Here is a 57,671-nt window from a genome sequence, read left to right as displayed (position 1 = left end):
ACGTCCAAATCGACATGATTTGGGGCCTGATCGAAGGCTGGTGGTGTTACGAGGATACCGAGCTGCGCCAAGACTCGCCGCTGATGGATTTGGCGAACTGGGAAGCGGTCTGCCGCCGCAATGGGTTCGCCCACACCACCGCCTTCCCACGGGACGAAGCCACACGCAAAACCGAGGAGTGCGGCCTGATTGTGGCCCAGCAAGCCCTGGCCCCCACGAGTGACACCTACCAAACCAGGTTGGCCGAACAGGCGGCCGAACTGATTGAACCGATGCGCACCACCCTCGATACCGTCACCCGCATGGAAGGGATGGGCGCCCAAGTGCTCCCCCTCCGCGCCGACGTGGGCGACATCGGCGATTTGGCCGCGGCGGTTGACCAGGCGCGCGCGCATTTCGGCGCGATTCACGGCGTGGTCAACGCGGCGGGTGAAACGGGGCACCGCTCGATTTTCATGCCGGCGCGCGACCTAACCCGCGCCGACAGCCTGGCCCAGTTCCGCGCCCGCGTTCGCGGCACACGCGCGCTAGACCACGTGCTCGCGGAGGAATCTCCCGACTTCGCGGTGTTGATTTCCTCCAACGCCTCGGTGCTCGGCGGACTGGGTTTTGCGTCCTACGCGGCGGCCTGTAGCTTCATGGACGCCTGGGGCAACGGCGAACGCAACCTGCCTTGGGTTAGCAGCAACTGGGATCGCTGGCCCACGGCTCGGGTCGTGGCACGCGGCGACGAAACCCAAACCAGCATCAACCGCTTCGCCATGGATCGCGACCAATGCGAGGCGGCCTTTGCGCGCCTGATCGCCCGCGGCGAACCCGGCCAACTCGTGGTTTCAGCCGGTCGCCTCGACGCACGCCTGGCCCGTTGGGTTGACTTGGTGCAGCCGGATCGCGCGGCGATCTCCGAAAAAACCGAACGCGGCAACGGCTTCCACGCCCGCCCCAACCTGCCCAACCCCTACCAAGCGCCGGCAACCCCGGAAGAACACACCCTGATCGAGCTGCTGCAATCGCTGCTTGCGATTGAGCCGGTCGGCATCAACGACGACTTTTTCCAACTCGGCGGCGATTCTTTGCTGGGTACCCAATTCATGACCCGCGCGGGCAAACACTTTAACCTGACCTTACCCCTACAATTCCTGTTTGAAGACCAAACCGCGGCCAAGCTGGCCCAACGCATCGCCGACCTCAGAGCGGTGGTGGAAGAACTGCTGGTCGCGCCGGAAGGCGGCGCGGCGGACGACGAAGAAGAGGGAGAATTATGAGCGGGCATCATCAGCTGTTAAACGAACTCAAGCACAAGGGCGTCAAGCTGTGGGTGGAGGCCGGCAAGCTCAAGTTCCGCGCGCCGGAAGGGGTGATGACGGCGGCGCTCAAGGCCGAACTGCGCCGCTTGAAACCCGAGATTCTGGCGTTGCTCCAGGGTACGACCCACGCGGCGATCCCCCGCCTGCCCGACGCCCCCGACTACCCGTTGTCCCACGCGCAACGCCGCCTGTGGGTGTTGTCGCAAATCGAAAAAGACACCAGTGCCTACAACATTCCGCTTCACATGGTTTTGGACGGCGACCTCCACCGCGACGCACTCAAGCAGGCCTTTCACCTGCTGATCACCCGCCACGAGGCGCTGCGTACCACCTTCCCTACCCGCGCCGGTGAACCCCGTCAGAAAGTAAACCCGTCCGATTTCTTCCGCTTTGATTTCGAAGATTGGTGCGACGCACCCGCGGATCGCATCGAGAAACGCGCCGCCGCCGAAACGGCAAAACCCTTCGATTTGGCCGCGGATCCCCTGCTGCGCGCCACGCTAATCCGTTTGCAACCGCGCCGCCACGCCCTGCTGCTCACGGTCCACCACATTATTTGCGACGGCTGGAGCTTGAGCGTGATGTTGCGCGAACTGACCCAAGCCTACGCGGCGGCCCTGCAGCAGAAAGAACCCGATTGGGCGCCGTTGCGGATTCACTACCGCGATTTTGCGGCTTGGCAGGAACAACAAACGGCGGCGGGCGCATCCCAACACGCCGATTATTGGCTGAAGCAACTGGCGGCACCGCTGCCGGTGCTGGACCTGCCCACCGACCGACCGCGCCCCGCACGCCAAACCTTCGCGGGCGAGAAACTGTTTTTCACCGTGCCCCACGCCGAAGCCTTGGGCAAGCTCGCCGTCCGGCACGGCGCCACCCGCTTCATGGTGCTGCTGGCCCTGGTCAAATTGGTGCTCTACCGCACCGCCGGCCAACAGGATTTGATCGTGGGCACACCGGTCACCGGGCGCGGCCACGCTGATCTCGAAGGTCAGGTTGGTTTTTACCTGAACATGTTGCCGCTGCGGTCTCAGATCGATCCCAAACAAGGTTTCAGCGCCTGGCTCGGCCAGGTCCGCCAGACCGTGCTGGACGGCTTCGCCCACGAAGGTTACCCCTTCGACAAACTCATCGACGAGCTGGACATCAAAGCGGACATGAGCCGTTCGCCCCTGTTCGACGTGATGGTCCAGAGCCAAAACGCGGGCGACCTTGAGCCGGCACTCGGCGACATCACGATTACGCCGCTGCCCAACTCGGCCGCCTCCAGCAAGTACGACCTAACCTTTGACTTTAACCTCACGCCGCGCGAGAACGGGTTCGAGGCCTGCCTGACCTACAACAGCGACCTCTACGCGCCTAGCACGATGGCGCGGTTGCGCGACCACTTGTTGCGGTTAACCGAAGCGGTCACGGCCGATCCGAACCAAGCGCTCGCGCGCTGTCCCATGTTGACCGATGAAGAATCGGCCGCGCTGATGCAGGGTGCCAACCCCGGCGAAACAAGGATTCCCGCCGAATTTGATTTGATCACCCGTTTCCTGGAAACCGCGCGAGACACCCCGAACACCGCGGCCTTGCGTTACGAACGGGGCGACGGTTCCCTCGCAACCACGAACTACCGCGAACTGGCGTCGGCGGTAAACCACCTGGCGGCCGAGCTACACTACCGTGGCATCGGCCCCGGCAGCAAGGTGGCGGTGTTGTTGGAACGCACCCCGGAGATGGTGATCGCGCTCTTGGCCCTGTTGCACCGAGGTGCGACCTATATTCCCTTGGACCCGATGTTTCCGAAGGACCGGTTGACCGCCATGTTGGCCGACGCGACACCCGATTGGCTGATCACGCAAACCACCTTGGTCGCAAGCTTGCCCAAGCTTCCCGCCGAAACGCTGTTGCTCGACGAAACCCCGCTCGCGGGCGCGCCGGGAAAACACCAAACCTTTCCCGCGCCGGTGCTTTGCCCGGAATTTCCGGCGTACACCATTTATACCTCGGGTTCGACCGGCCGCCCCAAGGGTGTGGTGGTGCCGCGTCGGGCGCTCAACAATTTCTTGTTCAGCATGCAACAACAACCGGGCATGGACCGCCACGATGTGTTGGTGGCGGTGACCACCATCTCGTTTGACATCGCCGCCTTGGAACTGTACCTGCCGCTGATGACCGGGGCGACCCTGGTGCTCGCCCCCGCCGCCGTTGCCGCGGACGGCCCGCGCTTGGTCTCGCTGCTGGACCGCGTCGCGGCAACCCACATGCAGGCCACCCCGGCAGGTTGGCGGCTGTTGCTGGAAAGCGGTTGGCACGGTCGCGACGCCATGACCCTCCTCAGCGGCGGCGAGGCGCTGCCAGGCGAATTGGCAGCCAAGCTGTTGGCGAAAGGCAAGGTTTTGTGGAACCTTTATGGACCCACCGAAACCACCATTTGGTCGGCACGCACCCCGATCACCCCGGACCTGACCCACACCCAAGCCATGCCACTGGGTCGCCCACTTGCCAACACCCAGTTGTACGTGCTCGACGGTGAGGGGTGCCCCGTCCCCGTCGGCGTGGTGGGGGAACTGGTGATCGGCGGCGCCGGCTTGGCGCACGGTTACCACAAGCGGCCCGACCTGACCGCCGCGGCCTTTGTGCCCGATCCCTTTAGCGATACGCCGGGCGCGCGGATGTACCGGACCGGTGATTTGGTCGCCCGCCGCGGCGACGGCCTGATCGATTTCCTCGGCCGTCGCGACCAACAAGTCAAAGTGCGCGGCTTTCGCATCGAGCTGGGCGACATCGAACAACACCTGCAACAGCATCCACGGGTCTTGCAGGCGGTGGTATGCGCCCCCCGCGACAAGGACCAAAACCACGTGTTGGTCGCCTACCTGCGCGTCAGCGGAACCGCGTTGGACAGTGCCGCGCCGCGGTCCTTCCTCCAGCCCAGCTTGCCGGGTTACATGATTCCGAGTCACTTCGTTTGCCTGGATGAGTTCCCTTTGACCGCCAACGGCAAGGTCGACCGCAAAACGCTGAACAACCGACCACTCGACGTCGCCGAACAAAGCCGCGAACGGATCCCGCCTCGTGACGATTTGGAACGGGAGCTGCGCGATATCTGGTGCAACGTGCTGGGCGTGGCCTCGCTCAGCATCGACGACGACTTTTTCGGTTTGGGCGGGCACAGCCTGAAAGGGACGCGTTTGGTGTTTCAGGTCCAGCACGCTTTTGACGTGACGCTCTCGCTGTTTGAACTGTTTAACCATCCGGTTTTTGCCGACTTCGCCGACTTGATCCGGCGGCAGCAGGAACCGGACCCCGCGCTGATCGCGGATTTTATGGACACTATCGCGCCCTTAACGGCCGAGGAATTGGAGTTGCTGAATGACTGACGACACCCTTGAATCCCTGAAAGCACGCGCCCGCGCCGGCGAACCACAAGCCCTGCAGATCCTGCGGGATCGCGGCTACTTTGCCAAACAACGCGCCGCCAAGGGGTTCCCCCTGTGCCACGCTCAAAAACGCTTGTGGGTGTTGGAGCAAATGGTGCAGGACACCACCGCCTACAACTGCCCGATGGCGGTGGCGCTCCAGGGTGATTTGGACACCGCCGTACTGGCGCGCGCGCTCGACGCCCTGGTCGCCCGCCACGAATCGCTGCGCACCGCGGTTCGTGCCGTGGACGGCACGGCGCGCCAGTTCATCGCCGATCCCATGCCGTTGCCGCTGACCCATGTCGATTTGCGCGGCGCCGAGGATGGCGAGGCCGCCGCGCGGGCACACATTCAGGCCGACGCGGGCCGTCCCTTCGACCTGACCACCGCGCCGCTGATCCGCGCCCACGTGCTGAAGGTCGCCGACGACCGCCACGTGCTGTACCTCAACATCCATCACCTGGTGTTTGACGGTTGGTCCGAAGGGGTGTTGGTGCGCGATTTGACCACGCTGTACCAAGATTTCGCGGCAAATCGTCCCGATTCCCTACCGCCCCTGAAGAGCCAGTACAAGGACTTTGCCACATGGCAGGAAACCATGCTTAGCGGCGAGGCGGGCGCCAAGCAAGCGGCCTACTGGCGCGAACAACTGGCCGGCCGCCTGCCGGTTTTGGACTTGCCCACGGACCGACCGCGCCCCGCGGTGATGTCGTTTGAAGGCGCGCTCTACCGGCGCGTGTTGCCACCGGCCGTGCACCGCGCCTTGACCAACCTAGCCGAAGAAAACGGCGCCAGTTTGTTCGGTGTGCTCACCGCTTTGGTGAACGTCCTGCTGGCGCGTTATGCCGATCAGCCTGATGTGATCGTCGGTTGTCCCGTTGCCGGCCGCGGCCATGCCGGCCAGGAGTTTCAAATCGGCAACTTTGTGAACACCCTGGCCCTGCGCAACAAAGTGGTTGCGGAAAGCGGCTTCCGCGATTTCCTGGCCCAGGTACGCGACAACCTGCAAGGCGCCATGAAACACCAGTTCTATCCCTACGACACATTGATCGCGGGTTTGGCTTTGCGCCGCGACCCGAGCCGCGCACCCTTAACCGACATTTTGATCAACCTGGGCGTCGGCGGCGAAACCCGCTCGCACATGGGTTCGCTGTCGGCCGAACCCTTCGACATCGGCTTTATCAGCGCCAAAACCGACCTGGTTTTTGACTTTTATGAAATAGCGGACGGGCTGAGCCTGCGCATGATGTACGCCAAAACCTTGTTCCAACCTTCGACGATTGAAACCATGGTCGACCATTTTGTCGCCTTGGTGACGGACGTGGTGGCCACGCCCGACAAACCCATCGTCGACTTGGCGCGTGTCGAAACGGCCGAAGGGGGCGAGGTTCGCGGCGAACGCACCGCCAAGCAACCTTTTGCCGTGGAAGGTTCCCTCGCCGACGTGGTCGCCGCGCGGGCGTCAACCGCGCCCGATGCCTTGGTATACCGCGATGCCTCCACAACGCTGACCTACGGCGCGCTCCACCATCGCGCCGGTCAGGTCGCCGCGCTGTTGGCCAATTTGGATGTGGCGCCGGGCACCGTCACCGCGCAGTACCTGGAAGATCCCGCCGAGGCCTTGATTGGTTTGATCGCCACGCATCAATTGGGCGGTTTGTGGTTGCCCCTCGACGCCGAATCAGACGCCGCGTCGGTCCGCACCCTATTGGAAGAAGCGGAACCGCCGGTGCTGATTTCGCGCGACGATCTCGCGGAGCAGTTACCCAACTACTGGGGCGACCGCCTCGATTTGGACCTCGAAGCCGAGGCAATCGCGGCCCAAGCCCCGGCCGAGCCCGCATCCCCGGCAAGCGATCACGGGGCCTGCGTGCTCTACGACACACCAGGGTGCGGCGTGAAACTCAGCCATGCCGCCCTGCTCAACACCGCCGCCGATTTGGTCGCGCGATGCGATGTTCCCGATCAAGGGCGTGTCCAACAACGCGCCAATCCCAACCGTTCCGCCTTCCTGCTGGAAGTCGCCGTGACCCTGGTATGCGGCGGTTCGCTGGTACGCGACGGTGGAACGCGGGCCGATTGGGCCGTGGTTGAGGCGGTGCGTGCCGAGGCGGTGCCGCTTCAGGCCGCCACCGCGTTGGTGCTTTGCCAAGGTGAACCCGACCTCAAACTGCCGCAAGGCACGCGTCGCTTCAACGCCTTTTCGCTGACCGGCGCCGCGTTGGTCGCCGCCGCGGGACCCCACGACCCGGAATGGTTTAACCTGGGCGAACCGCTCGCGGGCAACAGCTTGACCTTGCTCAAGGACAACCAGCCGGTCCCACGCGGTGCCTACGGCGAGATTTGCCTGAGCGGCAAGGGTTTGGCCACGGAAATCCTTGGCCCGGCCGAGGACAACGGCGCACAACTGGAACCCCATCCGCGGCACCCGGAACAACGCCGGTTGCGCACCGGTTTTCTCGGCCGTTTGACCCGCGCGGGTCAACTCCAGGTCGCCGGCCGCATCGCCGACCTGCTCAACCGCGACGGCGAGCGCCTCAACGCGGTACCCATCGAGGCAGCGGTCGCCCGCCACCCCGAGGTGACCAAAGCCGTGGTGGTGGTGCGTGTCGCGGAGGCCGGTTCTTGCCTGACCGCTTTTTACGCGGCCGATAAAACCATCAGCGCCGAATCCTTTGAGACGTTTTTGGCCGAGCACCTACCCGCCGCGCACCTGCCCGAACGTTTTGTCAAACTGCCGATGCACCTGCTTTGCCCGGAAGACCGCATCGATCGGCCGCGCTTGGCGAACATGGTGCTCCAGGTGGAGACCGCCCAAAGCAAACGCACCGAACCCAAGGACGATCTGGAAACCGTGCTGCTCAGCTTGTTCCACACCGTGTTGAAGCGCGAGGAACCCGGCACCGAGGATTCCTTCTTCAACTTCGGCGGCCATTCCTTGTTGGCCACTCAGGTGGTGGCACGGCTGCACCGCCTCTTCAAAATGGAAGTGTTTTTGACCGACTTCTTCCGCGCGCCGACGGTGGTGCGTTTGGCCGCTTACCTGCGCGCCAACGAACCGCGTCCCGGCCACGTGGACAAGGTGGCGGCCACGCTGCGCCGCATTGAAAGCATGACACCCGAACAGAAACAAGCCGCCCTGCAAGCCCGCAAGGCACAACAAGGTTCCTAGCGAGGATCCCCCGATGATCGATTTCACCCAAAACGACGACGACCTTGCCCTCCTCGACCTCTTGCTCGCGGACGAATTGCCCGATCCGGTGATGGAAACCGCGACCTTGGCGCCACGCGATCCCGCGGCACCCACCCCGCTGTCCTTCGCGCAGAACCGGTTGTGGGTGTTGCACCGCCTCGACCCGGACAGCACGGTATACAACGTGTGTACCGCCTTGCGTTTGCGCGGTGACCTCAACCGCGATGCATTGGGCGCGGCGCTGGACGAAATCGTGCGCCGCCACGAGGTGTTGCGCACCTGTTTTCGCGAGGTCGACGGTCAGGTCGTCGCCGAGGTGAAGCCGGCGGCACCGGTGGCCTTGCCGCTGGTCGATTTACGCGACGCAACAAGCGACACCGAGGCGGCCCGCCACGCCGAAGCAATGCGTTCGTTGCGGTTCGACTTGGAACGCGGTCCCTTGCTGCAGTTCCGCTTGCTGCACACGGGCACGGACGAATGGGTGATGCTGTTTACCCTGCACCACCTGGTCTGCGACGGCTGGTCGTTGGGCCTGTTCGCGCGGGAACTCGCCTCCCTTTACAACGCCTTTGTCGCGGGCGAACCCTCCCCGCTACCGGAACTCGGCTTGCAATACGGCGACTTCAGCGTGTGGCAGCGGGCCACCTTGGTCGGCGAACGCTACGCGGAACACACCGCCTTCTGGCGCAAAACCTTGGGCGACAGCCGCGATTTGGACCTGCCCACGGATCGGCCGCGCCCGCCGCACCCGTCCCATCGCGGTGCGGTCCTGCGCGCGACCGTCCCCGAAACGGTCACGCGCGGTCTCGAGTCCCTGGCCCAAGAAAACGAAGCCACCTTGTTTATGGTGCTGGCCGCCGCCTACGGTCTGGTGCTCGGCCGCGTGGCACGCCAGGACGACTTGGTGATCGGTACCCCGGTCGCGGGGCGCAATCGACCCGAGTTGGAAACCCTTATCGGCTTTTTCATCAACACCGTCCCCTTGCGTTTCCAAATGAAGGGCAGCCGTCGTTTCAGCAACCTGCTGGCCCGCTTCCGCGACCAAACCCTGGACGCCTTCGGCCACCAAGACCTGCCCTTCGAACAGATTGTCACCGAACTCGCACCCCAACGGGACCCGGCCCGCCATCCATTTTTCCAAGTCGCCTTCGCGCTGCACAATGCCCCGGAAGCCGAGGAACACCTGAACGGCCTCAGCCTGGAACCACTGCGCACGGCGGTTACCACCGCCAAGTTCGACCTGACCCTGGCGCTGGAGCGAGCCGACGACGGCCTGGTCGGCAGTTTTGAATACAGCACCGATTTGTTCGATGCGACCACGGTCACCATGCTTTCCGACGCGGTCAACACGGTGCTGGCGCAATTGGCCGCGGGCGTCGACGCCCTCGACCGCTTGACCCTAATCAACCCGAACCACGGCGCCATGCAAAACGAAATCTGGAACGCCACCAGCCGGCCCTATCCCCGCGACAGCAACATCGCGACCTTGTTCGACGCCGCGGCCGCGGCCCATCCGAACCAAACGGCGCTGGTTTGCGGCGACACGCGCATGAGTTACGCCGAACTCGCGGATCGCGCCAACCGCTTGGCCGCCCATTTGATCGAACGCGGGGTGCGACCCGATCAGCCCGTCGGTCTGTTTTGCGGCCGGGCACCCGCGATGGTGGTCGGCATGTTGGCGGTACTCAAAGCGGGCGGCGCCTACGTCCCGCTCGATCCCGGTTACCCGCTGGAACGCCTTAAGCTGCTCCTCGAGGAAACCGGCGCCGAGCCGGTGCTGTACGATCAAACAGCCCCACCGGCGCAAGCCGTCGCCGCCGAGCGTTTGGTGGCGATCAACGCGCCTCACGAGACGGCGGCGGATCCCGTGACGGTGCCGGTCTCGCCCAACAGCTTGGCTTACATTGTGTTTACTTCCGGTTCCACCGGTCGGCCCAAGGGCGTGGCCGTCGACCAACGCGCGGTGGTACGCCTGGTACGCAACACCGACTACACCGACCTCACCCCGCAAACAGTGTTCCTGCACCTGTCCGCTTCCGCCTTTGACGCCACGACGCTGGAAATCTGGGGTCCCCTGCTCAACGGCGGCACGGTCGTGTTGATGAAACCCGCGCCCTTCTCCCTGGAGGAAGTCGCCGCAACGGCACGCGCCCACGCCGTCACCCACCTGTTCCTCACCACCGGTTTGTTCAAGCAGTTGGTTGATCAACCCGTCGGCGACCTGCCCGCCCTGCGCGCGCTGATGACCGGCGGCGAGGCGGTTTCGGCCGGGCACATGACGCGCTTCATGCAGCGTTATCCTTTCTGCCACCTGACCCACGTGTATGGCCCCACCGAAAATACGACCTTTTCAACCTTCGAAGCCATGGCCGCCGAACGTCGCGCCTCGGTCATCCCCATTGGGCGGCCCATCGCCAACAGCACCTGTCTGGTTCTCGATGACCACGGCAACCTGTTGCCGCCGGGCGCGGTCGGCGAACTCTGCGTCGGCGGCGACGGTTTGGCGCGCGGTTACTGGCGCCGACCCGACCTGACCGCCGCTCGTTTTGTGCCCCACCCCTTCAGCACCACCCTGGGCGAACGGTTGTACCGCACCGGCGACTTGGTGCGTCAGCAAGCGGACGGGCGCGTGGTGTTCGTGGGTCGCGTCGACGATCAGGTAAAAATTCGCGGTTTCCGCGTTGAACCGGGCGAGGTACAAGCCGCTTTGCGCGACCACGCGCCGCTGCAAGACGTCTTGGTCGCCGCCCGCCGCAACCCCGCCGGACACTTGCGCCTGTGTGCCTGGTTGGTCTGGCAGCCGGGGGAAGCTCAGGACCTGGACGCCGTGCGCACCTTCCTCAACGCGCACCTGCCCGAATACATGCACCCCGGTTACCTGGTCGTGCTGCCGCAATTCCCGCTGAACGCCAACGGTAAAGTCGACCGCAACGCATTGCCCGATCCCTTTGCGCAAACCGAAACCGGGACCGCGTACGCGGCGCCGCGCAACCAACGGGAGCAATGGCTGGCCGACGCCTTGGCCGAATTGCTGGGCGTGGCGCGGGTCGGCCGCCACGACGCCTACTTTGAAATGGGCGGCGATTCCATCATCGCTATCCAGTTGGTGGGCCGCATGCGCCGCCACGGCTTGCGTTTGAACGTGGCCGATCTGTTCGCCAACCCGAGCGTGGCAGCCCTGGCCCCGCTGCTCACGGCGCAAGCGGATCAAACCGAAACCGGTCCGGTCCAGGGTACGGTGCCGCTCACGCCGATTCAGCAGTGGTTCTTTCAGCACCAGGACCGCGACCACCACCATTTCAACCAATCGGTGTTGCTACGAGGCAAACCCCGCTTCGACACCGCACTGCTCCAGCAGGCACTCGATGCACTGTGGTGCAGGCACGACGCCTTGCGACTGACCTTCACCGTGCGTGACAGCGCGGTGCAACAGGCCTATGCCGACCTGGCACCGCCGCACCTCAAACTGGTGGATCCAGCCGAACACGCCGATCCCGCCGCGGCCATGGCCGAACACGGCGAAAAAGCGAGCGCGGCCTTTGACCTCGGCGCGGGGCCGCTGTGGAACCCGGTGCTCTACCGCCTCCCCGACGGGGACCGGCTTTGGCTCGCCGCCCATCACCTCATCGTCGACGGCGTCTCTTGGCGCATTCTGTTGGAAGACCTGACCACCGCGTACGGCCAAGCCGAACGGGGCCAAGCGACCGATCTCGGTCCCAAAACCGCCTCCTTCCAAACCTGGTCCGAGGCGCTGGTGCGCCGCGCCGCCGATTCCGACCTCCACGCCGAACGCACCTATTGGGAAACAACGGCCGCCGCAACAGCGGCGCCACCACCTACGACCAAAGTAGCGGGCGACAACCGCGTCGGCGATTCAGCCTTAGCCGGCGTTTCGCTTTCACCTGAGCGCACCGCCGACTTGCTCGGTCCCAGTCACAAGGCCTTCCACACCGAAATCAACGACCTCTTGCTCACCGCCCTGGCCCGCGCGCTTCACGGCCGCCTCGGCGAACACCGCACCCGCATCACGCTAGAAAGCCACGGCCGCGAAACCCTGCCCAACGGCCCGCCGGTCGACCGCACCATCGGCTGGTTCACCACGATGTTCCCGTTCCTGCTCGAGCTTGCCGAGGGCGACCTCGCCACGCAAATCAAAACGGTGAAGGAACATCTGCGCGCGGTACCCCACAAGGGCGGTGGTTACGGTGTTTTGCGTTACCTGGCCACGGAAGAAACGGCCGCCACGATGACCCCGGCGGAAAAACCCTGGTTGGCGTTTAACTACCTCGGCGTGTTCGACACACCCGGCGAGGACGGGCCGCTCGCCGACGCCGACGAACAGGTCGGCCGCGACATGGGTGTCGGCCTGCGCCGCGGCAACGACTTGGAAGTCGGCGGCCTGGTCGTCAACGGCAAACTCAAGCTCACCCTCACCTATGACCGCGGCCGCTACGAGGCCGAGGCCATGACCGCGCTGCTCACCGCGCTGCGCGATGAACTGGCCCTGCTGGTGCGGTTCTGCTGCGCCAGGGAACAGGCGGAGAAAACGCCCAGTGATTTTCTGGCGTGCGACTTGGATCTGCCCGCCTACCAAAACCTGCTCACCCAAAACGCGCTGAACGCCGCCGACATCGAGGACATCGTACCGCTCGCCCCGATGCAACAAGGTTTGCTGTTCGAGTCCCTCGTCGACAACCGAAGCGACGCCTACTTCCTGCAAATGAGCTATCGCATCGAAGGCCCCTTCCCACTCGACGCCTTCCGCCATGCATGGCACCAACTCTGTGATCACCACGCCGTCTTGCGCACCGCCTTCCTCCATCGCCAGGTGACCACCCCGCGTCAGGTTGTTTTCAAGAAACGGGATCCCGAGTTTCACGTGCGTGATTGGCGCGGCCTTGAGAACCAAGCAAGCGAGCTCAACGCCTTCTACGAAAAAGACCGCCGTCGCGGCTTTGACCTGGAACGCGATCCCCTGCTGCGTTTCACCATCATTCGTCTGGATGAACAAACCCACCAGGTCGTTTGGCGTTTCCACCACATCGTGCTCGACGGCTGGTGCATGGGCCGCCTCTTCGACCAGTGCGGCTTGTTGATGGACGCGGCCGCGTCAGGCACGGAGGCGACGCTGCCCGAGGTGCCTCCCTACCGCGATTACCTGGCCTGGCTGACCCGCTGGGACAAAGCCGCGGCCTGTGCCTGGTGGACGCGCCACCTCGCCGGCCACGACCAACGCACGGGCATGAACGCCCTGGGCCGGCCGGAACCGGACGCCGGTTACGACCTTGGCGAATTCACCTTGGACCTGGCTCCGCTGCACGCGGTGCGCGCCATGGCCGCGGCCCAGAGCGCCACCACCGCGGTGATGTGCCAAGCGTTGTGGGCCTTCCTGCTGGCCCGCTTCAACGACCGCGACGATGTCTGCTTTGGCGCGGTTGTTTCCGGGCGCCCGCCCCACCTCGACGGCGCCGATCAAATGATCGGCTTGTTCATCAACGCGGTGCCAGTGCGCGTCCAGGTCCACCGCGACGAGACCTTCGCCGATCTGGTCGGCCGCGTTCAACGCGACGCTCTGGCCGCGGAACCCTACCACTACCTGCCCTTGGCCGAGTTACAGGTGCTTTCGCCGCTAGGCCGCGATACCTTCGACCACCTGCTCATTTTCGAAAACTACCCACCCGCCCAGCAGGTAAAGGACAACAGCGATCCGCTCACCGTCAGCGATCTGCAGGTACACGACCACACCCATTACGATTTCAACCTGATCTTCATCCCCGGCGAAAAGCTCCAGTTGCGCATCACGTTTAACCGCAAACGGTTTGACGAGGACCGGCTACGCGCCGTCGCCGAGCACTACCGGGTCGCGCTCAACGCGGTCTTGGCCGAGCCGCAACACCCGTTGATAACGCTCGATGGCGCACCCGCCCAGACGGAACCCATCGAGACAACCGTCGCTGAACGCAACACCAACGTACTCGATCTTTGGGACGCGCGCGTCGCCAAAAATCCCCAATCGCCGGTGCTTTCTCACAACGGCACCACCATCGGCGCGGCCGAATTGGACCGCGCCGCCGAGCGGATGGCCCGCTTCCTCGTCGCCGAACACGGCATTCAACCTGAAGATCGCGTCGGCGTGCTGCTGAATCGCGCGCCCCATCTGATGACGGCGATTTTGGCCGTGCTTAAAGCCGGTGCCGCCTTTGTGCCGATGGAACCGACCAATCCCGACCAACGCCTGCACCTGATCACCGCCGAGGCCGGTTGCCGTTTGGTGCTCAGCGAGCCGGGTTTGCGCGAACGCCTGCCCGAAACCCCTTGTATGGACGTCACCCACGGCCTGCCGGAGCGCGACGCGGCTTTACCTCGCGTCGACGGTCATGCTTTGGCCTATGTGTTGTTTACCTCCGGCTCCACCGGCAAACCCAAGGGTTGTGCCATGAGCCACGCCAACCTGCACCATTACCTGACGCACGCCGCGGCGCTGTACTTTGCCGAAGGCGGCGGTTGTTTCGGGTTGTATTCCTCGATTGCCTTCGACCTCACCCTGAGCAGTTTATTCCTGCCGCTGCTGCGCGGCGAGCGGCTGCACCTGTTCGATGCGAAGCAACCGCTCAACGACATTTTGACCGAAACCCTGTCCGGCGCGCACGGCATCGACAGCGTCAAGCTGACCCCGTCCCACATCGCCTTGCTGGATCACTTGCCGATCCAGAGCAGCCCGGTGAAACGCGCCATTGTCGGCGGCGAGGCCCTGCTCAACCGCCACGTGGCCACCCTGCGCAGGCTGAATCCGAGGATGGCGATTTTCAACGAGTACGGCCCAACCGAGGCCACGGTGGGTTGTGTGATCAAAAGCATTGGCGCCGAGGACGAGGAAATCACCATCGGCAACGCCATGCCCGACATGAGCACGCACGTGTTGGACCGTTGGCAGCGTCCGACCCTCTTTGATATGCCAGGTGAGCTGTATTTGGGCGGCAAGGGTTTGGCGCGCGGCTATTGGGGACGGGCGGATTTAACCGCCGAACGGTTTATCCCCCACGCGGGCGGCACCCGCTTGTACAAAACCGGCGATTGGGTGCGCCGCCGCGACGACGGCGAACTGCTGTACCTGGGCCGCCGCGACGATCAGGTCAAGGTGCGGGGTTACCGCATTGAGTTGGGCGAAATTCAAGCGCGCCTGACCGCGTTGGCCAACGTGCGCCAAGCCCACGTGGCCTGTTTGCAGGATCCGCAATTGGGGCCCTCCTTGGTCGCCTGGGTCGTGCCGGCGCACGCCGGTGATTCGCTCCAGGGTTTGCGCGACCAACTCGGCAAAACCCTGCCCGATTACATGGTGCCCGCGCACCTGATCCCCTTGGCCGCCTTGCCGCTCACCGTCAACGGCAAAGTCGACAGCGCGGCCTTGCCCGGCATCACGGCGACGGAACGCCCCTTTGAAGCGCCGGTGGATGCGCTGGAACAGGACATCACCACCCTCTGGTCGGAGGTCCTGGGCGTGGAACGCGTCGGCCGCAACGATGATTTCTTCGCATTGGGCGGCCACAGCCTGGTTGCCATGCAGGTATTGGCACAAATCCATCGCCGCCGCCAGGTTCAGGTTCCCCTGCGGGCGTTTTTTGAGAAGCCGACCCCGGCCAGGTTGGCGGAACTGGTTCATACCACCGAAAAAAGCGAATACATCGGCATTGAACCGGTGGCGCCGCAAGAAGATTACGTGTTGTCTCACGCGCAAAAACGGTTGTGGTCGCTGCAAATGATGGGCGGCGCCGGCGCGACCACGGCCTACAACATGCCCAAGGCGTTTGTCTTCGAACGCGGGCTCAATGCCGACGCCCTCAAAAAAGCACTGACCGACATGGTCCACCGCCACGAGGCCTTGCGCACCGGGTTCATCGTGGTGGACGGCGAACCGCGCCAAAAAATCGCCCCGCCCTCGGTTTTTAACATCCGCGAGGTCGATTTGCGTGAGGCGGAGGACGGCGAGGCGGCGGCGCGCGCATATTGCGAAAAAGACGCCCACCAACCCTTCGACCTAGCCTCCCCACCGCTGCTGCGCGTGGCGCTGCTGTACTTGGCAGAGGGACGCGCGGTGCTTTTGCTCAACATCAACCACGTCATCGGTGACGGTTGGTCGATGAACGTGATTTATCGGGAAATCCTGTCGCGCTACCAAGCCCACGATCACGGGGTGCCCGCGCCGATCAATCCGCCGCGCATTCAGTACAAGGACTTTGCGGTATGGCAGTCGCGGCAAACCTTTAAAAAGGAAAAGGCCTACTGGCTGGAACAGTTGGCCGATCCACCGCCGCCGCTTCAGCTGCCCACCGATTTCGCGCCCACCCTGGACGCCGCCTTCCGTGGCGATACAGTGTACCACCGCGTCGAGGCCGAGGTCTTGGCCGGCCTGCACCGGTTGGCCAATCGCAAACACACCACGGTTTCGAACGTGGTGCTGGCGGTCCTGAACCTGTTCCTCTACAAACTCACCGGTCGCGACGACCTTTCGGTCGGCATGGCACTCGCCAACCGCGGCCACGCCGATTTGCAAAACCTGATCGGCTTTTTTGTGAACCTGTTGCCGATCCGCACCCGCTTCACCGCGGGCATGGAATTTGAGCAGTTGTTGGAGTCGGTGATCGAAACCGTAAACGGTGCCTTCGATCATCAGAATTACCCTCTCGATCTCCTGGTCGCGGACCTCAATCCCGAGCGCGACGGCAACCGACAGACCTTGTTTAACGTGATTTACGGCTTCCAAAGTTTTGCCGACCTGCGCTTGGACGTGGCCATGGTCGGCAAGGTGACCGACGCGGACGGCGCCGGTACCACCGTTCTGCGCGAGGCACGTGAAATCCCGCTGCGCTTCCACACAACCAAATTTGACCTCACCCTCTATGTCCTCGAAGAAGGGGGGCAACTCCATTTCACCATGGAGTACGATACCGCCCTGTTTAAACCCTCGACGATTAAGCGTTATTTAACCGCGTTGGCTCGGATTGCGGAAGCGGTTGTGCGCGAACCCCATACCGAGAAGCACTAGCTCGGAGGAGAGACCATGAACGCTTCGACCCCACTCGATTGTATTCTTGTCGGTTACAACGACATTGATTTTAACGACTTCTCGGCGCGCCAAAAGGCGACTGAACACCGCGCCGGCGGCTACCACGAGGTAAAAACCAACTCGATCCTACAGGACGGCCGGCGCGTCACTTTTATGGAAGTACTCAACGACATGATTGTGGAGGCCACCGGCAACGATCCCAAACTCAACGTGTTCGAGGCACCCGCGTTGGGTGCACACTACCTGTGCAGCTACCTCAACACACGCGGGCTCAACGTGGACCTGGTGAACTTTTTCAACCGCGACCAAGCCAAGTTCGCGGCGCTCTTGGCGGGCAAACCACGCACCGTCGCCATCACCACCACCTTTTACATCGACAACAGCCCGATCCGGGAAATCGTGGCCTTTATCCGCGAACACGCGCCCGACACCCAAATCATCATCGGCGGCCCCCACATCTACAACGTTCACGCCGACCTGCAAAACGATTGGGAAACCTTGTCTTTTGTACTCAAGGAAACCGGCGGCGATGTGTACATCATTGATTCCCAGGGCGAAGAAACACTGTACCAAACGCTGGTCGCCCTGCGCGACGGCAACGACCTGGCGGGTGTCAACAACCTTGCCTACCGAGCCGACGACGAATCCTTCAGCCCCACCGAACGCAAAATCGAAAACAACGATCTCAACAGCAACATCGTCGACTGGACCACCTTTGATCCCAACGCCTTGCGCCCGCTGACCTATCTGCGCACCGCGCGCAGTTGTCCCTATTCCTGCTCCTTTTGCCAGTACCCGGTTTTGGCCGGCCCCCACGTGGTCAACGACATTGAGGCGATCCAAACCCAGCTCACCTATTTGCACGAGATCGGCACCACCGATTTGGTGTTCATCGACGACACCTTCAACGTACCCCTTCCCCGCTTTAAGAAACTGCTGCGCATGATGATCGAGAACCAGTTCAACTTTCGCTGGGTTTCTTTCCTGCGCGTCGCCAACGTCGACGAGGAAGCCATCGACCTGATGGCCGACAGCGGTTGCGTCGGCGTGTTGCTCGGCATTGAATCGGGCGACCCCACCATTCTCAAAATTATGAACAAACGCGCCGATGTTGACCGTTATAAATGGGGCATTAGCCAACTGAAACGGCGTGGCATTATGTCCTACGCCTCGCTGATTTGCGGGTTCCCCGGCGAAAGCAAGGAAACCATCCTCAACACCATTCATTTTATTGAAGAAGCCGCGCCCACCTTTTTCAACGTGCAGCTTTACTTCCACGATACCTCGGCACCGATTCACCGACGTCACGCCGAATTTGACCTCAAAGGCGCCGGTTATTCCTGGAGCCACGCCGGCATGAATTGGGAAGAAGCCATGGATTGGGCCAAGTACATGTACCAAAGCATTGGTAATTCGACCTTTATCAGCCTGTACGGCTTCAGCCTGTGGGGCATTTCCTACCTGGTCTCCAAGGGTTTGACCCCGGATCAGTTGATCTCCTTCGGCAAAATCACCAAACCCCTGTTGTTCGACAGTCTCACCGACCGCCCCTCGGATTTAGAAACCGTGCGTCCGGCGCTGATGGAGGTCTTCAAAACCAACTGCTGGGAAGATCCCGCCGACGCCGAAGGCAAAGCCTTTTGGGAAAAGGTGTTGCAGGATACGCCTGCACCGCTGCGCCTGCCGCAAAACGCGGTAGCCGGCACCCAGGGACGTGGCAAGGTCGATGTGCATTTCCCCGACAGCATCTTCGCGGGTTTGCGCAACTGGGCCACCGAAAAAGACACCACCGTGTGGATCGTCTGCCACACCCTGTTTAAGGTGTTCCTGTTCCAATTGACCAAACAGCAGTCCTTTACCACCGGCTTGGCGATGGCCGACAAGGTGATGCCGGTTCGTGTCGACCTCAGCGGTGCGTTGGACGTGGAGGATTTGCTGAATCAGGTGATCACCGCGACCCGCTCCGGCTGGCGCTATCAGGACAGTTTGCCCGCGCACACCGCAACCCCGAACGTGTTGTTCACCAACCGCACCGATTTCAAGGACGACTTCTTCGGCGACATCGATCTGGCCCTGATCGCCTACCGCACCAAAAAAGACGCATTCCACCTGGCCCTGAATTACGACGCGACCCGTTTCCAGCAGCAAACGATTGAGGGTTATCTGGCCGCGCTCCAACGCTTTAGCCACATGATTGCCGGCCGCCATATCGCCGCTTAGAGGAGAAACCATGAAGTTATCCGACTTTAATCTATTCGATGTCGAGACCGAAAGTTTGCAGGATCAAATCGCGGGTTTTAACCAAACCAAACGGGATTTCCCTCGCGCAGAAACCATTCCCAACCTGTTGGCCAAACAGGCCGCCGCAACCCCCGACGCGGTGGCCGTGCGCTTCGGCAACGAACAGTTGACCTACGCGGAATTGGAACAAACCGCCAACCGCGCCGCGCGCTTCATGGACTCGCGTGGGATCGGCGCGGGCGATTTTGTCGGTGTGATGTTGGACCGTTCGATTGAACTGGCCGTCAGCCTCCTGGCCGTCACCAAAGTGGGCGCGGCCTACCTGCCCATCAACACCGATTTCCCCTACCAGCGCATCCGCACCATCCTGGACGATGCGGGCGCACCCATGTTGATCGGCGCCCGCCGCGACATCGCCACCCTCAACAAACTCCAGTGGGAATGCAGCGCGCTGCACACCTTGTTCTGCCCCGACAGCACCGATTTCCACGGGGAAAAAGAACCCGATATCGGGTTCATGGACCAAGGCGTTTGGCGCCACGTGGCCGACGAAACCCACGACGACATTTCCGGCGGCGGCTGGCGCAGCAGTTACACCGGTGAACTGCTCAGCCGCGAGGTCATGGACGGTTACGGCGAAAACATCCGCCAAAAGCTAACCCCGCTGCTCACCAAACAATCGCGCGTCTTGGAAATCGGCTGCGCCTCCGGGATCAGCATGTTCCGGCTGGCCCCGCTGGTCGCCGCCTACCACGGCACCGATCTTTCGCCCGACATCCTCAAGTGGACCGAAAGCGAACGCGCCCGCTTGGGTCAGGACAACATCACCTTACAGGCCTTGCCGGCCCACGAAATCGATCAGGTCGAAGGCACCTTCGATGTGGTCATCATCAACAGCGTCATCGAGTGCTTCAACGGCCACAACTACCTGCGCGACGTGCTGCGCAAAGCCGTCAACCTGCTCGCTGATCGCGGCCTGTTGTTCCTCGGCAACCTCTGGGACCAGGATTTGAAAGCGACCTTCATTCAATCCCTGGCGGAATTTAAGATCGCCAACCCCGGCAAGGGCTACCGGACCAAAACCGACCGCGAGGAAGAACTTTATGTGTCGCGCGCTTTCTTGGAAGACCTACGCCACGACATTCCCGCCATTGCCGCGATTGAAACTTCGCTGATGTTGGGCGAGGCCGACTCCGAACTGTCGCGCTTTGGTTTCGACGCGGTGGTCCACATCAACAAAACCAAGACCGGCCCGTCCCCTTCCACACGGGCCAAATACCAATTTGACCGTCGCGAGCTGAAAAACCACGCGCCCGAGGCTTACGCCGCCAAGGCGTTACCTGAAGCTTTGGCATACCTGATTTACACCTCGGGAACCGCGGGCAAACCCAAAGGCGTGATGGTCGACCACCGCGCCGTGCTGCGTTTGGTGTGCAACACCAACTACGTCAACCTACAACCCGGCGATACCGTGCTGCAAACCGGTTCGCTCGCCTTCGACGCCTCGACCTTTGAGATATGGGGCCCGCTGCTCAACGGCGGCACCATTTGTTTCCCGCGCGAAAACGCGCTCAAAGATCCCATGACCCTGGCCAACACGGTTAAAAACCGTCGGATCACCCACCTCTTCATGACCACCGCGCTGTTCAACAGCTTGGTCGACACCGTACCCGACATGTTCGCCGACTTGAAGTGCGTGCTGAGCGGCGGTGAAAAAGTTTCCGCGCGCCATTTCAACAAGTTGCGCCGGCGCTTCCCCGACCTGCAGTTGTTCCACGTTTACGGACCCACCGAATCCACCACCTTCACCACCTTCTTCCCCGTCGACAACCTGTTCAAGGACGACATCCCCATCGGTCGCCCGCTGGCCAACACCACCTGCTACCTTTTCGACGCGCAACACGCGCTTTGCCCGGTTGGCGTGCCCGGCGAACTGCTGATCGGCGGCGACGGCTTGGCCCACGGTTACCACGGCGACGCCGCGTTGACCGCAAGCCGTTTCGTACCGAACCCTTACGGTAACGGCGAACGGCTTTACCGCAGCGGTGACTTGGCGCGCTGGGACGCCGAGGGCAACCTCACTTTCCTCGGTCGCCGCGACAGCCAAGTCAAGATCCGCGGTTTCCGCATCGAGCCGGAGGAGTTGGAGAATTTGATGCTGACCCATCCCTCCGTGGAACGGGTCGCGGTGATGGTGCGCGAGGTCGACGGCGAAAAGGAACTGCACGCCTACGTCGGCGGTAGTGAAGATTTGGACATGTTAACCATGCGCGATTACCTAGCGCGGCGCGTGCCCCCCTACATGATGCCCACCCACGTGACGGTGATGGCGGACATGCCGCTCAACGCCAACGGCAAGGTCAACCGCAACATGTTGCCCGCGCCGGTGGTCGACAGCAACGAACGCCGGCGCGAAGGCGAACCCCCCGTCACCGACATGGAAAAAGCCTTGGCCGCCATTTGGTCGCGCATCTTCAACAAAGCCGATGTGATGGCAACCGACAACTTCTTCGACCTGGGCGGTCACAGCCTCAAGGTGACCCGTTTGGTCGCCGACATTCAAGACGCCACGGCATTGTCCGTGCCGTACCTGGTGGTTTACAAGGCCGACTCCTTGCGAGAGTTGGCGCGTTACCTCGACGACTTGAAGGAACTCAAGGGTCGTGGTTTGGATCCGGGTTGCCTGGAAGAAACCGCGGTCTTGATGAACCCCGAGGCAAGTGGCGACCCCGTCTTCGCTTTTCCGCCCGGTTCCGGTTACCCTCTCGCGTACATGGACTTAGCCAAAGGGCTCGGCAATTACCGGCTCTACGGTTTCACCTTCCTCGAAGGCGACGACCGAATGGAAAACACCTGCCGTTTTATTGAGGAAACCCAACCGCAAGGCGCGGTGACGCTGATGGGTTTTTCCGGCGGCGGCAAACTCGCGTTTCAAGTCGCCGTCGCCCTGGAAGCACGCGGGCGCAAGGTCGCCAAGGTGGTGATGATCGACGCCGCCCGTTACCTGCAACCCTTACCCTTCAAGGAAGACGACTTGCGCGATGTGGCCCGCGAGTTCCTCGACGGCGTCGGCAGCGACGTCTTGAAGGAGAAGGCCTACCAGAAAATGCGCGCCTACCGCACCTATCTCGGCAACCTGTGTGAACGCGAGGTGATTGGTGCCGACCTGGACGTCCTGGTTCAGGAACATTCACCCAATGAATGCCACAACGAAGCCGGCGAACACGTGGCCACCATCCGCGGTTGGGGCGACTGTACCAACGGCCGCTTCCAGGTCCACGACGGGGTCGGCAACCACCGCGCCATGCTCAACCCACCCCATTTGGCCGGCAACCTGTCGCGGCTGCTCGCCATTTTGGAACGGCGCTAAAGGTTTTGCCGTGTTTGCCCGCTACGCTGGGCAAACACGAAAAAGGCCGGGTTGCTACCCGGCCTTTTTTTGATTGCTAAGAAAGCCGGTTTCTTAGAACGCGATCTGCTTGCAACCGAACAACCGTTCCGAAATAAGCCCTTTCTCGCGGCAGCGCGCCACCAATTGATTGGACTCAACAATGGGTTTTGATGTTTCGGTGTAGGCGATACTGGAAATAAAGGTCAGCCAAGGTTCCTGACCCATGGCGTAGACGTAGACACTTTTGGGGTCGAGGGATTCGATGAGCCGCATTGCTTTTTCGCAATCGGAACCGTCGAGCCGGCGCGCTTGATCTTGGGAGCGCGGCAGAGGTTTGTTCATCAACGGGCCGTACAGCCAGGACATGGGTGCGCCGGCACACTCCATGCCGACGTAGAGTTGATCGATGGGACCGAGGGTTTTGCGCGCCATGTCGTACATCTTGGGTTCCAGGTTGTTGGCGTCGGCCACGCAAACCACCGCGCGTTCGTTGAGGCGAATGTGGTAACCCAGCTTGGCGCGAATGTGGAGATCGCCGTGTTCGCCCAGGAACGGCAAACCGGTAATGGCGCCACCCGGTACCGGCAGGCGTTCCATTTCATCCAACTCGATCACATTTTTGAAACCGGTGTATTCCAAAACCAGTTTGAGTGAAGGATCTTGAAGGGTGCCGCCGTTCGAGCGCGGCACCACGATGGTGCCGATCTTGTGGCGCAACTGCAACAGGGTCTCGAACATAATGTGGTCCTGGTGACCGTGGGTAATCACCACGTAATCAATGGTTTCAGGTAAATCGGCGTAGGTGTACCTGGGCACCGCGGCCGGGTCGGGCACTTCATAACTGACAATCGGATCGGTCAAGATGCTGACCTCGGGCGATTCCACCAACAAGGTCGCATGGCCAAAGTATTTGACGCGCATCCCGCCTTCGATCTGATCGCGGTCACGACCCGTGAGCGTGGGTGCTTCTTCCGTGAACAGGGATTTGAAGAAGCGTTGCTCGGCGGGATCGGGGGGCAGCCAGGCGTCGAGTTCCGCCAGGGAGCGGGGTTGCTCGCGCATGCTGAACAACGTATCGATGGCGGGATCGTCAAAGGCCATGGGTACATGGAGCTGGGTGGGCGAAGGGAAACGCGGGGTGCTCAGTACAAAAGCGCGGTCGTCGCCGGCAACCTGTTGCAATGCAAGACTTTGGCGATCACGCTGGTAGAGCGGGCTTTGGTAGAGAAAGCGCTCGAGGAAACGCTGCGAGGGTTGGTTGTTGAGATCGTAACCCAGTTCGACAAAACCCTTGAGTGCCTCGGGCACGCGCGCGTAGATCGGCGCCAAGGTCTGGCCTTTGGCTTCCTCAAGGAGGATTTTATCCGTTTCGGCAATCGCCTCGGCGAGGGCGATCACGTCGCTGTTTTGGGCCAAGGTTCTTTCGAGTAAAGCCTGGACGACCGCGGTTTGGTCGCCCTCAAGGTCCATAAAGGGACCGCCGATCATTTTGGGATTTTTAACCGCCTTGGTATGCATCATCGGCGATCTTATATAGGATTCCATGATTTTCTTATGATAGTTGGCAAGCACCATGCCGAGGCCATGGGGTGTTATCAATAGGTTCCATGCATACCACTGATTTACCAAGGGTTCAATCAATACATTCTGTTTAAGGTACATTTCACGCGATCCTGTTCGCCCACTCGGGCCCGAATTTTGAGATAACGAAATGAGATCGACAAATGCAACTCGCTCTTATTGTTAAGGGTTTGTGGCGTTCGTATGCGTTGTCGATCAAGGAAAGAAAACCGATACCGGACCGTTAGGAGGTTATCACTCGGTTCGGTTTCACCGTGGAAAAGATGCTGAATGGGTACCCATTCATGGTACCATATAGCACTATAAAAACACCCTCTGATACGGTTAAAGATCATAAAATCATCGATCCAATCTTCACCCCACTGAAGCGGGTTGGATCGTACGTCAAGCCGAATCGCCAACCCGCGTATTGAGCAACGGCTTGAGGGGAGCAAAACCATGAAAACCGACGTTCTGCTGATTGGTTACAACACCGGCGACCTCAAAGACTACTTGGGTATGGTCCGTTTGATGGGCGCCACCTCGGGCGCCTACCGCGATCTGGCCATGGCCGTAATCGATGTGGAGGGCCAACCCTACGACGCCCTCCAAGCCATGACCCATTTCCACTACAAGGGTCGCGAAGATCAGTGTCAGCCCTTCCACAACACCGATTTCCTGTGGCCGACCATTTTGTACCTCGGCTCTTTTCTCCACAAGCACGGCCACAGTTTTGATTACATCAATTTGTTCCGTAGCGAGCGCGAACAGTTTAAACAAAAGTTGCTCAACGACGAAATCCTCAGCGTGGCCATTACCACGACCTTGTATGTGATCGCCGAACCCGTTTTGGAAATCGTTTCCTTTATTCGCCAATACAACCAAAATGTGAAAATCATAATCGGCGGCCCCTACATCGGCAACCAAACCGGCGACAACCCACCCGATGTCCAACAGTTGTTTTTCTCTCGCATCGGTGCCGATGTGTATGTGGACAGCAGCGAAGGCGAAACGGCCCTGGTCCAAACGATTGAAGCCTTGAAGGAAGGCCGCGCGTTGGCCGGTATCGACAACATTATTTTCAAAGACGGTGATCAGTACATCGTCAACAACAAATCCATTGAACGCAACACACTCAATGACAACATGGTCAACTACAGCCTGTTCCCCAACAACGATATTGGTCGTTTTGTTTCCTTGCGTACGGCCAAGTCCTGCCCGTTTTCCTGTGCCTTTTGTGGTTTTCCCGAACGCGCAGGCCGCTACACCTATCTCCCAGTAGACCTAGTAGAAAAAGAATTAGACGCCCTGGCCGAACTGGGCACGGTTGATACGATTACCTTCCTGGACGATACCTTTAACGTCCCTAAGGGACGCTTCAAAAAAATACTTCGCATGATGATCAAAAACAAATATAACTTCCACTGGAACTCTTACTACCGTAGTGACCACGGCGACGAAGAAACCATCGCTTTGATGGGTGAAGCCGGCTGCGAGGGTGTGTTCCTCGGCTGTGAATCGGGTAGCGACACCATGCTCAAAAAAATGAACAAAGCCGCCCGTCAAAAAGATTACAAAAAAGCCATTCCCTTATTGCGCAAGGCCGGCATCGCCACGCACGCCAACTTGATCATCGGGTTCCCCGGCGAAACGCTGGACACCTTTCAAGAGACACTGGACTTTTTGGAAGAAGCCCAACCCGATTACTTCCGCGCTCAACTTTGGTACGCCGATCCGATCACACCGGTTTGGAAGAAACGCGAGGAACTCGGTATCCAAGGCGGCGCCTTCAACTGGAAGCACCACACGATGAATGACCAAATCGCCTGTGACCTGGTCGAAAAGCTGTTTTGCTCGGTGCAAAATTCCCTATGGATGCCGCAGTACGGCTTCGAACTCTGGTCAACCTTCTACCTAAAACGCCGCGGCGCCACCTTAAAGCAGGTCAAAGATTTCATGGCCCATTTCAACGCAATCATCCGCGCTCGCTTCATGAATCCCGGCGAAACACCCCATGATTTGATCGCGGGTATGGCCAAGGCGGCGCGGTTCGACGAGGTCAAAGAAGTGGCGATGTCGCCGGTAGCGGTTTACGGCGGAGATCGTTACAAAGAAGCGGAACGAACCTGGGTCGCATGGTTTAGGGCACCCGCGCCGGCGAAGAATATCGACCGCCTGCCCGCCGCACTGGATGCGGAACCCCGCGAGGCGCGAACCGAGGCGCTGATCCTGACGGACCAAACCTTGCTCGCCGAATCCGCCAGGCTAGGCTTGGACAGCGGTTATGTTTTGGCCGCGATTTATGTCTTGATGTTGGCGGAACTCACGGGACACGAGGAAGTTGTACTGGTCGCGGGTTTGGCGGGGAAAAAGCCGGTACCCCTGCGCATCAAACGCGACGGCGAAGAGCGCTTCGCCGACTTGGTCACGGCCTTGAAAAAACAACACCAAGCGCTGACGGCCGTCCCGTTAAACCCGTTCCACTACCTGTGTAACCGCATCCGCCTGGACCAACACGGGCTGGCCGCGCCCACCTTTGACGTGGGGTTCTATTTCGGATCGGCCACCGACGGAAAGCACCTGCCGCAAGCAGTGGACGGGCAGGTCGGGCTGATGTTAACGGCTGAAGAAAGCGGCGGCCAGGTAGGCCTCCAATTCCACTACAAGCCCTCGTGGTTCGACGCATCGGTGATCAAGAATTTGGAGAACACCTTCACCGGTCTCCTGAACGAAACAACCGCGACCGCCGGCATTCACCAAAAACAGCTTATCCATGATTAAGTGAAAGGGAGCGGGGTTATGCAAACCCCGCTCCTTAATTTCGGCAAGGTGATTTTTCACCGCGAAAAGAATTTATAGTAATTTATTTTTTTCCAGATTTTGCTTGCATCCCATCGATTCATCGACTAGATTTTCCGCACAACCACACGAGTTCTCCTCAATGCCTTGACACATTGAGGAGGGAAACATCCCTTTGTTTGACCAACCTTGGAAAAACCTAACGGAATTGTTTTTTCAAGAATTCACGGAGTTCTTTTGGCCGGCGGCCTATCAAAACATCGATTGGAACGCTTCGGCCACCCCACTTAGTACGGAATTGCCACCGCAAGCATCAGGTGACAAAGTCGGTACCCGAATAGCCGATAAATTGTTTCGCGTGCAATTAAAAGATGGTGAACAATGTCTCATTTTGGTACATCTCGAGTTCCAAAACCAGTTCGACACCACTTTTCCAAAGCGAATGGCAGTCTACAATTTCCGGTTATTCCTTAAATATGACTGTGAAGTCGTGAGTATGGCGATTTTGGGCGACAGCCGGCCATCCTGGCGCCCAAATTCGTTTATAAGAAAACGATGGGATTTCAAGAATCGCGTTGATTTTCCCATTGTAAAACTCGCCGATTTCAGAACGATCCACGCCGCAAAGCTTAAGGAAAAGAACCTTTTCGCAACAGCGGTCGACGCCCATTTGGAGGCGATGAAAACCTGCAAGAATAGCAACGTCCTTGTCGAAACAAAGCTTGCACTCATCCGACGCTTGGCAGATCGCAACTATGATTCACGGCGGTTAATCGCGCTGTTTCGTTTCATAGACACCATGATGGACCTGCCCCGCGACCTAGACCAACGATTTAGAGATCGACTTCGCAAAGAAACAGGAGGTCGCCACATGAACGCTGAAGAATGGTTCTATTCAGAGACAGCCATACAAAAAACACTCAGGCTTTTGGCCGGCCGTGAAGGTTTCGCGAAAGGCTTAAGCGAAGGCCGTCAGGCCGGTATCCAAGAAGGCCGTCAGGCCGGTATCCAAGAAGGACGCGAACTTGGTCAACGCGAGGGCTTCCAGCAAGCGCTGATTCAATTACTCACTGAAAAGTATCGTGAACTACCTTCACACATCACTCAGCGCATCCAAGACGCCGGCCCGGAACAACTGCTTAATTGGATCACCCACGTTAACCAAACCCAGTCGCTCGTGGCGCTTTTTGACCATTAAAGGCACCCATCATTTGAGAATCCAATACCCATCAGGGAGAAGGGCCAGGAATCTTCCCGGCTTCCTTTTTTGGGCCCTCTATCTCGAAACCTCGGAGGTCCTTAAACCCAAAAATCAACGAGGTTCTTCAAGGCGGCGCAACAAAAACCATCGGCCTGGGCTACGCTGAATGGTCGGCCCCGCGAATGGTCGGCCCCCTGTGCCGTCCCTCGGTCGTAATCTTCGACGCACAAGGTTTTCTGTTTCTCGCGACGAATCCTTGTGAGAAATGCGGGCTAGGGCTTCGGCGCTCGCCCTTCCAGCCGGTCTAACTCCTGCAAACACAACACCGCGGGGGTATACAACGGTGTTGCCGCCAGTGCTTGTTCATAAGCTTTACGCGCACCGGCCCAATCACCGGCAGCCTGCAAGGTTTCCCCTTTAAATTGGAACCCGGCGGCGTCGGCGCCCCCCAGGCGCAAGGCCTGATTCACCGCCTCAATCGCTTGCGAAAAATCGCCGCGTTTGCGCAAAACAAAGGCCTGTCGGAACCACCCGTTGGCATGATTCGGGTATTGGGCCGTGTACCCCTGAGTAATCGCGAGGGATTGGTCGAGGTTGCGGCCCTGGCTTGCCGCCAAGGTAACCAAATGGTCAAAAGCCGTTCCATCGTCGGGAAAAACGCGGGCGGCATGGTTGGTATACACAAAAGCGAAACCCGCATTGCCCGCGCGTTGCCATTTACGCCCTTCGGCCAACAACAACTGGCCATAGAGGTACACGGCAAAATAAGCCACCATTGCGATCAGGACCAGTGTAAAAATCCCCACCCAAACCACGGCTCGCGACCTTTTTACTCTCGAAATCCTCTGCACCGGTACCAATAACCCCACCGCCAACCAGAACATCACCGCGGTCGTCGGCATTTCCAAGGGGAATGAAAAACAAGCAGCGACAGCGGTGAACATCACCACGGCGATCGGAACGGCCAACGCCGGGTCAATCGCCCCTACTTCCGGGTCCTCCACGACCCCCTCCCCAGAGCAGGCCAACAAACGTCGCCCGGCATGGGCCAACAAGGCCGCTAGAAATCCCCAGAGTCCGACCAAAGCCAACACGCCGTGCTCCACGGCAATTTGTAACCAGTCGTGATGGAGTCGATAAGGATTCACGGTGATCGAAAAGGTCGGCGTCGGCGTTACGGCATTGTGAAAAAGTGGGTACATCGCGGCAAAGTTCCCAGGACCCACACCCATGGGGTGCCGCAACAGTATGCGCGCCGCGTTTTGGTACATGGCACCGCGCACCATGACGGTATTTACATGGGGATCGGGGTTATGGGCGGTGGCGACTTGCTCGATTTGCCGAGCCACGGGACCAGGCGGAAACCACAAACACAGGTTGGCCAGGAGGAACAACAGGCCGACGCCTGCCGCCAGACGGGCAAACCCACGCCGGCCAGGTGCGTAGCGCTGTTTCACAAGAAGACCGAGTCCGAAGGCCACACACGTTACCAACAGCCATAAAAGCACCGGCAAGATACGGCGCAATAGGGGCGACGCACCGGGTAAAACGGCCGTCATCAGTAAACAACAGCCACCAATCACCAAAAATCGTTGTTGGGTCTGCCGCTTGGGTTGCCCAAAAAGGGCCCCGCCGAAAGCAATCATCGGCGACAGTAACAAACAAACCAACAGCGCGGTTCGCGACTCGACCGCGGTCAAGTAAGCCGTGTTCACACCCACAAGCAAAACCCACACATAACCGATGCGGCCGCCATGAATTAAAGCAGGTGCAAACCAAAGGGGCGCGGTGGTGACCAACACCTGGGCTGCGACGTTTTTATTGGCAAACAGCGACGCCGGGGGGTAAGCCTGCACCACGTGTTCAAGTGGCACACCGGCAACCTGAAGCAATCCCACCAGGGAACAAAGGGTGATCGACACAGCCACAACCGAACATAAGTGCGTCACGATCTGGCGCCGATCCTCGTGTACCGCCAAAGCCGCCCCCGTCAGGAAAACCAGGCCGATGAGCACGTCGGTCACGGTGCCGAGCCGATTAAAGGAAGGTTCCGCCGTCAGCGCCGACGTGAGCATGGACAGAACCACAAGCACCAAGGCAAACCGCAAACCCCTGTGTTGCGGCCACAAGCCGCGCAATGAAAACCGTGCGGCAAACACAACCAAATAACACGGGAGTAAGGCGGCCAAAGCCCAGCGTGGCGGTATGGTGGGGTCAGCGCTCCAGGGAAAGTAAGCAAGCGGCACCAAACCCACACCAAGCAACAGGGCAAGTGGGTTGGGATCGCCATGAGCAATCGGTTGAGAATCCGGCTTTTCGTTCATCGAATTCCTCTCGGCCACTATTTGCCCGCCTTCAGCCGGCGCTTCTCAAAAAGAGGCGAAGAAGAAAGGCCGGCCCCACCAAAAAAGGTGTGACCGGCCATTGATTCGAAACGAAGCACGGCAGACACAAGCATGTCGTCTTACCGATTATTGGGACAGGTAAAGTTGTGGTTCACCATATCCACCAAACCCAACAAGCGGTTGGCGGAGGAAATACACACCGCGTCCCGTGTTTCCCAGGCGGCCACTTCTTCTAAAAAGCGATTGAAGGACCAAACGCCGTCAATCTCGAGGACCTCAATGCTGTCCAACACATTGCGGCCCGGTTCCTGATCGGTGATGACATACGCCATTTTAAGCGGGTTGAGGGAGTCGATTTTTTCGATCAACACCAACTCGGTATCCTCACCGAAAACGCCGGTCAGTTCCCAGACATTTTGTCCGGGTACCAACGACCCCGTGATCAAGTCGCGCAGGGCGCCGTCACGGTTCAAACCGATGATGGACAGGCGCTCTTCAGTTTCACCTGGATTCTCAATGAACAACAGATCGCGGGCACTGCTGAGCACATGCCGGTTTTTACCCAAGTACGCAACCGCACGCGGACCTTCAAAATCGCTCAGGGCAATTTCAGAGCGGGCGCCGTCGCCAAACAAGGTAAAGGAGCCCGTCACCGGTTCATCAGCTGTAAAACGCGCCGTTCCCATCACCTCATCTTCGTTCAGGACCGACCGTCCCGGCAGAAAACGAGTGATGCCAGGTTGGTCGATATTGAGGTTAAAAGGCACGCTGTTCACAGGTTCGGTTAGGCTAAGTTCACCCGTTACCGCTGCTTGCACCTCAAAGAGGGGTTTGAAGGAGAAGTACCCCTCGAAACCCTCAAAGGGCAGATTGGCAAACGGAAGCACCCCACTTTCATCAACGGCGGGTTTGGCACGTGCCAAAGTCCGTGAATCCTCACGACGAACGGCGGTAAACACGCGACCCTGCAGTTCGTGGACTTCTAAGGAAGCCCGGCCGGAGGCCAAGCTGGGGAACATCTGCGAGGCGGTCAGTGAAACCGATCCGTAAGGTGCAACTTCAACTTGAGTTGAAGGAAGACCGTGGCCCAACAGGGCATCACGGCCGTGAACCGCGACGGTACTGGTGAAAGCCTCGGTATTGCGAACGACCAAGACTTCGTGCAGCGGCAACATCAGACCAGGCACCCGCGTAGGAAAACGTTGGGGCGCACTTGCATCGGAAAGGTCGTTAAAGTGGGCGACGGAGGGCGCCGCATCTGCCGGACGGAAGACTTGGGTATCACTTTTTTCGGGGCGGTCGGGGTCACCAAAGGTGGTCCGGCTCCAGGCCACAACCGGGCCGTCGCTGTTGAGTTGCATGGTCCCGTGCACCGGAACGGGCATGTTGTCCATAGTCGGCATACTCACTGAAGCAAGGGGAGGTAAGGTCAGTGAAAAGGCCGCGCTATTTTGAGGAAAAACGCCGTGAAGCGGCGTCCCCCAACCCGTTTTTGCCTCAACAGTGATGAGGACGGACTCTGAGAAACTGGGGTTGAAGGCACGAATTTCTGTTTGGTAACCTTGGCCGTCGCTGAAACCGAGGTCGAAGTATTCAAAATCGCCCGGCCGTGGATCACCGGCGACAAGTAAGCAAGAACACAACACCCATAAAGGGATGATGATTTTCATAGAACATTCCTCGTGATTAGGAGAAACAAAGGAGGGAATCAAAATCCGACCTCAACTTAAAAGGAGGTCGGATCGAAACGGCATCAAAATAAAATAAATCAAAGCCAATCGGCGTGTGGAAACCTGCAAAAAGCCCTCACCAGCCACCGAAGCAGCTCGATTTTGGGACAAAATACATTTCCCTCACCCACAAAACAGCCTCATTATCCACTGCGTGATCATTTTCCACAATCCTTGTTTTTTCGTACAAGCAGGCGCTACATGCAAGCCTATCACCGGAAAATGACCGTGAATATTTTGCTCAGTCGGAAGGCCAAGCTTTATCTTACACCTTATTTAAAAAAATTGGCACTTCCTAAAAACAAGCCTGTTATGGGAGGTTGGGTTATTCTCGAAACGTCTCCTTTTTCCTTCAGATCGTGCCGAATGGCGGTTTAACCTAAGAAGCGCGATAAGAGCGAGGGATTTTGGCTAAAGATCTGGAGCGAAATGGTTTGGGGAAAGCAGAAGCGCACCCATTGGGTGCGGTGAGCATTTTCACAGACCGTTGCAGCCCAGAGGTTTAGCCAAAATCGCCGCGAGTTATCGCGCTTCTTAGGTTTAAACCAGTTCCCCTTTAGGCATCGTTGACCCGGAGCAGCCATTTGCGCGGCCCGGGCGTGAACAGGAATTTAAGCAGGCGAGCCTAAGCGCCCGTGGGATGGGTGTCCATCCGAATAGGCCGCTAGCCGGCTCCATCGGTGCCAGGTCGGCATGCTGCCGCGCATCCTTGACTAAGATGGAGCCGACGCGCTGAGGAACCATACGGCCGAGGGGATGACAGATGGTGCAGGAAAGGTTTGGCCGCGGCAAGAAAACCGGCAAACCCATCCAGCGACCCATTCCATCCCGCGGCATTCACGATGGGTCCACACCGATGCGAACAGGTACAGAACCGCTTTTGCTGGGAGGTTCTGTACCCCGCGACACGCTTCGGTTAAGCCGTTCTACAGCTTACCTTCCCTGAGTTTGTTAAGCTCAACCAACTTTTCGTCACGAAGATTATTGTGCTCCGTGCGAAAGTTTCCAATACCACCAATCTTTTTAGCCAATTTATTGAAAGGAACCTTACTATAGGTCACCTTTGGTTTTTTGCTGTTTTTCTTGTTCTTGATTTTTGGAACATTCTTCTTGGCAACAAGCTTCTTGAGGACGGGGTCATTGAATGCATCGTCCCAGTCTTTCTGGGTTGGCTCTTTTCCAAGAAGGCGATCAAGAATCGCAATTCGGTTGCCCATATCTTTAACTTCTTGTTCTTTCTTCATGATATTTTCTTTCCACTTAGAATCCTCATTTTTGATGGTTTCTTTCGTTGGAAAAAGGGACTTCATGTTGTTTGGCATCTTCTCATTTTTCCCGAGTAACTCCTGCATGCCGACATTGGGATTCCCATCAAAGGAGGACACCGACGAGGCATTTGAGACCGTGCGGGGTTTGTGAATCGGTGCATCAATTTGGAAAGCCAAATTGTCCTTCATGTCCGAATAGAATTCCTTCTTTTCGAAGTTGGTCGGCTCTGCCGAGAAGGTTTCGTTTTTAATTGAATAAGAGATTCCAACGGCCTCTTTGTCGCGCAGATAGTATTTGTCTAAATCCCCAGTGCTGACGTCGGCAGATAAAGCGGAACCAAAACCATCATTCAGTGAAAATGCAGACTTAGACATACCGTAACTTTTATTCACCGTCCTCATTCCCACACCCGCGGAGGAAACATGTAGCTGGTCAATTTTGTTCTTATTTTTTTCATCAGCGATTCCGGCGTAAATCTGCTCGCTGTAATCAAGGCAAATGGCCACCGCCATATCGAAATCGTTTTTCGGACTGTGAAAGGCAAAAGAATCTGCATTAATGCCAACATGGCTCGCCTTATTAATAATTTGTTTCCTGTTGTCCTTAAACATCGTTTTTGCCGGGTAATACACCAACTGGTCTTCATATTTATCGCTATTTTTTTTCTTGTCTGATCGCAAAGCGCTATCAATATCAGAAGGCGCGGTTTTATTGATCAGCTTGTTTTGCCCATTTTTGCCACCTTCCATGACCAGAATACAGTTTTGCATCTGTTTGAAGCCTGAACGTGGGTTGATTTTTAGGTTACTCGGATCTTTGATCGTTTTACAAATATCGGCAATCACTTCCTTGGTGATGTTCACCTTGTTGTTATTTTTCGCGGCATTGGCAACCTTCTTGTTCAGCTGGTCACCTACCCCAATCAAAGCCTTGCGAACGTTACTTACCTTCTCGTATTTCTCCTCACTCGAAGAGGTCATCTCAGCATAGGCTTCCTTAACCTCATTAATATCCAGCTTCATGGTCTCTGCAATGGTTTGAAGATCGCTGGATTTAATATGCTTCATCGCCGGCGCCGGGTGCATCGCCAACATACTGCCAGGTGTAAATACCAGATTCTCAAACTTCTCATTTTTGGCAAGGTCTTTCAGGTAGGTAATTGCTTGTTCCATTTCCGGCGGGCTCATGGTTTTAGAAGCATCGTTCAGGAAAAACTCCGGCATGGTCACAACCGTGGTTGATGATTTCCGAGTATCGATGATTTTTTTGTCAACCATCTTTTCTATCGTATCAAACACCATTTTGGAGCGCTCTTTGAGCGTCGCCAATCCAGGCTTATTGTCGGGCGCGAGTTTGCTCAAATTTACCTTAAGCTGTACGGTTTGAACCCGTTTGGTTTCTTTTTTGGGGTTCTCAAACTTAGGGGCGTTAATCGGCGCTGCTTCAGCGATATGTTTCGCATTCATCTTTTTCGGTTTCACGTTGCTATTGGGGTTTGGACTCGACTCAAGCGCAAGCTTATTATCTTGTTTGGGTTGCTTGATCTCTTTTACTTCTTTTTTAGCAACCTGTATAACGTTACTTCCAACTTTATTCAATCCTGACATGACGTTCTCCTTAACCATTAAACCATTAAAAGCCGGGGTCGGCCGAATGCGCGGCGAAACCTGTTACTTAAGGCAAGCCACCGATGCACCCTTTGGCCCAAACCCCTTCCGGCAAACAACGCTGCCGGCAATAAAATAGGGACCGGGACTTACGCGAAATTCATGACGTACCGAAGCGTCTCGTGTGGGCTGACCTCGGTGACATGCCGCGTGGATGAGGCGGGAACAGCGTGACGATGCTGCTCAACCCCAAACGAAACCTCATCCGTCTCATGGTGGTCCTCATCATCCCGGTCATCGCTTTCAATCAGTTGGCTTTTGAGTTCCATGCATGACTCGATCATATTGGCGAGGATGTTGTAAAACGTCTGGTACTCGGTTCCCTCCACGGGATGGGTATAACAAAGCAACAACGCTTCCCCATCGGCATCAAGCGCAATCGAGGCACCGCCGGTATCCTGTTGAAACATATTCATGGTCAATGCATGTTGCAATACCATCTCGCGACTGTTGAGGCCGGAAAGCGTAAACAAAGGCAAACTAAGGTAAAACTGGGTGTCTTCCGGCTCACAAAAAATGTCGATACCTACATCACCGGCGGCCTTTAAGGAACAACGGCCTTCTTCATTAAGGGCAAGCCCGCATCCAATCGTCTGGCCAAGTTGGGCTAACCAATGATTCACTTGTTCTTGTCCGTGTGACATAACTATTTCCTCCAATTGTGGTTGGCATCAATCTCTTGGTCCCCCGCTAGCCCGCGCCATAAACGCGCGTGTCAATCCCTCAGATAAAAATCTGATATAAAAAGGGTTAGTCTTTCCTAAAGCGGCAGGAGCAGCGTATTGCTCTGTTGTTCTCTGCTACGTCGGCATCGGCAAATACCCTTCCCTGAAAATTATTTTTTCGTCATTTTCGGGTAGTTTTGCCGCACGAAAAGAGCCAAATCTTCAAGGCTCACAGGCTTTACGACTCACGCCGAGGCTTCTTTTTTTCGTTGTGCTCATTGGAAAAGGGTAGATTTCGTGGATCTGATCGGCAAAGCGGCCACCAAGCAAGGGTCAACCAGCACCCAAAGTGCGCACAGCAGGATATCCCGCCGCCCCTTAGGTTTTAACCAACCTCGCTTTCCAGTTGACGCGCCTCGGTTTGCAGACGCCACAAATGCGCGTAAACACCGTCGCGCGCCAGCAAGGCATCATGGCTGCCCGATTCGACGAAACGCCCCTCCTCCAGGACATTGATCTGGTCGGCATGAATCACGCTCGAGAGTCGGTGCGCGATGATGATGGTGGTGCGGTTGGCGGCAATTCGGTTCACCGAGCGCTGGATCGCCGCCTCGGTCTTGTTGTCCACCGCCGAGGTTGCCTCATCCAAAATGAAAATAGGTGGGTTCTTGAGAATGGTGCGCGCGATGGAGATCCGTTGTCGTTGGCCACCCGACAAACGCTGCCCCCGTTCACCGATAACCGTGTCGTAACCCAAGGGTTCTTCCGCGACGAAACTCGCCATCTCGGCAGCCTCACATGCGGCCAGCACTTCCTCGCGCGTGGCGTCGGGGCGGCCGTACAAAACATTCTCATATATGGTGGCATTAAATAAGTACGTATCCTGGCTGACCAAACCCACCGCCTCGCGCAGGTTTTTGAGGTGAAGCTCGCGCAAATCGACGCCGTCGAGGGTAATGCGCCCACCGTCTACATCGTAAAAACGCTGGAGCAGTTTGATCAGCGTGCTTTTGCCCGAACCCGTGGTACCCACCACCGCGTAGGTTTGGTTGGCGGGAATGGTGAGGCTGATGTCACGCAGCACCGGTGTGTCGTCGTACCCAAAGGTAACGTTCTCAAAAACCAGTTCGCCCCCGATACCACGTGCTTCCAAGGCACGATGACCGTCGTGAATTTTGGCCTGCAACGCCAGCAGCGCATGTAAGCGCTTGGCGGCGTATTTGGCGTCTTGATATTGGTAGTTGGCTTGTTCTAAACCCGTCGCCGAGGTTAACACCACGGGAATCATGCTGGTTTGAATCAGAAACCCGACCATCGACATGCTGCCGCTCATCAGGGCGAAGCAACTGTAAACCAAGGGCATGCAAATCCCCATGGTGAGCGTGTAGGTGCTGAGTGCGTTAAACCGTGAATTCTCGTGGGCGGCAACGCTTTCGCTTTCCCTAAGTTGTTGCGCCAACGCCTGCAGGGAAGCAATTTCCCGTGCCTCGGCCGCGAAGGATTTCACGGTGGCCATGCCACCCATATTGGCGCTGAGCACCCGGTTCAGGTCCTCGATTTCGGCCGCGACTTTTTCAAAGTTCTCGCCCGCCTCAGCCTGGTGCTTTTTGCTCAACTGCACGAGCAAGGGCAACGGAATCAAGGCCAGCAACAAGGCAATTGGCGAAACCACCATCATGATGGTTCCCCCCGCGATAATGTTCAGTGCTTTGTCCCACATGGTCGGGGGCGTGTATTGCAAAAACCCGCGGATTTTGGCGATGTCGCCGTGAAAGAAGTTCATTAATTGGTCGGAACTGTGTTCGGAAAGCGTACCCATGTCGAGTGAATGCAGGTGGCGAAAGGTTTTGAGCCGCAAGGCCTGCTCCACCATCACGGCATAATCGTTCCAACTGGAACTTTTTCGGTCCTCGAGAACCGACTCCAGGGTTTTCCCCAGCAGGAAGGTACCGCCGAAAACCGCCATTTGCGCGTATTTGGAAGTCAAGCCGAGGGCGGCAAGCGGTGGAAACCCACCAGAGAGGGCCACCGACATCATCAAACCGATGGCCAGCGGATTAAAGACCCGCAACGCGGTGTGCCCGGTGCTGTTGGCGAGGGGTTTGTAAAAGGTGGTCTCGGCCTCGCGCTCGGCGGCCGCGATCAATTCGACGAGATCGGCATCAAAGGTTCGGCCCAGAAGTTGGTGAATCCGGGTGGTTGGACCCACCGTTCCATCCCCCGGCGCGGACGTGTCCCTATCCAAAAGGGTTTTGACGATGTTTTTACCCAGACCCGCAAAGGTATCGGCAATCACGGTGCCGGCTTGCGTAAGGGTCAGTTGTGTCTGATCGTAATAAACCAGGACCCGACCCGTAACCGAGGCCACACGCACCCGAAGAAAACCGGGCAGCCCGACCAAGGCATCCTGTAATGCTTCGGCCAATAGGGGTTTGCGGAACAACGCGGGCATGTCCCAGCGCGCCCGGCCAGGTAACGCGGAGCGCAGGATAAGCCCGTTGGAATGGGAGCGGAAAGCAGCCATAGATTCGCCAACCTTTGCGACCGCACGAGGGCATCCAACAAACCGAAAAGTGGACACCGCGAAAAAGCGCGGCGATGAACGCTCAGGAGTCGGCGGGCGCGAACATTCGAAGGACGAGGAAACGACAAGAATGGAAAAAGGAAAACAAATCCACATTAATCGAATTCACGAAAAACAGCAAGGGTTGCCTGGCAGTTTCACAGAATTCATGCAAGAGGACCAATCAACACTATTTCCAGCAGTTTAACCTATGAGGTGCGATAACTCGCGGCGCTTTGCTTCGATCCAGGTCCACCAAGCAAAGATAAACCCAAAAGAATCTTCGCTGCCCTCGCTCCAGGTTCAACCCCTCGCAACCCTTCTTGGTCAACCGTGCGGGCGAACCATCTCGGCTATCCGGTTCAGCGATGTTCCGGTCGCCCTCCCGCGGCAACCGCTTTTTCCAAACGCACCACCAAATGGTCCAATTGCTGCTTCAGCGCGACCAGATCCTCCCCCGGCACATCCACCGTGTCAAGAAGCCGACCGGGAATACAGGCACATTGCGAACGCAGCGCCCAGCCCGCCTCGGTGAGATGAATCATCACCACCCGCTCATCGTGCTGGGCGCGTTTGCGTTCAACCAGACCCATTTGCGCCATGCGTTTGAGCAGCGGCGTGGTGGTATTGGTTTGCAGCAAAGCGCGTTCATTGATGCGTCGCACGCTACAGGGCCCTTCCTCCCACAGAATCATCAGCACGATGTACTGTGGGTAGGTCAGACCCAGGGGTTCGAGGTAGGGCTTGTAAAGGCGTTGGGTGAGCCGCGCGGCCGCGTAGAGGGGAAAACAAAGCTGGCGGTCGAGTCTCAACAGCTCGGGCGACTCAGGCCGACTCACGCCGCTTGCTCCAGCGCTTTTTTAATGTCCCGAACCAAATCCTTGGGCGCGGTGGTCGGGGCAAAACGTTTGATGGGTTTGCCGTCGGCCCCCACCAAAAACTTGGTGAAGTTCCACTTGATGCCGTTGCCCAACATCCCGGGCAGTTCTTTTTTCAGATATTTGTAAACGGGATGGGTCCCGTTCCCGTTGACTTCAATCTTCTCGAACATCTGGAAGGTCACACCGTAGTTAATGCGGCAGGTTTGTTCGATTTCGGCCACGCCGCCGGGTTCTTGACCGCCAAATTGGTTACAGGGAAAACCCAAAATCACCAAACCCTGGTCCTTAAAGTCCTGGTAGAGCTTCTCCAGGCCTTCGTATTGCGGGGTCAGACCACACTTACTGGCCACGTTAACAACCAAAACCACCTTACCTTTATATTGATCGAAAGAAAGGGCTTCGCCGCGCAGGCTGTTGGCCGAAAGATGGTAGAAATCACTCATGAAAAGGCTCCTCGTCGTTTTGATCGGCGTACGCCGTTTAATCTTGCGCGATTATATCGTGCACGATCTTTTTACCATGGTTTCATCGTCGCGCCAACCCTGTCGAGGCTTTTGCCCGCAAAACAGCCGTAACCTACCAGACCTGAAGCGTGCGGTTCGACACCACCTGGACAAGCCCCCGAAAAAGTACCCTAAGAAAAAGAAGGGTTTAGGGACAATCCTCCTCAGGACGATAAATTCCCCCTAGAATTTAAAAAAAAATGAGGTATAGTGTGCCTGTGTCCATTCTCGAAAGTGGACTCGAGAAGTGACATACCTGGAAAAGGCGAGGTTGAAGGGGAAATCAACGTCGCCTTTTTACTTTCTATACGGACGCTTTCGTCCCAGCACAATTCCCATCCATACGCGACGCCTGTATCGCGGCGACAGCCTTTCGGCGACCGTCCCGCGGCGATAACGGCCCGGCGAGAGTTCCGCGTGACATCTCGGGGTTTCGTCAAAGTGGAAGCGCCGTGCCTTCGCCAACGGTTGAACGGACAGGCCGCGGCATGACGCTTATCCTCGAAGCGACACGAAGAATTCAAAACTCTCACCTATTTCAACCATCATCAAAGCAACAAACCTTCGCTCACAGAAACGATCACAAATTTTTCAAAAAAATAGTAAATTTAAACATATCAAAAGAATTATAACTTTTTTTGATATTAACAAACCCTTTTCTCCGGGGTAAATGTGATGTAATTTTTTGAGAAGTTATTCATTTTTCGATCAGTCAAGCGCTAAATCATTAGCAAGCTAAGTCTTGTGATTTTTCGTAAAAAACTGTTTTCATTTTCGGCTTATTGAGGTAAATTTGCCTCATCCGAAAGAAGTCCCTGACGGGTTCGTTCCGTTCCCACAAAGTTAAGGTGACTTCGTTTTCTCTCGCCCTTTTTCTTGCGAACAGTTTTGACCTGTCCTTTATGCGATGTGCCACCATCCGCGAGAGCCTGAATATATTTTTGTTTTGAGGGTTGGGTCTAGCGCGTCCATTCTCTGAATGCACCGCTGCCGACAAGGGTCTCAAAATAGTGCCTTTATTCTCACGACGACGATGGAAGCCACGCATCTGTGAGCCATAGGAATCATCACTGACCGGTTCTTGTAACCGCCGCTTCCCACATCACCTCCCCCCCCCTGCTCGACACCCGCATTTTAGGCGGGCTTTTGCAGTTCCGGGCGGCCGGCGAAGCGCCGATTTCATGACTGTCAGCTAGCGTGTATCACGTTCAACCATGTGGTTGTGAAGCAGCAAGCAAACCATGGATAACCTTGGCAGAGGTTATCACTTTAAATGGTGCTTGCCGCCTCTTGATGGATTGGGATCCAACATCGAGATCATACATCATGTTTTGGGTGTTTTCCATTGATTGTTGGCTTTTTGGGATAACTGTTGTGCCGCTCACTTTGTGCGCCGTTTTCACCCCCTAAAAACGGGTCTCCGGCCTGTGCCGGATGTCCGCTTCTTCCGTCATAGCCATACTATGGGCTGTCTCCCTACGCCTCCCCCTTCACGGTTGCGCCTTCCTTAAAGTCGCATCCCTGGAACCGGTCACTCTCCCGACCGGGCAGGCCCGGCGTGGGGAAACAGAACCGGCCAGAGGCAACCTTGGTTTGCGTTTGACGGCAAGGACGGCGGCGCGCGGACAACACGCCGCGAACTTCTTTCGGTTGGACCATTACCACGTTTAAGGAGAACCCATGTTCGCACGATTTTCCCTTTGGCACGCCTTGCTTGTGTGCCTTCTCGCCGTAGCTTCACTGAACGCCGCCGAACCCAATGTTCTTAACGCCAAAGAGCAGGTCAGCTACACCAAAGGTCTGCAAACCTTGAAAACCGACGCCGCCGACGGCCGCCTCATCGAACTCAACCTCGGCGAGCAGTGGCAGTACAACACCCTGGTCAGCCACCTCAAGCTGCGCGGGAAAACCCCGGCCAACGCCCCCCAATTGTTCCGTTTCTTGAAAGCGGAGCGCGTCCGCGCCCTCAAAGCCGGCGAAATTTTCGGTTATAAAACGGCCTATGTCACCAAGTCCGAGGAAGATGCGCCCCAACCCATGCACCTCGTCGAAGCGGCCTTCACCCACGACAACGAAACCGCCTTTAACGCCTCAGCCTCCTACCCAACCGGCACCACCTACACCTACCTGGACGTGGCCTACACCTCTTCCGACCCCAACGAAACCGACGTGCCCGCCATGGTTGAAGAGTTTGGCGGCGGTACCGATGTGGTCGCCGCGGGTACCTTCCAGCCCACCGCCGAAAGCGCCGCCAAAGCGGACACGGTGCGTTCCATCAACTCATGGTCTATCTCAGCCCGTGACCTCAACGGCAACGGTTCCATCGAAGAAAACGAATACCTGAACGTCACCTTCCTGAGCCGACCCTTGTTGAACTTCGGCGGCTTATTCGGCTTAAACGTTGACGAACCGGTCGACCACACCAACGACGGTCAAATCAGCATTTGCATGAACCGCACTTGGACCAACGATTGCGACGTCAATCTGACCGGCAGCCCCAACGCGCTAAAAGTTCCTTTAAAAGGTTCCTACCGCACCCCGCCCGGCTACCTGATCGACCCAACCGGTGTCGACGCCAAATCAAAAACCGCCGACCCCCAGGATTTCGTCAAATTGCAGTTGACCCAACACGGCGGCGCCTGCGAGCCCCAGTACAACTTCTCAATGACCGACTTCTGGAACAAGGTAAGCATCAGCGCCGACCGCCGCACCATCTCCTGGGATTACACCGGCGCCAACGCCGTCGACTTCGCCCGTGGCTGCCGTCAGGTTCAGGATCGCGTTGAGTTCCACGTAAACCTGCGTGTTCCCGTAACCCGTTTCGGTTCGCCCGAATATCTGCCCATTTTTATGACCACCCGCAACCTGAAGTTCATCACCTGGAACTTCGCCCAACTCGCCCCCATGAAAATCACCAACAGCTGCTTGGCCGCCGGTACCCTGATCCAACTGAATGACGGTTCCGAGGTTGCGGTTGAAGATATCACCGCCGGTGACTTGGTGTTCAACGAGTACCGCAAAAAACAAGCCGCGCCGGTTGTCGATACCGCGGTTGGTTTTGAGGACAAACCCATGGTTCGCATCGAAAGCGAAAGCGGCCGTGCCTTGATGATGACGGACCTGCACCCCGTGGTAACGGTTAAAAACGGCGTCACCCTGGCCCGTGACCTGCAAGTCGGCGATGCGGTACCCACCATCGACGGTGTCGAAAAGTTGACCAGCGTGACCCGCGTGGCCTACGACGGCAACGTCTACAACCTCAAACTGGCCCAGCGTCCCGGCAAAAACCTGGCTTCTGACAACACGGTTTACGCCAACGGCTTTATGGTCGGTGACGGCACCATGCAAGCGCATTACGAGAAGCTGGATCGCCAACGTTCCGGCAACATCCTTGAGCGCATTCCCGCCGCCTGGCACGACGACTACCGCAACAGCCAACGCTAGCCGTCCGTTTTTTGACCATCCCCCCGACGAGGTCCTCCTCGTCTCAGCGGGGTCTTCCCCCGCCCCAACGAGGTCCTCCTCGTCTCAGCGGGGTCTTCCCCCGCCCCAACGAGGTTCTCCTCGTCGGAGCGGGGTCCCTTCCGCCCCGGTGTCTGCCACCGGGGCGTTTTTTGTTAACGCCTGGTGTCTGGTGAGATTGTCGGGGAACCGTTATAATGCGAAAAACACCACGGATTCACTGATGTTGAACCGCAAGTGGGGAGCATGAGCAACCACGAGCCGTCCAAACCCGACAGCGGCAGCGACCTTTTCGCTAAGGAACGCGCCACGCTGGAACAAGCACAAACCGCCCTCAAGGGCGAACTCAGCGCCACCGAGCTACAGGACCAACTGCAAACCCTCACCAAAAGCTACCGCAAACTCCTGCGCCAGACCGAACGGTTGACCCGCATCAGCGACCGCCGTCAAAACAAATACTACTCGGTATCCAACGAGCTCGACCACCACTTGGCCCGCCATGTCGGCGAGGCCATCAAAGATGAAATTCTGCGCGCGCCGACCGAGGTCGAAACCATCCACAAACGGCAACTCGTGATTGCCTTTATTGATGTTCGCGGCTTCAGCACCTTCTCCGAGGGCCTTTCCCCTGACGCGGTCATCACCTTTTTGAAGCATTATTACGATTACAGCCTGCGCATCGTGCATCGCCACGGCGGCCTCGTCAAATGTTTTATGGGCGACGGTGTGATGTTGGTGTTCGGTTTTCGCCGGCCCGAAACCGCCGCCGATCGCGCCTTGCGCTGCGGTGCTGAAATCCTCGAAGAGCTGCCCGCCTTTCGTGAAACCGTGGGACTACCCGTCCGCGTCGGCATCGGTCTGCACCACGGTGAAACCGCGGTCGGCACCATCGGCACCGACCGACGCGCCGAACTGGCGATCATCGGTAACACGGTGAACATGGCGGCCCGCATCGAAAGCGAGACCAAAAGCCAGGGCGTTCCGCTGCTGTTTAGCAACGCCTTCCGCGATCAGCTAAAGGAAAACTGGCCACTCCATACCGTTGGCGAGGTGATGTTGCGCGGCCTGCGCAGCCCCACCACCCTGTTTACCCTTGGGCATCTGATGGGTTCGGCGTCCGGAGCAGCTGCAGGTGCGTCTTAACCCGCAACAGCAGCGCTTCCTTGGTCACCGGCTTGGTCAGGAAATCGTTGCCACCCGCGTGGTATCCTTCCACCGCATCCTCGACCTGCGTGCGCGCGGTCAGGAATATCACCGGCACCCGTTCCTCGGGAAATTCGGCACGGATGCGGCGGCACACCTCAAAACCCGACATTTGCGGCATCATCACATCCAATAAAATTAGGTCGTAACCGGGATGGTGTCGCAACAGACGCAGAGCTTGCGGGCCGCTACCGGCCTCCTCGACGTCAAAATCGTGGCCGCTCATCTGGTTGACCAAAACCTGGCGGTTCACCGCCTCGTCGTCAACAATCAAGATGCGGTAAACGTCGGCGGCGTTCGGTTCGCCGTCGGAAATCACGGCCGGCTGACTGGCCACCGAATCCGCGGGTTTCACACCGTCGTAATCCCAGGCCGGCTCCTCCAGGGACAGGTGCTCGGCAACGTCACCGCCCTCGGCCAGCGGCAAATCAAAGCGAAAGGTACTGCCCGCGCCCAGCTCCGATGCCACCATAATTTGCCCACCGTGCATCTCAACCAGCTTGCGGGTAATCGACAGACCTAAACCCGCACCGCCACGCAGGCGTTTGGCAGTGCCGTCGATTTGCTCAAACGACTGAAAAATGGTGCGTTGAAGTTGGGGGGGAATGCCAATCCCCGTATCCGTTACCGAAACCATCAAGGAAGCGCCCGCCAGACGTGCATCGAGGCGGATATCCCCGGTTTCGGTGTACTTCACCGCGTTACCCAAGAGGTTCACCAAAATCTGTTGCAGCCGGTTTCGGTCGGCCAACACCGGCGGCAAATCGTCGGGAATCGATACAATCAAATCCAGTGATTTCTCCTGCGCCAAAGGTTCGGCCAAGGCGCACACCCGTTCCGCGATAAGCTGGAACGAGGTCGGTTCGCGGTAGAGCTTGAGCGAACGGTTTTTGAGTTGAGAAAAATCGAGGATGTCGTTAACCAAGGCGGTTAGCCGTTTGCCCGAGGCAACCACCATCCCCAAATCGTGTTTTTGTTTGTCGTTGAGCGCACCACCCGAACCGTCCAGCAAGGACTGGGTTAAACCCACAATGCCGTTCAGGGGCGTGCGCAGCTCGTGGGAGGTATTGGCCAAAAATTCGTCTTTCATTTTGCCCAGGTGCCGCAGCCGCTCGGCAACTTGGCGTTCTTTCTCGGTGAGCCGCCGTTCCTTCGACAACTTTTTGGTCTGGCTGCGTTGGTAACCCCAAACCGCGGTTACGGCGAGCAAGAAATAAAAAGCGTAAGCCGTTTTACCCGCCCAAGGTGGTGGGTCAACCCGCAAGGTCAGGCGCAGCTCTCCCTCGGCGGAAGGCGCACCTTCCGGCCCACCTTGAACCTTGAGTTCGTAGGTGCCGGCTTTTAGGTTGGTAAAGTTCAGGCTGCGTTCCGGGCCCAAATCGACCCATTCATTCACCAAACCGTCAACGCGATATCGGTAGCGATGTTTGTCCGGGCTGTTGTAGTCCAAGGCGGCAAACTCCAGCGCCAACAAGGAATCACGATGGGACAAACGCACCTCTTGTAACGCGCTGAGGGCACGGCCCGGCTTAAAGCGGGGATCCGCGGTACGCAGTTCGGTCAACACGATCGGCGGTTGGTACGGTTTGTTGGCGAGGTAGGCGGGTTCGAACCAGACCAACCCGTCGGAACCCCCGAAGTAAAGCCGCCCCGAACCGCCCGCCCAGGCGGACCAAGGATAAAACTCGTCTTCTATTAATCCGTCCTCTACCGTGTACACCTTAAGTACCTGCATTGAGACAGGATCGAAGTGATGCAGGCCCCTTTGGGTGGCCAACCACAACCGGCCTTGGGCGTCCGCAACCATCCCCGTCACGCTGAGATTGGTCAGCCCCTCGCGTTTGCCGAAAACACGAAAATGCCAACGGCCGTCGACCTGCTCCATCATATTCAGGCCGCCGCCGAAGGTCGCCAGCCAGAAACGGTCCGGTCGCTTGGGATCTTCCAACATACCAATCACCGAATTGTGGCTGGGTCCCTTGCCGCGATGGGTCGCATCGCGGGGATAACCCTGGAACCGGTCTTGTTCAGGATCGTAAAGGTTGAGACCGCCGCTAATGGTGCCCGCCCAAATGCGCTGCTTGCGGTCGTGGTACAGCATAATCACCCGGTTATCACCAAGACCGGTGGGGTCGTCGCGCCTGTGATGGTAGTGGCGAAAGCTTTGTTTGGCCTCGTTGAACACACTAATACCGCCGCCAAAGGTTCCGATCCACAAGGTGCCCGGCGCGGTTTCGCACATCACGCGGACCTTGTCGTAACCCAAACTGTCCGGGCGCGCGGGATCGTGCTGATAACGCAAAAAGTCGTTGGTGTCGGGTTGGTACAAACACAAACCCTGATCCTGGGTGCCGATCCAAATCCGACCCGAACTGTCCTCGGCAAGGGAGAAAATTTCGTTTTGCGGCAAGCTGTCGGCATCGTTGGGATCATGGCGAAAATGATCCCAGCGTTCGGCTTTGAAGTCATAACGGTACAAACCGCCGCCGACCGTACCCACCCACACGCGCTGCTCCCGACCTTCTTCGAGAATCGGGACCACGCGCGGACCGCTGCCAACGGGCCCCTCACCGGCGTCGGGGTTCATGGCGTGAAATTGGCGCCGCTTGGGATTCCAAGAACTGAGTCCATGACCCATCAGACCCAACCACATTAACCCGGACCGATCTTGAAAAATCGCCTCAACTCGGTTGGCCCCCAAGCTTTGGGGAACCCCGGCCTGTTTTTGGTTGTTGACCAACCGCCCGGTGCGTTCTTCCCATATAAACAGGCCGTTGCGTTCGGTACCGATCCACAGCAAACCACTTTGGTCGACCCAAAGCGAAGCCACCGCCTGTTCGCTCAGGGTCAAGCCGTCGGCTGCCTCGGCCTGGACGGGTTGCAGACGGTTCGAGTTGGGTGGCAGGCGAAACAGACCGCCGTTGGTCCCAATCCAAATCATTTGTCGCGAGATGTGCAGCGAAAGCACCTCGCGCACCCGCAACGCGGCGCCACCGTCCAAAACCGACGCCGCCTCCCAAGCGTCGCCACTGCTGGGTTTGTAGATGGTTAATCCCTTAAAGGTGCCCAACAGTATGAGTTGATTGGGTGCTTCTACCATCGACGTCACGTTGGTCACGTCCAACTCGGCTAAATGAACAAAGGCCTTCTGGACCGGATCGAAGCGAAACAAACCGCGGTCGGCACCCATCCAAATGCGGCCCGCTTGATCTTGCAACAGCGAAAACACCGCGGTGACCGCGCTGTCGTCGACACCCGCGACCGGTATCTGAACAAAGCGGCGTGTTCGTTCGTCAAACCGACACACGCCGCCGGTTTGGGTGCCGACCCACAGGCGACCGTCGCGATCTTCCATCAGGCTGGATACCCAGTTGTCGGGTAACCCGTGGGGATCGGTTGGATCGTGGAGGTAACTGGTAAAACGGTAACCGTCGTAGCGGTTTAAGCCACCCTGGGTGCCGATCCACAGAAAACCGACGCGGTCCTGCAGCATGCAGGTCACAATACTCTGCGACAAACCATCCGCGGTGGTGAGGTGTTTAAATCGAAGACGGTCCAGGGGTTCGGCTGCAAGGGGGCAACACCCCAATAGGAGGAGTACCAAACCCCGGCAAAATCTGTTCACCCGAACCGCCTTCAACGTGGATCCCCGTTACTCGGCGGATTTGCCGCCGATTGCGTATAAATGGCGCTCACCACGGATGTAGAGTAAGCCACCCGCGACCGCCGGTGACGCCAGTTGGTTATCCTCAATTTTGTTGCGGGCCAACAACTTGAACTCGGGCCCGGTTTGCACCACAAAGGTGTCGCCGAACTCACTGAACACCAGCAAACGGCCGTCGACCACCAGGGACGAGGCCGTCACCGCCACCCCGCGCGCGAGCCGTTGGCGGTAATGCTTCTTGCCGTCCTTCAAGTCGTAACAGGTCAATACACCCTGGTTGTCGACCACGTACAACAAGCCGTCATAGGCGACCGGCGTCGGCAGGTAGGGGCCGCCCCGTTTGGTATTCCAAACCATATGCGGCCCTTTCTCCTCGTCTTCGCCGGGAACCTTAATCGCACCGCGCGCGCCGGGTTTCAGCACGTAAATCGGTTGGATCGGACGGTAGCCGTTGGTGACGATTACCTTGCCGCCGTGTTCAAAAGGCGTCGGGACGGCAATTTCGGAACTGCCTTCCAACCACCACAACAGTTTGCCGTTTTTCGGATCGTAGGCCCGCACCGCGTTAATGCCGTTGGTGACCAACTCGTCACCGGAATTCGCTTTGACCAGGGTTGGCGAACTCCAGGACGGGATTTCATGGCGACCCGTGCGCCACAATTCTTTGCCGTCTTTGAGCGCGTAGGCCGCGATGAAGGAATCGCGGGCGCGGTCGACCTGCAGAAATACACGGTCGCCGTCGATGACCGGCGAGGAACCGTGGCCCCACTCTACTTTTTCATCGTAGAACCAAGACCCCTCCATCAGACCCAGGTCTTTGCGCCATTTGAACTTGCCCTTCATGTCAAAACAGAACAAGCCCTCGGATCCCAGCAACACAACCAGATGTTTGCCATCGGTGACGGGGGTCGCGTTGGCGTGGGAGGATTTGGGGTGGCGGTCGTTTTTCGCTTTCGCCGTGGCGATGACTTGGCGCCACTTCTGTTTGCCCGTCGCGGTATCGAAGGCCGTCAAGGAATAGGCTTGTTCGCCCAAATCACCAATGGGTTCGATATCGCCGTACAAACCAATCCGCAAGGTGGGCTTTTCCTCGCCGTTTTCGGCCGAAACGATAAACACCCTGTCTTCCCAGATGATCGGCGCCGCGTGGGCCAGGCCGGGGATCGGGATTTTCCAACGCACATGCTGTTCTTCACTCCACACCAAAGGCAGGTTCTGTTTCTCGGCAACACCGCGCGCACCGGGCCCGCGGAAAGAAGGCCAAAACCCTTTGCCGTCACCGCCTTTACCGGCCGTCGCCGGTTGCGCCGCATCCGCGGAAACCGCGGCGACCGGATCGGCATCGGCGCCGGCGGCAGCATCGGCTTTCGGTTTTCCTTTGGCGGTGCGGGTCAATTGAAAGGAGAAGGTCGGGTACACCACGTTAATTTTTTGCATGACCCCGTCAACCGGCTCTTCAAAGGTTGCCGTGGCACCCATCCGTCCTACGATTTCGTAGGCGACATCGGAAACGCGCAGCAAGGGCGTGGGGTCGTTGCCCTCACTTTCCGCTTTAAAAAGCCCGTCCTGAAAAAGAAAACGAACTTTGAAACCGCGCTCGGTGGCGTAGGTGCCCACGAACCCTTTGGGTTCTTCAATCTTCGGGATGGGCCGCTTTTTAAGGGCGTCGGTATTGGCCAACAATGCGATGATCGCATCGTTGCCGGCAAGGAGCGCATGGTCCAACGCCCGCACGCGCGCTTCCTCGCTGAAGGACCCTTTTTCCAGCAGGATCTTGACCCCGTCTTCGTTGCCCTGGCCCGCGAAACCGCGCAACATCACGGCCGTGTCGCCCACGGGGATGTTGCGGTCAAAGATCAGGCCCAGTGTTTTGGTTTTCTTTTTTTCGAAAAGCGGAAGGATTTCACTGACAGTCGGGACCACTTTCTGGTCGAGCAGGTACTCCAGCACAACGGTTTCGTCGCGATCATCATAAAGCAAGGCACCGATCACGCTAATCCCGTAGACGCGTTCGGAAACATCCAATTTGGCACCCTTTTCGTGCAGGTAGCGCACCACAGCCACATGCCCGCGGCGCGCGGCAAGGTACAGCGGGGTCATGCCGAACCGGTTTTTGGCTTCAATCGCCACACCCGCTTCGATCAAGCGTTTCACCTCGGCCAAGGCGCCGTCGTCGGCGGCCTCCAGGAGTTGCGTCTCACGGGCCACATCGCCGCGTTGCTCCGGCGCGGTGGCACTCGGGTCTTGAACCAAAAACAAAAGCCAACACATCAACAACAAAAGTCACCATCCTTGCCGATGTTTTGCCACATGGGCGGCGGCACCGCGCGAATCTAGGGCGATTTCGGCATGTGAATATCGATAAAAGAGAACGGTTTAAGCATACTTGAGCGGCGACCTATTTGGCAACGGCGCGACCCCCTCAAAAGGGAGAACGCTTCCTTTCTTACCGACAGCTTAGCGTACGATTTCGGCAAACACTTTTCGTCCCAGCGCGGCGGCACCCTTGTTCCCAGCCGGCGCGAATGTAACAATTGGACCAGATTCAACCCGAAGTGGAGTTATTCATGACATTGTCACGGCGTTTTTATGCCATTGCTATTCTATGTGCCGTCCTGCTCTTTTCCGCCTGTAATACCCAAACCAACTCACCCGGCGACGAACCCGCCGCCCCACCACCCACCAAAAAATTACCCAAGGTCACCATTGGCTATCAATCGATGATCAACCCCTGGAAGGTGGGCATCCAATCCGGCAGCATCGCCAAGGCCACCGGCCACGAGATCGAATGGCGCAAGTTTAATTCCGGCGCCGAGGTAATTACCGCGATGGCCTCGGGCGATGTGCACATCGCCGTCGCCGGCTCCAGCCCCATCGCCACCGCGATGAGCCGCGAGGTCGATGTCTCGCTCTTCTGGATTCTCGAGGCGATTCGCGACAACGAAGCCTTGGTCGCCCGCAACGGTTCCGGCATCCAATCCATGGCCGACCTCAAGGGCAAAACCATCGGCGTGCCTTTTGCCTCCACCACCCACTACCATTTACTGGTCGCCCTGGAACAAAATCAAATCGACACCAAAGACGTCAAAATCCTCAACCTCCAGCCCGACGCCATTCTGGCCGCCTGGACCCAGGAAAGCATCGACGCCGCCTTCGTGTGGAGTCCGATCCTCAACCGAATCACCCCGACCGGCACCGTCTTGCTCACCTCCGGCGCCATCGCCGACACCGGCAAACCCACCTTCGACGGCATGATCGTGGCCAACGCCTTCGCCAAAGAAAACGCCGATTTCATGAAACAGTTTGTCAAGGAAGTGGCCCGCCTCGACGGCGATTACCGCGACAACACCGCCGCTTGGAACGCGGATTCCGCGCAGGTCAAAGCCATCGCTGAGTTGACCGGCGCCGATCCCGCCGAAATTCCCACCATCATGGGCCAATACCACTTCCCCGATCCGAACGAACAGATCGGTGAATTCTGGCTCGGCGGCGGCGCGGCCCAAGCGCTGCGCGACACCGCCGCATTCCTCAAGGATCAGAAAAAAATCAACACCGTTCACGAAGACTACGGCCGTTTCATCATGACCGACTTTGCGGCGAGCCTGGTCGACCAGGGTGAACCCACCCCATGAGTCGCATTGAACTCGACAAGGTCTCGGTGGTGTTCCCGGCAAGCCGGCACACCGAGGCCGTAACCGCCCTGGACAAGGTCGATCTGTTGCTGGAAGCGGAAACCTTCGCAACCGTCATCGGGCGCTCCGGCTGTGGCAAAACCACGCTGCTCAACCTGCTGGCAGGCTTCTTGGCCCCGACCGCGGGCAAAGTCGCCCTGGACAGCCAACCCATCCACGGGCCCGGTGTCGAACGCGGGGTGGTGTTCCAAAAAAATGCACTCATGCCCTGGCTGAATGTGGCGGACAACGTCGCGCTCGGCCTCACATTCGCCGGCATGCCAAAGCAACAACGCCAAGACCGAGTGGGCACCTGTCTCGACTGGGTCGGCCTCTCGGGTTTCGCCAACCACCGCGTGTACGAACTCAGCGGCGGCATGCAACAGCGGGTTGGCATCGCCCGCGCCCTCGCCGCCGACCCCAAAATCCTGCTGATGGACGAGCCGCTGGGCGCCCTCGACGCGCTTACCCGCGAAAGCCTCCAAGAACTGATCCTCGAACTCTGGCAAAAAGCGGGCAAACTCGTTTTGTTTATCACCCACAGCATCGAGGAAGCCCTGTTCCTCGGCACCCGCCTGATCGTGATGACGCCACGTCCAGGCAAAATCCACAAAACCTACGATTTATCCTTCAGCAAACGCTTTTTGGCGGGCGAATCGGCCCGTTCCCTCAAAGCCGATCCCGACTTTATCGCCCTGCGCGAGGAAGTGCTGGAAGTGATCCACCCACGGGGAGGCGATCATGGCGAGCCATGAAGTCAAAGACCCACTCAACCGCCGCTACAGCCAACGCACCACCTTAATCATCAGCGCGGTAACCACCCTGGCGATGCTGCTGATATGGTGGGCAGCCACCGCGCTCGGCTGGGTCAAACCGCTGTTTCTGCCCTCGCCGCAAACCGTGGTGCAACGTCTTGGCGACCTCATCGACACCGGCTTTGCCGACGCCACCCTGTGGCAACACACGCTGGCCAGTTTGTTCCGCGTCTTCAGCGCCTTCCTGCTGGCCGTGCTCACGGCCGTGCCCATCGGCATCTTGATGGGCATTCACGATTTTGCCAAAGGCCTGCTCGACCCGGTGATTGAGTTCTACCGACCGCTGCCCCCCCTCGCCTACCTGCCGTTGATCATCATCTGGCTCGGTATCGGCGAGGTTGCCAAGGTGGTCCTGATTTACCTGGCCATGTTCGCACCGATTTGTTTGAGTACCCGTGCCGGGGTGCGTGCCGTCGCCCGCGAGAAAGTGCTGGCCGCGGCAACCTTGGGCGCCTCGCGTTTGCAGATCATCCGCCACATCGTGCTGCCAGGGGCTTTGCCGGAAATTTTAACGGGGATGCGGGTTGGCATTGGATTCGGATGGACCACCTTGGTCGCCGCCGAAATGGTCGCCGCCACCGCCGGACTCGGCTTTATGGTCCTCAACGCCAAGGATTTCCTGGCCACCGACGTGGTGATCGCCGGTATTTTCGTGATTGGCATCGTCGCCTACGGTTTCGACCTGATCATGCGCGGTCTGGAACACTGGCTCGTCCCCTGGAAAGGCCGCTAATTCTGGACAACAATACCAACCGCCTTTACCGAAGCACGGATCCACACGAGGAACACAGTATGGTCTCGATCATTTTGTACGAGCTCGGCCCGACCCGTTCGGCGCGTGTGCGCTGGGCGCTGCTCGAAGCCGGAATCCCCTTTGAATCCATTAGCGAAGGCGTGGAAACTTTTCAAAATGAAGCCCTGCGCCGCATTCATCCGCTGGGCAAGTTGCCCGCGGTTACCATCGACGGGCAACCCTTGTTTGAAAGCGGCGCCATTGTTACCGCTGTCGCGGATTTAGCACCGGACAGCGGGCTGATCGCGGCACCCGGTACCTGGGAACGCAACCTGCACTACCAATGGATGTGTTTTGCGCTCAATGAATTGGACCCGTACGCCAACAGCACCGAGGTCAACACCATCGATTTCATCCTGCCCAAGGACCGGCACGTCCCCGCCATCAAACCGCAAAACAACCATTTCTACCAAAGGGCCGTTGCCGCAATCGAGCGTCACCTCGAAAAGCAGGATTATTTGGTGAGCGACCGCTTCAGCGCGGCGGACATCATCATGGGGTACAGCCTGTTTTGGGGCCGTGAACAACAGAATCTCGAAGGCTTCGCGCGTACCAACGCCTACCTCGACCGCTTGCTCCAGCGAGAACACAACCCGCTCGCCGCCTTAGCGTAAATAGCACACAAACTTCTTATTGTAACTTTCACACAAAGCATGCTAGGGTTACCGACGTCGGCCCACCGGCCAGGAGGTTCCTATGCAACCACCCATCCTCGATTGGGACAGCTTAAAACAACAGATTCAACAAGGCGCCTCGCCCCGTTACCTGTTTTTCTGGAGCGGCAGCAAAGGCAAAAAGGGCACCGTCTCCAAAAACTGCTTTAGCCAATGGTGGCGGGAACCCTTTGAGGCCGAAGGCGTTACCTACGCATCGGCCGAACACTTCATGATGGCCGAAAAGGCGCGGTTGTTCGGCGACAGCGACATTCAGGCACAAGTTATTGAAGGGTCCGATCCCCGCAAAGCCAAAGCCTTGGGCCGCAAGGTGAAGAACTTCGATCCCGCGATTTGGGAAAAACACCGTTTTGACATCGTGGTGCGCGGTAACCTGGCCAAGTTTCGCGCCCGCCCCGAGTTGACCGATTTCATTCTCGGTACCGGCGATCAAATCCTGGTGGAAGCCAGCCCCCAAGACCGTATTTGGGGCATTGGTTTGGCCGAGGACCACCCCGCCGCCGCCGATCCCTTCCAATGGCAGGGCCTGAACCTGCTGGGATTTGCCTTGCACGCGGTCCGGCACCAACTGCAAAGCCAGGCTTCGCAAAGCAGGTAGGTGATCGTGGCGACCATCATCCAATCCCCGGCGCCTTTTGCGGCTTCACCGCAACCGCGCGTCTTTCTCGCGGGCGCCATCGACAACGGTGCGGCGGAAAACTGGCAAGCCCAAGTCTGTCGCGAACTCGCCGATCTCCCCATCACCTTGCTGAATCCCCGCCGCGATGATTGGGATCACACCTGGCGCAACAGCGCGGCGGACCCGCGTTTCCGCGAACAGGTCACCTGGGAACTGGACGCGCTGGAGGCGGCCGACCACATCTTGATGGTATTTACGGCAGCCGGCAAAGCCCCGATCACCTTGCTGGAGCTGGGCCTCCACGCCCGCCGCGGCTCGCTCACCCTCGTCTGTCCCCCCGCCTATTGGCGCCACGGCAATGTCGCCCTGGTTGCTGAACGATTCGGTTTACCGCGCTTCGATAGTTTGCCCATGGGCATCGCCGCGCTGCGAAACAGGCTCGCGGGCTAAACGAATCCCGGGAAACTTCCAGCTTCCCAGGATCTCCTTTACATTATAAAAGGGCAAGAATTACTCGTGGACAATGCATACGTTAGGAACAATCCCAAACACATCCAGGGCCTCAGCCTTGCTGATACAGTCTGAACCGTCACACCGCATCAAATCAAACGCTTGCGCGACAATCCTTAAGCCGGTCCACAGACAGTCCTCACGGGTGTTGTTCGCCATACCCGGCAACTGCTGCTGAATGGACAGCATTACGTTTTCCCCGTAGGTCGCCACAAGCCTGCGCCACACACGGCCGACGACGCGCTGAAGCTCATCTTCGCCGACCACGGTCAAATCCAGCGGACCCGGATCGATGACATCGGTCACATGAAGCCAACGCCCCGCGCGCCCCGGTTCGCTGTAAAAGAAAAATTCGGCGCCACCGATGCGGCACTGGTAGGACCATGTATCGGGATTGGGTCCCCTCCGCCGGGAAATCAGTGTCACCTCAAGGCCCACCCCCGAGGCCACGTCATGCAAAGTGAAAAAAAGCCGGGTCCAAGACCCATCACCGTCATGGCCGTCGGTAATGTCAAAATCGTCCGCGATTAATCCAGGTAACGAAACGGGCGGCTTGGTTTCGGCGAACTGGGCGACACAGGGGCTCAAAACCAACAGCCCCAAAACACAAGTAGTAAGAATTCGAACAAACATAATAACCTCAATAATTTGGGATGGTTTTTACCCACCCTCGATTGTCATGGAATAGAGATAAACGGGACACCATGAAGTGGCCACATCGGTCGAACACCTTCTTTAACGTAGGGAACCAAAAACGGCGCAACCCGATCATGATCCCGCTAAAAAACCGTATTTTTCACTAAACACGGCGCACACGCAAGGGCAATCAGCGATAAGCAGCGATAAAGGTCGGCTTTCGGACCATGGTGTTCGCCCGCCGCCTGGGTTAGAATTCGGTAAAACCGCGCCCGGTTTTCCGCCGCCCAAACCCCGTTGAAACAGCATCTCGATGACAAGTAGGTTTGCCGTGTCCGCCTCCCCCCCGAACGACGAAGCCATCACCCAACTCCTCGAATCCTGGCAGCAAGGCGATCAGCAGGCCTTCGACGAGCTGCTGCCCCTGGTTTACACCCGGCTTAAAGCCATGTCGCGCAACTTCTTGCGCAATGAACGCGCCAACCACACCCTCTCCGCCACCGCGCTTGTCCACGAGGCCTATTTTAAAATGGTGGAACACGACCGCATGCGTTGGCAGGATCGCGCCCATTTTTTTGCCGTCACGGCCACCGTGATGCGCCGCATTTTGCTGAACCACGCGCGCAACCGCAAAGCCCAGAAACGCGGCGGCGGCGAGGTCAACCTCACCTTCGATGAAGCGCACGATCTGCTCCCCTCGCCCGAGGTGGATGTGCTGGCCCTCGAAGACGTGCTGCAAAAACTCAGCGAAAAAGACCCGCGCAAAGGCAAAATCGTCGAAATGCGCGTGTACGGCGGGCTCACCGAGGAAGAGGTGGCCGAGGTGCTCAAGGTCTCCGCCCCCACGGTCCGCCGCGAATGGCGCGCCGCCCGTGCTTGGCTCTTCCAAGCCCTGAGCTAACCCACCATGGATTGGGATCAATTCGAGCGCATTGACGCGGTGTTCCAACAGGTCTGCGACTTGCCCAAGGATGAACAAGCCAAGGCAGTCAACCGCCTCTGCGGCGACGACCCCAAGATGCTCCGAGCCGTGTGCGCCATGTTGCGCTCCGACGCCAATGCGGCGGAACAGGATTTCTTACTGGCCAAAACCAACCCCGCCGTCGGCGAGGACGACCGCCGCGTGGGCCCCTACCAGATCGGGGCCTTGCTGGGCGAAGGCGGTTGTGGCGTGGTTTATTTGGCCGACCAAACCGAACCGGTCGAACGCCGGGTCGCGCTGAAAATCATTAAACCCGGCATGAATACCCATCTGGTTTTGAAGCGGTTTAACCAGGAAAAACAGATGCTGGCCAACATGAGCCATCCCTACATCGCGCAGCTCTACGACGCCGGCGTAACCGCGAGCGGCCGGCCCTACTTCGCCATGGAGTACATTCAGGGCGAAAGCTTAACGGCCTTTTGTGACGAACACCAATTCACGCCGGGACGACGCCTCGACCTTTTTGTGCAGATCTGCGAGGCGGTGCGCTACTCCCACCAAAAAGGCGCCATTCACCGCGACCTCAAACCCGCCAACATTCTGGTCCAGCAGACCGAGGACGTGGTGGTCCCCAAAATCATTGATTTCGGCATTGCCAAATCACTGTTGACGCCCATGCCGCCCGAGGCCGCTTCACCTCATAACCAAAACCCGGAAACCATGGTGGGCTCTGCCATTGGAACCCTGGGTTACATGAGCCCCGAACAAACGCAACACCAGAACCAGGACATCGACGTGCGCGCCGACATTTACAGCCTGGGCGTGATTCTGTTTGAGCTGATGACGGGAAGTTTGCCGATTCCGGTGGCGACACTAAGACAACAACCGTGGCAAGAAGCCTTGGTGTTGA

Annotated in this window: 30 protein-coding genes (2 of these 30 only partly in view); 19 read left to right on the top strand and 11 right to left on the bottom strand. The window is 58.4% G+C overall.

The window, feature by feature from the left end; all coding sequences use genetic code 11:
• The 6 genes in view from J3U88_RS02670 to J3U88_RS02645 are tightly spaced (at most 15 nt apart) and all read left to right on the top strand, a layout consistent with a single transcriptional unit that may run on beyond the window.
• Positions 1-1,265, top strand: partial view of a non-ribosomal peptide synthetase/type I polyketide synthase gene (locus J3U88_RS02670; RefSeq protein ID WP_207856585.1) — the final stretch only. It extends 12,442 nt beyond the left edge of the window; only the last 1,265 of its 13,707 coding nucleotides appear in the window; the start codon falls outside the window, past its left edge; it ends in the stop codon at positions 1,263-1,265.
• Entirely contained in the window at positions 1,262-4,678 is a 3,417-nt protein-coding gene (locus tag J3U88_RS02665) for a non-ribosomal peptide synthetase (RefSeq protein ID WP_207856584.1), read from the top strand. The genes J3U88_RS02670 and J3U88_RS02665 overlap by 4 nt, the downstream gene beginning before the upstream one ends.
• Entirely contained in the window at positions 4,671-7,892 is a 3,222-nt protein-coding gene (locus J3U88_RS02660; RefSeq protein WP_207856583.1) for a condensation domain-containing protein, read from the top strand. Before J3U88_RS02665 ends, J3U88_RS02660 begins: the two co-directional genes overlap by 8 nt.
• 13 nt (positions 7,893-7,905) lie before the next feature.
• Positions 7,906-16,956, top strand: a complete 9,051-nt coding sequence (locus J3U88_RS02655; RefSeq protein WP_207856582.1) for a non-ribosomal peptide synthetase — start codon at positions 7,906-7,908, stop codon at positions 16,954-16,956.
• Between the two features lie 15 nt (positions 16,957-16,971).
• Positions 16,972-19,197, top strand: coding sequence for a radical SAM protein (locus tag J3U88_RS02650; RefSeq protein ID WP_207856581.1), 2,226 nt, complete (start codon positions 16,972-16,974; stop codon positions 19,195-19,197).
• A gap of 10 nt (positions 19,198-19,207) precedes the next feature.
• A complete protein-coding gene (locus J3U88_RS02645) occupies positions 19,208-22,588 on the top strand; it encodes an amino acid adenylation domain-containing protein (protein WP_207856580.1) in 3,381 nt (1,126 codons plus the stop codon).
• 93 nt (positions 22,589-22,681) lie between these two features.
• Here the strand turns inward: J3U88_RS02645 and J3U88_RS02640 are convergent, their stop codons facing one another.
• A complete protein-coding gene (locus tag J3U88_RS02640; RefSeq protein ID WP_207856579.1) occupies positions 22,682-24,271 on the bottom strand; it encodes an MBL fold metallo-hydrolase in 1,590 nt (529 codons plus the stop codon).
• 357 nt (positions 24,272-24,628) lie between these two features.
• Between J3U88_RS02640 and J3U88_RS02635 the strand changes: the two genes are divergently transcribed.
• Both J3U88_RS02635 and J3U88_RS02630 read left to right on the top strand, forming a co-directional pair.
• Complete coding sequence (locus J3U88_RS02635) at positions 24,629-26,950, top strand: PhpK family radical SAM P-methyltransferase (RefSeq protein WP_207856578.1); 2,322 nt, start codon at positions 24,629-24,631, stop codon at positions 26,948-26,950.
• Between the two features lie 193 nt (positions 26,951-27,143).
• Entirely contained in the window at positions 27,144-28,166 is a 1,023-nt protein-coding gene (locus J3U88_RS02630; RefSeq protein WP_207856577.1) for an RpnC/YadD family protein, read from the top strand.
• A gap of 275 nt (positions 28,167-28,441) precedes the next feature.
• On the opposite strand, the gene J3U88_RS02625 is transcribed toward J3U88_RS02630, so the two are convergent.
• The 5 genes from J3U88_RS02625 to J3U88_RS02605 form a co-directional block, all read right to left on the bottom strand.
• Positions 28,442-30,493, bottom strand: a complete 2,052-nt coding sequence (locus tag J3U88_RS02625; RefSeq protein ID WP_207856576.1) for a tetratricopeptide repeat protein — start codon at positions 30,491-30,493, stop codon at positions 28,442-28,444.
• A 140-nt stretch (positions 30,494-30,633) separates the two neighbouring features.
• Positions 30,634-32,184, bottom strand: a complete 1,551-nt coding sequence (locus J3U88_RS02620) for a hypothetical protein (protein WP_207856575.1) — start codon at positions 32,182-32,184, stop codon at positions 30,634-30,636.
• A gap of 986 nt (positions 32,185-33,170) precedes the next feature.
• A complete protein-coding gene (locus J3U88_RS02615) occupies positions 33,171-35,120 on the bottom strand; it encodes a hypothetical protein (RefSeq protein WP_207856574.1) in 1,950 nt (649 codons plus the stop codon).
• A gap of 149 nt (positions 35,121-35,269) precedes the next feature.
• Positions 35,270-35,824 carry a CesT family type III secretion system chaperone gene (locus tag J3U88_RS02610; RefSeq protein ID WP_207856573.1) on the bottom strand — a complete coding sequence of 185 codons (555 nt, stop codon included), beginning with the start codon at positions 35,822-35,824 and terminating at the stop codon, positions 35,270-35,272.
• Between the two features lie 406 nt (positions 35,825-36,230).
• Entirely contained in the window at positions 36,231-38,369 is a 2,139-nt protein-coding gene (locus J3U88_RS02605) for an ABC transporter ATP-binding protein/permease (RefSeq protein ID WP_207856572.1), read from the bottom strand.
• Between J3U88_RS02605 and J3U88_RS02600 the strand changes: the two genes are divergently transcribed.
• Positions 38,344-38,616 (top strand): hypothetical protein, encoded by a 273-nt coding sequence (locus tag J3U88_RS02600; protein ID WP_207856571.1) that lies wholly within the window; start codon positions 38,344-38,346, stop codon positions 38,614-38,616. The genes J3U88_RS02605 and J3U88_RS02600 overlap by 26 nt on opposite strands.
• Positions 38,617-38,770: 154 nt before the next feature.
• Here the strand turns inward: J3U88_RS02600 and J3U88_RS02595 are convergent, their stop codons facing one another.
• Positions 38,771-39,247 carry a transcriptional regulator, SarA/Rot family gene (locus tag J3U88_RS02595; protein ID WP_207856570.1) on the bottom strand — a complete coding sequence of 159 codons (477 nt, stop codon included), beginning with the start codon at positions 39,245-39,247 and terminating at the stop codon, positions 38,771-38,773.
• A complete protein-coding gene (locus J3U88_RS02590) occupies positions 39,244-39,732 on the bottom strand; it encodes a glutathione peroxidase (RefSeq protein WP_207856569.1) in 489 nt (162 codons plus the stop codon). The genes J3U88_RS02595 and J3U88_RS02590 overlap by 4 nt, the downstream gene beginning before the upstream one ends.
• Before the next feature lie 1,740 nt (positions 39,733-41,472).
• On the opposite strand from J3U88_RS02590, the gene J3U88_RS02585 reads away from it, so the two are divergent.
• Entirely contained in the window at positions 41,473-43,236 is a 1,764-nt protein-coding gene (locus J3U88_RS02585) for a Hint domain-containing protein (RefSeq protein WP_207856568.1), read from the top strand.
• 264 nt (positions 43,237-43,500) lie between these two features.
• On the top strand, positions 43,501-44,397 hold the full coding sequence (locus J3U88_RS02580) for an adenylate/guanylate cyclase domain-containing protein (protein ID WP_207856567.1): 897 nt from the start codon (positions 43,501-43,503) through the stop codon (positions 44,395-44,397).
• Here the strand turns inward: J3U88_RS02580 and J3U88_RS02575 are convergent.
• Complete coding sequence (locus J3U88_RS02575; protein WP_207856566.1) at positions 44,342-48,082, bottom strand: two-component regulator propeller domain-containing protein; 3,741 nt, start codon at positions 48,080-48,082, stop codon at positions 44,342-44,344. The two genes, J3U88_RS02580 and J3U88_RS02575, sit on opposite strands and share 56 nt — an antisense overlap.
• 27 nt (positions 48,083-48,109) lie before the next feature.
• Complete coding sequence (locus tag J3U88_RS02570) at positions 48,110-50,392, bottom strand: outer membrane protein assembly factor BamB family protein (RefSeq protein WP_243435772.1); 2,283 nt, start codon at positions 50,390-50,392, stop codon at positions 48,110-48,112.
• Between the two features lie 296 nt (positions 50,393-50,688).
• Between J3U88_RS02570 and tauA the strand changes: the two genes are divergently transcribed.
• From tauA to J3U88_RS02540, 6 genes are all read left to right on the top strand, one after another.
• Positions 50,689-51,753, top strand: coding sequence for a taurine ABC transporter substrate-binding protein (gene tauA / locus J3U88_RS02565; protein ID WP_207856564.1), 1,065 nt, complete (start codon positions 50,689-50,691; stop codon positions 51,751-51,753).
• Complete coding sequence (locus tag J3U88_RS02560; RefSeq protein ID WP_207856563.1) at positions 51,750-52,547, top strand: taurine ABC transporter ATP-binding protein; 798 nt, start codon at positions 51,750-51,752, stop codon at positions 52,545-52,547. The genes tauA and J3U88_RS02560 overlap by 4 nt, the downstream gene beginning before the upstream one ends.
• Positions 52,534-53,340, top strand: a complete 807-nt coding sequence (locus J3U88_RS02555) for an ABC transporter permease subunit (RefSeq protein ID WP_207856562.1) — start codon at positions 52,534-52,536, stop codon at positions 53,338-53,340. Before J3U88_RS02560 ends, J3U88_RS02555 begins: the two co-directional genes overlap by 14 nt.
• A 59-nt stretch (positions 53,341-53,399) precedes the next feature.
• Entirely contained in the window at positions 53,400-54,014 is a 615-nt protein-coding gene (locus tag J3U88_RS02550) for a glutathione S-transferase family protein (RefSeq protein ID WP_207856561.1), read from the top strand.
• Between the two features lie 82 nt (positions 54,015-54,096).
• The gene (locus tag J3U88_RS02545; RefSeq protein WP_207856560.1) at positions 54,097-54,672 is read left to right on the top strand and encodes an NADAR family protein; all 576 of its coding nucleotides are present in this window, start codon (positions 54,097-54,099) and stop codon (positions 54,670-54,672) included.
• 6 nt (positions 54,673-54,678) lie between these two features.
• A complete protein-coding gene (locus J3U88_RS02540; RefSeq protein ID WP_207856559.1) occupies positions 54,679-55,143 on the top strand; it encodes a nucleoside 2-deoxyribosyltransferase domain-containing protein in 465 nt (154 codons plus the stop codon).
• Between the two features lie 60 nt (positions 55,144-55,203).
• On the opposite strand, the gene J3U88_RS02535 is transcribed toward J3U88_RS02540, so the two are convergent.
• The gene (locus J3U88_RS02535) at positions 55,204-55,836 is read right to left on the bottom strand and encodes a hypothetical protein (RefSeq protein ID WP_207856558.1); all 633 of its coding nucleotides are present in this window, start codon (positions 55,834-55,836) and stop codon (positions 55,204-55,206) included.
• Between the two features lie 334 nt (positions 55,837-56,170).
• Between J3U88_RS02535 and J3U88_RS02530 the strand changes: the two genes are divergently transcribed.
• Positions 56,171-56,740: an ECF-type sigma factor gene (locus J3U88_RS02530; protein WP_207856557.1), complete on the top strand. Its 570-nt coding sequence runs from the start codon at positions 56,171-56,173 to the stop codon at positions 56,738-56,740.
• 6 nt (positions 56,741-56,746) lie between these two features.
• Positions 56,747-57,671, top strand: partial view of a serine/threonine-protein kinase gene (locus J3U88_RS02525; RefSeq protein WP_207856556.1) — the 5' portion only. It continues 1,673 nt past the right edge of the window; 925 of the gene's 2,598 nt are visible here — the first part of the coding sequence; the start codon lies at positions 56,747-56,749; its stop codon lies beyond the right edge, outside the window.

The sequence above is a fragment of the Acanthopleuribacter pedis genome, from assembly GCF_017377855.1.
Classification (GTDB): domain Bacteria; phylum Acidobacteriota; class Holophagae; order Acanthopleuribacterales; family Acanthopleuribacteraceae; genus Acanthopleuribacter; species Acanthopleuribacter pedis.
The sequence above is the reverse complement of the archived record's forward strand: the minus strand, read 5'-3'. Positions and strand labels throughout refer to the sequence as shown.

Excerpts from the sequence above, each read along its gene's own strand:
- J3U88_RS02665 (WP_207856584.1), top strand. The coding sequence starts at position 1,262 with ATGAGCGGGCATCATCAGCTGTTAAACGAACTCAAGCACAAGGGCGTC.
- J3U88_RS02660 (WP_207856583.1), top strand. The coding sequence starts at position 4,671 with ATGACTGACGACACCCTTGAATCCCTGAAAGCACGCGCCCGCGCCGGC.
- J3U88_RS02655 (WP_207856582.1), top strand. The coding sequence starts at position 7,906 with ATGATCGATTTCACCCAAAACGACGACGACCTTGCCCTCCTCGACCTC.
- J3U88_RS02650 (WP_207856581.1), top strand. The coding sequence starts at position 16,972 with ATGAACGCTTCGACCCCACTCGATTGTATTCTTGTCGGTTACAACGAC.
- J3U88_RS02645 (WP_207856580.1), top strand. The coding sequence starts at position 19,208 with ATGAAGTTATCCGACTTTAATCTATTCGATGTCGAGACCGAAAGTTTG.
- J3U88_RS02640 (WP_207856579.1), bottom strand. The coding sequence starts at position 24,271 with ATGTACCTTAAACAGAATGTATTGATTGAACCCTTGGTAAATCAGTGG.
- J3U88_RS02635 (WP_207856578.1), top strand. The coding sequence starts at position 24,629 with ATGAAAACCGACGTTCTGCTGATTGGTTACAACACCGGCGACCTCAAA.
- J3U88_RS02625 (WP_207856576.1), bottom strand. The coding sequence starts at position 30,493 with ATGAACGAAAAGCCGGATTCTCAACCGATTGCTCATGGCGATCCCAAC.
- J3U88_RS02620 (WP_207856575.1), bottom strand. The coding sequence starts at position 32,184 with ATGAAAATCATCATCCCTTTATGGGTGTTGTGTTCTTGCTTACTTGTC.
- J3U88_RS02615 (WP_207856574.1), bottom strand. The coding sequence starts at position 35,120 with ATGTCAGGATTGAATAAAGTTGGAAGTAACGTTATACAGGTTGCTAAA.
- J3U88_RS02610 (WP_207856573.1), bottom strand. The coding sequence starts at position 35,824 with ATGTCACACGGACAAGAACAAGTGAATCATTGGTTAGCCCAACTTGGC.
- J3U88_RS02605 (WP_207856572.1), bottom strand. The coding sequence starts at position 38,369 with ATGGCTGCTTTCCGCTCCCATTCCAACGGGCTTATCCTGCGCTCCGCG.
- J3U88_RS02590 (WP_207856569.1), bottom strand. The coding sequence starts at position 39,732 with ATGAGTGATTTCTACCATCTTTCGGCCAACAGCCTGCGCGGCGAAGCC.
- J3U88_RS02585 (WP_207856568.1), top strand. The coding sequence starts at position 41,473 with ATGTTCGCACGATTTTCCCTTTGGCACGCCTTGCTTGTGTGCCTTCTC.
- J3U88_RS02580 (WP_207856567.1), top strand. The coding sequence starts at position 43,501 with ATGAGCAACCACGAGCCGTCCAAACCCGACAGCGGCAGCGACCTTTTC.
- J3U88_RS02570 (WP_243435772.1), bottom strand. The coding sequence starts at position 50,392 with ATGTGTTGGCTTTTGTTTTTGGTTCAAGACCCGAGTGCCACCGCGCCG.
- tauA (WP_207856564.1), top strand. The coding sequence starts at position 50,689 with ATGACATTGTCACGGCGTTTTTATGCCATTGCTATTCTATGTGCCGTC.
- J3U88_RS02560 (WP_207856563.1), top strand. The coding sequence starts at position 51,750 with ATGAGTCGCATTGAACTCGACAAGGTCTCGGTGGTGTTCCCGGCAAGC.
- J3U88_RS02555 (WP_207856562.1), top strand. The coding sequence starts at position 52,534 with ATGGCGAGCCATGAAGTCAAAGACCCACTCAACCGCCGCTACAGCCAA.
- J3U88_RS02550 (WP_207856561.1), top strand. The coding sequence starts at position 53,400 with ATGGTCTCGATCATTTTGTACGAGCTCGGCCCGACCCGTTCGGCGCGT.
- J3U88_RS02545 (WP_207856560.1), top strand. The coding sequence starts at position 54,097 with ATGCAACCACCCATCCTCGATTGGGACAGCTTAAAACAACAGATTCAA.
- J3U88_RS02535 (WP_207856558.1), bottom strand. The coding sequence starts at position 55,836 with ATGTTTGTTCGAATTCTTACTACTTGTGTTTTGGGGCTGTTGGTTTTG.